The following is a 56,072-nucleotide window of genomic DNA, read 5'->3' on the forward strand; positions in this document are numbered from 1 at the left end:
AGTGCGCCCTTTACTCAACGGCGCGCCCGCCCAACCAATGTCTCTGAATTTCAACCGCCGAACGCCTCAGCGCCGCCGGTGAAGGGGGTTCTACGGATAACACCAAACGCCCGCAAGCAGAAAAATCGGGATGCCCGCGAAATTCAGGATTTATTCCGTAATGCATTGAATTCAATTGGATATATCGCATGAATTTTTTCCAGAGTTTTGTCGCCCCCCTCCCCTGCCCTGCCGAATCCGCAGGGAATCGGCCCGAAAACCGGCGACTCGGGGACGACTCCCGCTGGAATCGCCCCCTCCCCTGCCGGCTTTACAAGGCCAGCGGGCGCGGTATTGTCCGAAGGCCCTCGGGGCCCGCGTGGTGGAATGGTAGACACAGGGGACTTAAAATCCCTCGGCTTCGGCCTTGCCGGTTCGAGTCCGGCCGCGGGTACCAGGGCTCTTCAGTCTTCGCAGGGCCCTCAGTCTTCACAGGGAATGCCGCGGGCCAGCATCTGGGCCCGGCAGGCCTCCGACATCAAGCGCCGGGCCGCGTGCCGCTCGGGGCTGTCGGCAAAGCGGGCATCCAGCAGCAGCTCGAACTGGCGGCGCGCCTCGGCCGCGGTCATGCCCCCCAGGCTTAGCCCGCAACGCGTCCAGACCCCGTCGATCACCGAGATCAGCGCATCGGTCATCAGCTCGGCCGTCTCGGCATCCGACAGGCTGCGCAGCGGCCCGACCAGATTGCTGCGGGTGCGCGCGTAGATCACCGTCTGGATGCGCTGGTACTGGCGGTTGTGCGGCACCGCCGCGCTCAGCGCCAGCCAGCCCTGGGCGATCGGCGGGCGGAAGGCCCGGGGCGAGAGGTTCGCCTCGATCACCGCATAGACCCGCTGCCAGGGATCGCGCGCCACCCGCATCAGCGCCGAGACCTCGTCCCGAAGGGTGCTGTTGCCATGGCGCAGCGCCGCCTCCAGCAGGTCTTCCTTGGTGCGATAGTAATGCAGGACACTGGCCTTCGAGACCCCGGCCTGTTCGGCCACCCGCGCCAGGGTGGTGCCTGCCAGCCCGTGCTGCGCCAGGCACAGATGGGCAGCGCGCGCGAATTCCTTGCGACGGATCTTCGACAGGGGTCTGCGTCCCATGATTTGTGCACCTCCTGCCGGGCAACCTGCCATCCGGGGTATTGTAGATTGACTGATGGGTCAACTTATCCTAGCCCTTGCATACATTGACCCATGGGTCAGTTTATAAGCAACAGGAAAGGTAAAGACAGTGAAGACAGTGACAGCCGCGCTCGCCACGGGCGCCTTCCTGGCCACCGCGCCGATGGCCCTTGCCGATTGCACCGAGGTCCGGCTGGCCCAGCCGGGCTGGACCGACACCGCGCTGACCTCGGGCATCGCCCAGGTCCTGCTCGAGCAGCTGGGCTACAAGGCCGATGTCTCGATGCTGAGCATTCCGATCATCTACGAATCCATGGCCAGCAAGAAGGTCGACGCCTTCCTGGGCTACTGGGATCCGGCGATGGTCAAATACTACAAGCCCTTCAAGGAGGACGGTTCGGTCGTGACCGTCTCTACCAACCTCGAGGGCGCGAAATACACCTGGGCGGTGCCCTCCTATGTCTATGACGCGGGCGTGCACGACTTCGCCGACATCGCCGCCCATGGCGATGAATTCGACCACAAGCTTTACGGCCTCTCGCCGGGTTCCAACGACAGCATGATCGCCGCCAAGAACTCCGACGCCTTCGGGCTGAAGGACTGGGACGTGGTGGAAAGCTCTGAACAGGGGATGCTGGCCCAGGTCGAGCGCGAGGTGAAGCGCAAGAAGTGGATCGTTTTCCTGGGCTGGGAACCCCATCCCATGAACACCCGGTTCGACATGCGCTACCTGACCGGCGGCGATGAATTCTACGGGCCCAACTTCGGCGGCGCCACGGTGCACACCCAGTTCCGCAAGGACTATGCCGAGGAATGCCCGAATGTCGGCAAGCTGCTGGGCCAGCTGCACTTCACCCTGAAGATGGAGAATGTCGGGATGGGCTACATCCTAGACGACCACATGAGCGAGCCCGACGCGGCCCGCAAGATCATCGACGCCAACCCCGACATGCTGGACAGCTGGCTGGCTGGCGTGACCTCCGCCGACGGCGCCCCGGCCCTGGAAACGGTGAAGAAGGGCCTTGGACTGTGAGCGATCCGCGCGATCACTTTGCCACGGTGAACGGTGTCCGTCTGTGCTATCGCACGGACGGCGCCGAGACCGCCCCCGCCCTGTTCCTGGTGGTGGGGCTGGGCATGCAGCTGACCGAATGGCCCGAGGCGCTGGTCGCCCGGCTGGCCCGCCACTTCCGGGTGATCCGGGCCGACAACCGCGACATGGGCCTGTCGCAGCGCATGGGTCCGGCCTATGCGCGCTGGCCCGAGGGGTTCCGCTGGATCTCGCGGCACGCGGTGCCGGCGCCCTATCATCTGGCGGACATGGCCGATGACCTGCTGGCGCTGGCCGATCATCTGGGGATCGAACGCTTCGCCTGCGCCGGTTTCTCCATGGGCGGCATGATCGTGCAGCACATGGCGCTGCGCGCACCGGGCCGGATCAGCGCGCTGGCCTCGCTCTGCAGCGCCGACGGCAATCCCGTCGCCGCCGGCACCCCGGAGAACGACGCCCTGCTGGAGCGCTTCTTCCTGCTGCCCGAGGACCGCGAGGCGCAGCTCGATCTCTATTGCGAAAGCTCCGAGTTCTATTCCGACGGGCTCCAGCCCGCGACCAGCCCCGCCACCCGCGCCGGCGCCGCCCGGCTGCTGGACCGGATGGAGGCCGGCGGCGGCGAGTCGGGCGGCTTCCTGCGTCAGGCCATGGCGATCACCGATTCCCCCGACTGGGACGACCGGCTGGGCACGCTGTCGCTGCCGGCTCTGGTGGTGCACGGCACCGCCGATCCCTGCCTGCCCGTGGCCCTGGGCCAGCGCGCCGCCGCGCGCATTCCCGACGCCCGCCTCAGCCTGCACGAGGGGCTGGGCCACTGGATCTCGGACGATGTCGTGAAGACGCTCTGCGACTGGCTGGAAGGGCTGCCTGCCCATGCCGGCACCCCTGTCCCCGAACAGGTCTGACCCCGCATCGACGGGCGGCGGCGCCAGCGCGCCCCGCCCAGACCAAGACCTGCGGCAGACAACGAAAAAGCGGCCCGAAGAGCCGCTGAACATTCTGTATTTCCATGATTTTACGGTCGCACGACCAATCAGGAACGAACCAAGGTTTGTTTCTGATTGGTCGGAGTGAGAGGATTCGAACCTCCGACCCCTGCCTCCCGAAGACAGTGCTCTACCAGGCTGAGCTACACTCCGACCGTGAGGGGCGATCTACAGGTCGCCACCGGGATTGGCAAGAGCCAAAGCGACAGAAAGTCGACCTTTTTCACCGCGCCCGGATCATCCGCATGACGCCCCCCACGCGGGGCACCGAAGGCGTCGCCACGCGGTTGCGCGTCCGGATGACCGGCTGCAGGGATTCCTTGCCGTTCTGGGTCTCGCGCCAGACGATGTAGATGCCCGATCCGATGATCAGCGTCGCCCCGACACCCACGTTCGCCCCCGGGAACTGATCGAAGAACAGAATGCCGTAGCCGGTGGCCCAGATGATCTGGGAATACTGCATCGGCGCGACGATGGCGGCCTCTCCGGCCTTGTAGGCCTGGATGATGCAGAGCATCGCGGTGATCGAAAGCGCCGCGATCGAGGCAAAGCCCAGCATGTGCTGCCCCGTGACCGGCGTGTAGTTCGCCGGCCAGACGATCATCAGCAGCCCCATCAGCACGAAGTTGGCGACCATCGGATAAAGCAGCATGACGACTCCGCGCTCCTCGTGGCCGATCTTGCGCACGATGACCGAGGCGAAGGCCGAGCAGAAGGCCGCCGTCATCGCCGCGAAATGCCCCGAGTTCAGCGTGGCGCCGCCCGGGTTCAGCACGATGCCCACCCCCAGCAGGCCGACGAAGACTGCCAGCCAGCGATGGATTCGCACCGTCTCGCCCAGCAGCGGGATCGAGATCACGGTGATCAGCAGCGGCGTCGCGAAGAAGATCGAATAGGCATCCGCCATCGGCAGCACATGGAAGGCATAGAAGGCCGCACTGTTCGAGATCACCGTGAACAGGGTCCGCGCCACCATCCACCAGGGATGCACCGGAATCAGCGTGCCGGGCTTGGAATCGCGCATCAGCATCACCGAGGTCACCGGGAAGCCGAACAGAACTGAGTAGAAGACGATCTGGAACGAGGAATAGTCCGCCCCAAGCAGCTTCACCACCACGTCATGGGTCGAATAGATCGCATAGGCGAGCAGCGCGAAAAGCAGACCCCTGGTATTTCCTGCCATGATGACCGTCCGTTGTTGCCGTTGCGTCCAGACTGGCGCGGCGCGCACAAATGGCAAGGGGGGCCGGACGGATTGTCGGACAGAAAGCGGCGGCCGCGTCCCCATGACCCCCATAAAGGGCACTCGCCCCCGGCCCATCGGGCCACCCTCCCCTGCCGCCGCAGAGAAGGACACCCTGCGGGACCCCACCGAAGAGGAACAGTGCCAGGCCAACCGCGCGGCTGCGGAAGCAGCCCGGAAATCGCAAGGCGCGTAACGCAAAAGGCCCCCGCACTGCGGGGGCCCTTCGGCAAAGCGGAACGCCTTAAAGCGAGGCTTCGAGGGCCGCGATCACCGCATCGCCCATCTGAGAGGTCGAGGCCGGGGTGATGCCGTCTTCGTTCAGCAGGTCGGCGGTACGCACGCCGTCGGCCAGCACCTTCTCCACGGCCTGCTCCAGGCGGGTGGCTTCTGCGCCCTGATCGAAGGAATAGCGCAGCGCCATCGCGAAGGAGAGGATGCAGGCGCAGGGGTTCGCCTTGCCCTGGCCGGCGATGTCGGGGGCAGAGCCGTGCACCGGCTCGTACAGCGCCTTCGGACGGCCGTTGGCCATAGGCGCGCCCAGCGAGGCGGAGGGCAGCATCCCAAGCGAACCGGTCAGCATCGCGGCGGCATCCGAAAGCAGGTCGCCGAACAGGTTGTCGGTGACGATCACGTCGAACTGCTTGGGCGCACGGCACAGCTGCATGGCGCCGGCATCGGCGTACATGTGGCTCAGCTCGACTTCCGGATAGTCCTTGCCGACCTCGGTGACGACTTCGCGCCACAGGATGCCGGATTCCATCACGTTGGCCTTTTCCATCGAGCACAGCTTCTTGCCGCGACGCATCGCCAGCTCGAAGGCCGAACGCGCGACGCGCTCGATCTCGCTCTCGGTGTAGCGCTGCGTGTTGATGCCGACGCGCTCGTTGTTCTCGGTGATGATGCCGCGGGGCTCACCGAAGTAGATGCCGCTGGTCAGCTCGCGCACGATCATGATGTCGAGGCCCGCCACCACGTCCTTCTTCAGCGAGGAGAAGTCGGCCAGCGCGTCAAAGCACTGCGCCGGGCGCAGGTTCGAATACAGGTCCATTTCCTTGCGCAGGCGCAGCAGGCCGCGCTCGGGCTTCACGCTGAAGTCCAGCACGTCGTATTTAGGGCCGCCGACGGCGCCCAGCAGGACCGCGTCCACAGCCTGGGCCTTGGCCATGGTCTCGTCCGTCAGGGGGGTGCCATGGGCATCGTAGGCGGAGCCGCCCACCAGGTCCTCTTCGACATCGAACTTCAGGTCGCGCTTGGCGCCGAACCAGTCGATGATCTTGCGCACCTCGGCCATGACCTCGGGGCCGATACCGTCGCCGGCGAGGATGAGAAGCGAGGGATTGCTCATGGGTCTTCCTTCCTGATCTGATCTGCGCACCGGGTAGCGACAGACGGCGGAAAGATCAAGAAACGACGGTGACGCCGGGTGATCACGGCAGCGGAACCGGCGGGCCTAAACCTTGCGGTAACGGGATTGGACCACAGTGCCCGGAACCCGACGACAAGGACCGGAAATTCCATGACCGTAGACCTGCAGGCCCTGCTGGGCCGCATCAGGATGGACCAGGCCGCGCAGGAGGTGCTGCGCAGCGCCAGCGCCGCCCTCATGCCCCGGATGCGGGACATCCTGTCGGACCAGCACAGGATGATTCAGGACGCGCCCGAGCTGCGCGGCCTGTTCCGCGACTCCGCGCATCTGGAAAGCGTGGTCGCCAGCCAGATCGGCCACTGGCGGACCTTGTTCGACGGGCCGGTGGACGATGCCTTCGCCGAGCGCGCAATGCGGATCGGGCGGCTGCATTTCGGCGCCGGCCTGCGTCCGGAAAGCTATGTCGCCTCCTACGCGATGACCCTGTCGAACATGCATGCCGCCCTGCTGGCCAGCCGCGCCCGCTTCGGCCATGTGCGCCTGGCCGAGGCGGAGCGGCTGGTTTCGGTCACCACCCGCGCGGCCTTCCTCGATCAGCTGCTGGCACTGGAGGGGTACTTCCAGGCCCAGCAGGAGGATTTCAGCCGCCGGCTCGGCCAGCTCGGCAACGTCTTCAGCAGCCAGGTCGGCGCCGTCTCCTCCGAGGTGCGCCAGTCGGTCGAACAGCTCTCGGGGGTGGCCGACAGCATGAACCAGGGCACCCGGCGCGCCATGCCCCAGGTCGGCGCCGCCGTCAGCGCCGCCGGTTCCAGCGCCCAGATGATCCTCTCGGTGTCCGCCGCTGCGGAGGAACTCTCCAGTTCGATCAAGCAGATCAGCGAGAAGGTGAGCGAGGCGGACCGGATCTCCATGGCCGCTGCCGACAAGGCCGATCACACCGACGGGCTGATGCAGTCCCTGCGCGTCTCCGGGGACGAGATCGGCGGCGTGGTCGAGCTGATCTCGGACATCGCAAGCCAGACCAACCTGCTGGCGATCAACGCCTCGGTGGAGGCGGCGCGGGCAGGCGAGGCCGGCAAGGGCTTTGCCGTCGTCGCCGGAGAGGTCAAGCAGCTCTCGATGCGGATCTCGGAGGCGACCGCCGACATCACCCGCCGGATCGAGCAGATGCACACCGACATCCTCGAGGCCGTGGGGGCGATCCAGGACGTCAGCACCACGATCCGCCAGATGGCCGAGATTTCCTCGCTGATCGCGGTGTCGATCCAGCAGCAGAAGGTGGCGACGGACGACATTGCCCGCAATGCCGAGGCGACGGCCTCGGGGACCGACGACATGACGCGCAACGTGGAATCGGTGGGCGCGGTGATGCAGCAGACCGAGGCGGATTCGCAGACCGTGATGATGGCGGCGCGCGGGCTGAAGGCACAGTCCGAGACCCTGCAACAACAGATCCGCAACTTCGTGGAGGGGATCCAGGCGGCCTGACCACGCCCGCACCGGCATCCTGCGCCCGCGGGCCCGGATCGAATGGCCCAGGTCTGCGTCACGGTCCGGGTGTCAGGCGCGCGGCCCCTGACCGGGGAACGGGGCCCCGGGACGGATCCGCTTGGCCACCAACGCGCGCCTTGGCTTCCCTCGCCCCCAAGGGTCCGGCAGCCCCTGCCCCCTAAGGCCAGACGCCCCCCCAAAAAAAGCCGGGCGCCCCCGGCAACAGACCGCCAGGGAGGGCCCGGGTCGAAAGCAACCGGCGCCTGTCCCGATGGAACCTTGGATCGGACCGTCCCGCATCCGCAGCCCATGTCACCGCTGCGCAGAAGATCCCGGCAACAGCCCGTTGGGTGCCCTTGATCACAAGGGGACTGCCGCCGGACCGCCCCCAGGGCCCATGCCCGGACCGGCTGGGTGCTTGCCCCCTGGCCCGCCGGTCCCCCTTCCCGCCCCCGGGCAGACGCGTCACGGGCGCGCCGCCGTCCCGTCGCCTTCCGCCTCGGAGGGCGCCGTCCAACGCCCCTCCAGATCCGCCCAGACCGGGAAATGCCGGCTGGCCCGCGTCAGCAAAGGCCGGGGACGGTCCAGCACCCCGGCCGCCCGCACCGGCACCCCGGTCGAGACCAGAAGGTAATCGACCCGCATATCCTCGGTCCCGGCCCAGTCCACCGTCGGCCGGTCGCCCAGCCCAACCATCGCCAGCGGATCCTGAAGCCGGGGATCCTCCAGCAACGTGCGGATCGCCGCATGGCGCCCCTCACCGCGCCGGGGATCCAGATTGGCGCCCCCCAACAGCACCAGACGGCCCGGCGGCGCCCCGAAGGCGCCGTCCAGCAAATGCCGCCAGAACAGGATTTCATCGTGGTTTCGCCGGCCATTGCGGTCCTCGGGCCCATCGAAGACCGGCGGGGTGGCCTTGAAGCCGCCCAGCCACAGCAGCCCCTCCGCCGCACTCAGCGGCACCAGCCAGTGCCCCGTGGATGCCAGCCGCTGCACCCCGGCACCGGGATCATCGGGCGCCATCAGGCTGCCCGGCAGCGCGCCCCACAGCAGCCCCGAGAAATCCCGCCCGCCCTCGGCCAGGGGCAGCCGCGACAGCAGCACCAGCGCGCCCTGCCCGCTGAAACGGCCATAGCCCTGGGCATCGCGGGCCTCTCCGCGTCGGCCATTGCCGTCCAGATCCAGCCCGGTCGGCCAGCCGGCATTGGAGCGCCAGGCAAAGACATGGGGATAGGGATGCGGCAGCCCGGCATTCAGCGCCCGCGCCGCCAGCAGGTCGGCATCGTAATCAACGCCCCCCAGCAACAGCACGTCGGCATCCAGATCGGCGATCACCGCCTGCACCGCCCCGATCTGCGGGTCGCCCCCCTTCAGCAGATCGCGCAGCAGCAGCCCCGGACCGTCCCGGGCCAGCTCGGTGTCGTACCAGGCCAGCCGCAGCCCCTCTGCGCGCGCGACCGGCGCGGCGCAGAGGCAGCACAGCACAAGGGCGACCCGGATCCACATGCCGCAGCCTGGCCCGGATTGGTAAAGGCCCTCTTAACCACCCTCCGGACAGCAAAAGGGCCCCGGCGGGGGCCCTTTCCAAGACGATGATCCGGCGGGGCTCAGACCCAGGGGCGGGACTGGGCGGCCTGTGCCTCGAAGGCGTCGATGGCCGGCGCCTTTTCCATGGTCAGGCCGATGTCGTCGAGGCCCTCCAGCAGGCAGTGCTTGCGGAACGCATCGACCTCGAAGGGGAAGACCTGACCGTCCGAGGTCGAGATCGTCTGCGCCTCCAGGTCCACTTCCATGCGCGCGTTGGCGCCCTTCTCGGCGTCCTTCATCAGCACGTCGACAACCTCTTGCGGCATCACGATCGGCAACATGCCGTTCTTGAAGCAGTTGTTGAAGAAGATGTCGGCGAAGCTGGTCGAGACGATCACCTTGATGCCGAAGTCGGCCAGCGCCCAGGGCGCGTGTTCGCGCGAGGAGCCGCAGCCGAAGTTGTCGCCCGCCACGATCACCGAAGCCTCGCGGTAGGCGGGCTTGTTCAGCACGAAATCGGGGATCTCGTTGCCCTGCTCGTCATAGCGCATCTCGGCGAAGGCGCTGACACCCAGGCCCGACCGCTTGATCGTCTTCAGGTACTGCTTGGGGATGATCATGTCGGTGTCGATGTTCACCAGCGGCATCGGTGCCGCAATCCCCGAAAACTTTTCGAACTTTTCCATCTCTCGGTCCTCCTGACCGGTCGGCGGGCTGCGCCTGCGCGCTGGCTTCCGCCAAGAGGTTTCATGACCCGGCGGCTGGCCGCCGGGCAGGTCCGTATCTCAGTAGCCGCGCCGGTTCAGCGCCATGCCGAAGGCAAAGAGGCCCGCGCCCTCGAAGAGCAGCGTGAAGCCCAGCAGGATGCCCAGAAGCTGGGAGGCCAGGCCGCCGACATCGAAGATCGTCAGCACGCCCATCAGGCCCGTGACCGTCCCCGACAGCATCAGCAGCCAGCGCGCCCGCGATCCCTTGACCTGCAGCGCCATCAGCACCCGCACCGCGCCCATCACGAAGAACAGCGCCCCCAGGATCATCCCGAGCGAGGTCGCGCCGCGCAGCGGATCGGCCAGCACCCAGACCCCGGCGACGATGCACAGCAGCGCCATAAGCGCGGCGGCGACATCCTCGAAACGGTTCTGGAACAGCACCCAGGCCTGCAACGCCCCGGCAAACAGGAAGAAGACGCCGACGACGCTTGTCGCCGCGAGGGTCGCCAGCAGGGGGCTGATCAGGGCCAGCACCCCGCCCAGGGCCAGCAGAACGCTGACGGCGATCATGGCGGTCGAAAGTTTCATCGGGCGTCCTCTTCGCTTTGGCTTACATCAGCTCGCGCACATCGGTCAGGCGACCGGTGACGGCGGCAGCCGCGGCCATCGCCGGGCTCATCAGGTGGGTCCGGCCACCGCGGCCCTGACGGCCCTCGAAGTTGCGGTTCGAGGTCGCGGCGCAGCGTTCACCGGGCGACAGCTGGTCGGGGTTCATCGCCAGGCACATGGAGCAGCCCGCCATGCGCCATTCGAAACCGGCGTCCTTGAAGATCTCGGCCAGGCCTTCTTCCTCGGCCTGGGCGCGCACCAGGCCCGAGCCCGGCACGACCATCGCACGGATGCCGTCCTTGATCTTCTTGCCCTTCAGGATCGCGGCCGCGGCGCGCAGATCCTCGATCCGGCCGTTGGTGCAGGAACCGATGAAGACGGTGTTGATCTCGATATCCGAGAGCTTCTGGCCCGGGGTCAGGCCCATGTACTCGATCGCGCGCTTGGCCGCCTCGATCTTGCCACCCTTGAAGCTTTCGGGGGCGGGCACGACATCGGTGATCGCCAGCACGTCCTCGGGCGAGGTGCCCCAGGTGACGACCGGCGCGATATCCTCGCCCTTCAGGGTCACGACCTTGTCCCAATGCGCATCGTCATCGGAATAGAGCGTCTTCCACCAGTTCAGCGCAGCTTCGAACTGGGCGCCCTTGGGCGCATGGGGACGGCCCTTGACGTATTCGAAGGTGGTCTCGTCCGGGGCGATCAGGCCGGCGCGGGCGCCGCCCTCGATCGCCATGTTGCAGACGGTCATGCGGCCTTCCATCGACAGGTCGCGGATCGCTTCGCCGCAATATTCGATGACATAGCCGGTGCCGCCGCCGGTGCCGGTGACGCCGATCACCGCCAGCGTGATGTCCTTGGCGGTGACGCCCGGGTTCAGCTTGCCGGTGATCTCCACCTTCATGTTCTTGGATTTCTTCTGGATCAGCGTCTGGGTGGCCAGGACATGTTCCACTTCGGAGGTGCCGATGCCATGGGCCAGCGCACCGAAGGCGCCGTGGGTCGCGGTGTGGCTGTCGCCGCAGACCACGGTCATGCCCGGCAGGGTCCAGCCCTGTTCGGGGCCGACGATGTGCACGATGCCCTGGCGCACGTCGGTCACCGGGTAGTAGTGCACGCCGAATTCCTTGGCGTTGGTGTCGAGCGCGGCCACCTGGATGCGGCTTTCCTCGGGCATCTGGTCGGGGTTTTCACGGCCCGGGGTGGTGGGCACGTTGTGGTCGGGCACGGCGATGGTGCGTTCCGGGGCACGCACCTTGCGGCCGGACATGCGCAGACCCTCGAAGGCCTGGGGGCTGGTCACTTCATGGACCAGGTGACGGTCGATGTAGAGCAGGCAGGTGCCGTCGTCGGCTTGGTGAACGACGTGGGCGTCCCAGATCTTGTCGTAGAGCGTTTTGGGGGACATCAGTCCTCTCCCTTGGCTTATTCTCGTGGAAAGTCGCTAGATCAATGCAGAGCGCAGGGCGCAGGCCATGCGCGCGCGCCGCCGCATCATAGGCGGGCGAGGACCGTGAGGGTTGCGCCGTAGAACCGCCAGGGCAGTCTGGCGCGATCATCCATGTCGAAAATCTGCGTCATGGCGCCCAGATACTCCTCCCGAGGACTTTCATCAAGCCTGCTGAGCAGGACGGTGCCAGCTCAGGCCCGGGCCGAGGGATCGCAATGGATGCAGTCGCCCATCCGGCCACTGGTTCCCGCCAGCCCGATCCGCGTCAGCACCGGGTTCAGGCAGGGGCTGAGCGGCTGGCAGGCGACCCCGCCGGACACCCCGCAGGCCTCGGCAAAGCTCTCGACCAGGCGGACCGTGACATGGCCATGCGCGCCGGAGGCGGACAGGTAAACCCGCCCGATGCAATAGCCCAGCGATCCGTAGGATGCGCAGATCAGCAGCGTCACCGTCCTGTCCAGCGGTGCATAGCGCGCCTCGAGCCGCGCCAGCAGGCTTTGCGCGCGGGGATAGATGTCGGGATAGTCGCTCACCCTGCGCAGGTCGAAGAAGATCAGGTCGACCGGCGCGGTGCGGTGCACCTCGGCAGCGCTTTCGCGCGCCGCATCCAGCTCTGCCTCCGTCACATGGCCCTCGGCACGCGCCACCAGGACCCGCAGGCGGGCATCGTAATGTTGCAACACAGGCATCTGATCTGTCCCCGATGTCCCGGGCCCGCACGCACCGCCCCATCCGGCACACAGGACACCCTCATGGGTTGTATACAGAGGCGGGCCGGAACCGCCACAACCGCCATGCCCGCGCCGCGTCGCCCCCGCAAACCTGCGGCAAAAATGCTGCATCCCGGCGCTTCGGCCCCTTGCCCCCCGCGCCGCACCTCCTACACTGTCCACAACCGGGAGAGTTGCATGGAAGAGCTGCTGGCCCTCTGGGCCGACCTGTTGCACCGGGCCACCCTGCTGGCGCAGATCATGCTGCGCCCCTGGGTGGGCTATCAGCTGGCCATTGCCGCCGGGCTGTTCCTGGCCTGCCACCTGGCCGCCCGGGTCCTGAGCGAACCGGCCCGCAGCTGGATGCGCAACCGCGAGGGCTGGCCGAAATGGCGGCTGAGGCTGCTGCTGATCCTGCACCGGCGGATGCGGCTGATCCTGTTCACCGCGACGGTCTGGCCGCTGATCTGGATCATGCGCCAGACCACCTGGCCCTCGCGCAGCCATATCCTGGGCATCGTCGGACAGCTGGCCTTCACCTGGCTGGCAATCACCCTGGCCACCCGGATCATCGCCAACTCGGCGCTGCGCAGCCTGGTGCGCATCGGCGGCTGGGCCTGGGCCACGCTGGTGATCCTGCGGCTGGACGACGATGCCGAGGCGCTGCTGCGCAGTTTCTCCTTCACCCTGGGCCAGGACACGGTGCTCTCGGCCTGGACGCTGCTCCAGGCGGCAGTGATCCTGACCCTGCTGTTCACGCTTGCGCGCTTCCTCTCCCATGCCAGCGCCGCCTCGATCGCGCGCTCCCACGACATCAGCCCCTCCATGCAGGTGCTGACGGTGAAGGCGTTGCAGATCCTGCTTTACGGCATGGCCTTCTTCATCGGGCTGAAATCGGTGGGGGTGGACCTGACCGGCCTCGCCGTGCTCTCCGGCGCGATCGGCGTGGGCCTGGGCTTCGGCCTCCAGAAGGTCGTCTCGAACCTGGTCTCCGGCGTCATCATCCTGCTCGACAAGAGCGTGAAGCCCGGCGACGTGATTTCCCTTGGCGACACCTTCGGCTGGATCGAGGCCCTGGGGGCCCGCTATGTCAGCGTGGTCACCCGCGACGGGCGCGAATACCTGATCCCGAACGAGGACCTGATCACCGGACAGGTGGTCAACTGGTCCCATTCCAACGATTTCGTCCGCCTCGACATCCATTTCGGCACTTCCTACGGCGACGATCCGCACCGGGTGCGCCGCCTCGCCATCGAGGCCGCCCTGGGCGTCGACCGGGTGCTGAAGGACCGCAGGCCGGTCTGCCACATCACCGGCTTCGGCGACAGTTCGGTCGATTACATCCTGCGCTTCTGGATCACCGACCCGACCGGCGGGCTGACCAATATCCGCGGCAATGTCTTCCTGGCGCTCTGGGACACGTTCCATGCCAACGGCGTCACCATCCCCTTCCCTCAGCGCGAGGTCCGCATGCTGGCCGATCTCCCGCCCGCCCGCGACAACGCCGCCGACTAAGGGAACCATGTCGCCCCCCGGCCGGTTTTCTCTGGGAAAGGAGACTATCATGACTCACACCGTGACGCTCAGAGAGAAATCCGCCCTGACCCATGACGTCTACCAGTACGTCTTCGACCGCCCGGCGGGGTTCGACTTCACCCCCGGACAGGCGACCGAGCTGGCGCTGGAAAAGCCCGGCTGGACCGAGGAGGGGCGCCCCTTCACCTTCACCTCCCAGCCTGACGAACGTCAGTTGGAATTCGTCATCAAGTCCTACGAGGACCATGACGGCGTGACCAACCGCCTCTCGCATCTGCATCCCGGCGACCAGGTGGAACTGGAGGATCCCTTCGGCGCCATCCAGGACGCGGGCCGCGGCACCTTCATCGCCGCCGGTGCCGGCCTGACCCCCTTCATCCCGATTCTGCGCCAGCGCGCCGCCGCCGGACGGCTGAAGGGCTGCCGGCTGATCTATACCAACAAGAGCGAGGACGACATCATCCTGCGCGAGGAGTGGGAAGCGATGCGCGACCTTTCGGTCACCTTCACGGTCACCGAGGAGCCCGGTCGCACCGTTCAGCGTGCCCGCATCGACCGGGAATTCCTGGCCAGCGTGATCGACGATTTCGGCCAGAAATTCTATATCTGCGGCCCGGATGCCTTCGTCACGGACATCCGCGAGGCACTGCTGGAGCTGGGCGCCGCCTCCGGCAATGTCATCACCGAGGAGGGCCTCTGAGCGCCCGCCCGCCCCGCCGCGCCCGGACCCGCTCCGGGCGTGGACAGCTTGCGTTGAAACGGGCCCGGTTTTTGATTATGATAGGGCTGTGCCTTGCACCGGGGCTGGTCGGTGTTCTGTAAGGGAGGACCATGTCCTGTCACTCGACGCCACCGCGGATTTCTCCGCGCAAGGAAAGGCAGCTTTGATGGCGGCCAATTCCAACCATGGGCTTTCGGCTCGCGAACAGCTCGACTTCATCCTGAAATCGCTGGACGACGACAAGGCAGAGGAGATCGTGACGATCGACCTGACCAACAAGTCGGCCATCGGCGACTTCATGGTTGTCTGCTCGGGTCGCTCCTCCCGCCAGGTGACGGCGATCGCCGAAAAGCTTGTCGAGCGCCTGAAGGAAGCCACCGGCCACACCTCCAAGATCGAGGGCAAGGAAACCGGCGACTGGGTGCTGATCGACACCGGCGACATCATCGTCCACGTCTTCCGCCCCGAAGTGCGCGAGTTCTACCAGCTCGAGAAGATGTGGATGCAGCCGGGCAGCGCCACGCCGCGCGCCTGACACCGCAGGCCCAGCCCCGCCGACGCCCGTCCGGCGGGCGCCGCCTTGGGATGACGCCATGAAACTGCACATCTGCGCCATCGGAAAGCTCCGCAAGGGGCCGGAAAAGGCGCTGATCGACGACTACCTGGACCGCGCCGGCAAGACCGGACGCGCTCTGGGGCTCGGCCCCTGCACCCTGCACGAGGCCGAGGACAAGAAGGGCGGCGGCATGGCTGCCGAGGCCGAGCTTCTGTCGCGCATGATCCCCGAGGGCGCAGCCCTGGTCTGCCTCGACGAGCGCGGAAAGCTCATGACCTCGCCCGATTTCGCCGACCAGCTGGCCCGCTGGCGCGACGACGGGATTCGCGACGCAGCCTTCGTGATCGGTGGCGCCGACGGCATCGACCCCGCACTGAGGGCGCGTGCCGATCTGTCGATCTCCTTCGGCAAGATGGTCTGGCCGCACATGCTGGCACGCGCGATGCTGTCCGAGCAGCTCTACCGCGCGGCAACGATCCTCGCGGGTTCTCCCTACCACCGGGTCTGACAGGAGCTGCGCCTGCGGCGCAGGCCTCCGGCGGGGATATTTTTGGCCAGATGATGAAGAGCCGGGCTCCAAATCATCTGGCCCAAAATATCCCGGGGGAGTCAGCCTCAGGCTGACGGGGGCAGCGCCCCCCGCCGCCCGCCGCCAGGCTTGCGGAATGATTGCGCAAACCCGGTTCACCCTGCCCCGTCGCCGCGCTACACCTTTGCCGAAACAGGCAGGAGACTTCCCATGAGCATCCCGAAACCCGTCGTTCTGTGCATCCTCGACGGCTGGGGCCAGCGCGAGAGCCGCGAGGCCAATGCGCCCGCCCTCGCCAATACGCCGACCTTCGACCGCATCATGGCGACCTGCCCCCATGCCACTCTGGTCACCTTCGGTCCCGATGTCGGGCTTCCGAAAGGCCAGATGGGCAATTCCGAGGTCGGCCACACCAATATCGGCGCCGGTCGGGTCGTTGCCATGGACCTCGGGCAGATCGACCTCGCCATCGAGGACGGCTCCTTCCAGAAGAACGATGCTCTTCAGGGGATGATCGCCACGCTGCAGGAAACCGGCGGCACGGCCCATGTCATGGGCCTCGTGTCCGACGGCGGCGTGCATGGCTCGCTTTCCCATATCATCGCGGCGCTCACCACCATCGCCGAAGCCGGCGTGCCGGTGCAGTTCCATGCCGTCACCGATGGCCGCGACGTCGCCCCGCAATCGGCGCTCGGCTATTTCGAGACGCTGGAGGCCGCCCTGCCAGAGGGCGCGCGCATCGCCACCGTCTCGGGACGCTACTATGCCATGGACCGCGACAAGCGGTGGGAGCGGGTGCAACTGGCCTACGCGGCCATGATCAACGCCCAGGGCGAAGCCGCCGGCAGTGCGAAGGAAGCCGTGGAGCAGAGCTATGCCAGGGGCAAGGCGGACGAGTTCATCCTGCCCACCGTCCTGCCGGGCTTCGACGGCGTGAAGGAGGGGGACGGCTTCTTCTGCACCAACTTCCGGGCCGACCGCGCCCGAGAGATCCTCTCGGCGATCGGCGCGCCGGAATTCGACGGCTTCGAGACCGGCCCGCGCCCCAGCCTTTCGGTCCTGCTGGGGATGGTGGAATATTCGGTCGATCACAACGCCTTCATGACCACCTGCTTCCCCAAGCAGAAGATCGTCAACACCCTGGGCGAATGGGTGGCCAAGCATCACAAGACCCAGTTCCGCCTGGCCGAAACCGAGAAATATCCCCATGTGACCTTCTTCCTCGACGGCGGTGTCGAGAAGCAGAAGGAGGGCGAGGACCGCTTCATGCCGCTCTCTCCCAAGGTCGCGACCTATGACCTCCAGCCCGAGATGTCCTCGGAGGAGGTGACCGAGAAATTCGTCGCCGCGATCGAGCATGGCTACGACCTGATCGTCACCAACTACGCCAACCCCGACATGGTGGGCCATACCGGGGATCTGGATGCCGCCATCGCCGCCTGCGAGGCGGTGGATCGCGGACTGGCCAAGGTGGTTGCGGCACTGGAGAAAGCCGGCGGCGCCCTGCTGCTGACCGCCGATCACGGCAATTGCGAGACCATGGTCGATCCCGAAACCGGCGGCCCGCACACCGCCCACACCACGAACCTGGTGCCGGTGGCGTTGCTGGGCGGCCCCGAGGGCGCCAGCCTGCGCGACGGGCGTCTGGCCGATATCGCCCCGACCCTGCTGCAGCTCATGGGGATGGAGCAGCCCGCCGAAATGACCGGCGAGACGCTGATCAAATGAAGCGCGGGCGGCAGGTGCTGAGCGGAGCCCTGATGCTGGCTCTGGCCCTGCCGCCCGGCCTTGCGGCGGCAGAGCAATCCCCCTCGGCCATGGCACGCAGCGCCGCGGCCGAACTGGATGCCGCCCGGGGGCAACTGCGCGATGCCACCGGCTCGCGCGATCGCATCGCGGCCCTCACCCGCACCATCACCGCCTACGAGACCGGCCTCTCGGCGCTGCGCGAAAGCCTGCGCGCCGCCCAGCTGGCCGAGGACAAGGTGCGCGCCGATCTCGATGCCCGCCGGGACGAGATCGCGGCCCTGCTGGGCGCGCTGGCGGCGATGTCGCGCGATCCCGCCCCGGTGCACCTGCTGCATCCCGACGGCCCCGTCGGCACCGCCCGCGCCGGCATGCTGCTGGCCGACGCCACCCCGGCCCTGCAATCGCGCGCCCACGAACTGGCCGGCCAGCTTGAGGCGCTGAAGACCCTGAAGCAGACCCGACAGCAGGCCGCCGACCAGCTGATCGCCGCCATGCAGGAGCTTCAGCAGGCCCGCACCACGTTGTCGAAGGCCGCCTCGGACCGCACCGACCTGCCCTCGCGCTTCACCGCCGATCCGATGAAGACACAGCTTCTCCAGGCCACCGCCGAGAACCTGCGCGAGGTCGCCGCCAATCTCGATGCCCTGCCCGAAGGGCCAGTGCGCGCCCCCGCCACACCCGGGATCGGCGCCCGCAAGGGGCACCTGGCGCTGCCTGTCGCCGGCACCCTGCTGCGCGGCGCCAACGAGGCGGACGCCGCCGGCATCCGCCGCCCCGGCATCCTGATCGCCACCCGCCCCCGGGCCCTTGTGACGACCCCGGTGGCGGCAACGATCCGCTATGCGGGCCCGCTGCTTGACTACGGAAACGTGATCATACTGGAGCCGCAATCCGGATTACTCTTCGTGATCGCCGGACTTGGCGCGATTTTCGGCAACATCGGCGATGTTCTGCCGGAAGGCGCCCCAATCGGCCTGATGGGCGGGGAAGAGCTTGCAGCCCGGACACAGGTGACGCAGGCCGAAGAGGGGACTGGCTCCCCCAGGCCCGAAACGCTTTACTTGGAAGTCAGGCAGGACAACGATCCCGTCGACCCGATGAACTGGTTCGAAGTGACGAAGGACAAGGAATGATGAAGAAGTTCGCCCTGGCAGCGGCCGGCGGCATGGCCGTGGCGCTTGTGGCCACCACCCAGCTCGCGCCGCCGCTGCTGGCCCAGGACCGCGAGGATGACGCTTCCGTCTACAAGCAGCTGGACCTGTTCGGCGATGTCTTCGAACGCATCCGCAGCCAGTATGTCGAAGAGGTGGATCCCAAGAAGCTGGTCGAAGCCGCCATCGACGGCATGCTCTCCTCGCTCGATCCGCATTCCAGCTACCATCCGCCGCAGGAAGCCAAGGACCTCCAGGTCGAGACCCGTGGCGAATTCGGCGGCCTCGGCATCGAGGTCACCCAGGAGCAGGGCTTCGTCAAGGTCGTCTCTCCGATGGATGGCACCCCCGCCGCCGAGGCCGGCATCGAGGCCGGCGACTACATCACCCATGTCGATGGCAAGAGCGTTCTGGGCCTGACCCTGAACGACGCGGTCGAGATGATGCGCGGTCCCGTCGGCAGCGAAATCACCCTGACCATCGTGCGCGAGGGCGAAGAGAAGCCCTTCGATGTCACCATGACCCGCGACACGATCAAGCTGGTCTCGGTCAAGGCGCGCAGCGTCGGCAATACCGTGGTGCTGCGGATCTCCAAGTTCACCGGCCAGACCTTCGACAACCTCAAGGAAGGCCTTGAGGCACAGATCAAGGCCGATGGCGGCCTCGACAAGATCGACGGCGTGGTGCTGGACCTTCGCAACAACCCCGGCGGCCTGCTGGTGCAGGGCATCAAGGTGTCCGACGCCTTCCTCGATCAGGGAGAGATCGTCTCGACCCGGGCCCGCGACCCCGAGAAGGGCGAGCGCTACAATGCCACCCCGGGCGATCTGATCGACGGCAAGCCGATCGTGGTGCTGATCAACGGCGGCTCCGCCTCCGCCTCCGAGATCGTCGCGGGCGCGCTGCAGGATCACCGCCGCGCCATCGTCATCGGCACCAAGAGCTTCGGCAAGGGGTCGGTCCAGACGGTGATGCCGCTGGGCGACGAGGGCTCCATGCGGCTGACCACGGCGCGCTTCTACACGCCCTCGGGCCGCTCGATCCAGAACCTCGGGATCTCTCCGGACATCGTGGTCGAACAGCCCGCCGCCAAGCCCGAGGACGCCAAGCCCGAAGACGATGCCGCCACGCCCAAGCCGATGCGTTCCGAGGCGGACCTGCGCGGCGCGCTGAACAACGACTCGATCAGCGACGAGGAGCTGAAGCAGCTTCAGGACGAACAGGCCAAGGCCGAGGAAGCCGCCAAGCTGCGCGACGAGGATTACCAGCTGGCCTATGCGATCGACATCCTGAAGGGCTTTGCCGCCCTCGGGCCGCAGGTCCATACGACCGAGGCCGAGGAAGCCGCGGCCAAGGCGCCGGCGGCCACCGACGGCACGGCCCCGGCCAAGCCGTAAACGCACCGAAGCGATGCCCCTTCAAAGCCCCCGCAGCCTCTGCGGGGGCTTTCACATGCGCGGCCCGGGAACAAGACCGTCCCTCCAGCAGCAGACCTGCCCTGCCTGCCGCAGGACAGGATCACCCCACAGCGTGGCTTTCAATGCACGTCGATCCCGTCCTGGTCGCCAAAGACAGGTGCTTCAGAGCGCACCGTCCCGGCTAAGCACTCTCCGCCTCATGACAGGCAATGCAGATCTTGTTGCCATCGGGATCACGGAAATAAGCCCCGTAGTAATCTGGGTGATAGCGGGTCCGCAGCTCGGGCGCCCCCGCATCAGCGGCACCGGTCGCCAGCGCCATGGCATGTACCGCGCGCACCGTTTCGCGATCCTTCGCCAGGAACCCCACCATCGGCCCGTTGCCGGGATCGGGATCGCCTTCGAAGGGCCGGGTCAGGAAAAACAGCGGTCGTGGCAGAGCCGGATCGCGATAGCTCGCCTCCTGCCCGGGCACATGCCAGGTCTCGGCAAAGCCCATCCGCGCCATCAACGGCCCCCAGAAGCCGCGGGCGGCTTCGACATCGGTCACGGCAAGGGTCACATGACTCAACATGCCATTACAGTGCCACGCTCCGCACCTGTCACCAAGCCCCACCGGCATCCGCCTCCGGCGGGGATATTTATGGCCAGATGATGAAGAGCCACGCCCCTGCCATTTTCTGTTTCAAATACCTCGGGGGGGGGTCAGCCGCAGGCTGACGGGGGCAGCGCCCCCGCCCGGCTTCAGAAGAAGGCCTGCAACCCGGTCTGGGCCCGTCCCAGGATCAGCGCATGGACATCATGGGTGCCCTCGTAGGTGTTCACCGTTTCGAGGTTCTGGGCATGGCGCATCACCTGGTATTCCACCTGGATACCATTGCCGCCATGCATGTCGCGCGCCATCCGGGCGATCTCCAGCGCCTTACCGCAGTTGTTGCGCTTGATGATCGAGACCATCTCGGGCGCGGCCTTCGCCTGGTCGAAGAGGCGCCCGACCCGCAGCGCCGCCTGAAGCCCCAGGGCGATCTCGGTCTGCATGTCCGCCAGTTTCTTCTGGTAAAGCTGCATGCCGGCCAGCGGCTTGCCGAACTGCTTGCGCTCCATGCCGTAGCGCTGCGCGCGCAACCAGCAGTCCTCGGCGGCCCCCATGACACCCCAGGCGATACCGTAACGGGCGCGGTTGAGGCAGCCGAAGGGCCCTTTCAGCCCCTCGACATGGGGCAGCAGGGCCTCTTCGCCGACTTCCACGTCATCGAGGACGATCTCTCCGGTGACCGAGGCGCGCAGGGACAGCTTGCCGCCGATCTTCGGCGCCGACAGGCCCTTCATGCCCTTTTCCAGCACGAAGCCGCGGATCTTGCCGCCATGGGCCTCGGATTTCGCCCAGACCACGAAGACATCGGCGATCGGCGCGTTCGAGATCCACATCTTGGAGCCGACCAGCCGGTAGCCGCCTTGCGTCCTGTAGGCCCGGGTCTTCATGCCGGCAGGGTCCGAGCCCGCATCGGGTTCTGTCAGGCCGAAGCAACCGATCCATTCGCCCGAGGCCAGTTTCGGCAGGTATTTCATCCGCTGCTCTTCGGAGCCATAGGCATAGATCGGGTACATCACCAGAGAGCTTTGCACCGAGGCCATGGAGCGGTAGCCCGAATCGATCCGCTCGATCTCGCGGGCGACAAGGCCGTAGCTGACATAGCCCGCGCCGATGCCGCCGTATTGCTCCGGCACGGTAACGCCCAGCAGGCCCATCTCGCCCATCTCGGAGAAGATCTTGGGGTCGATGCCCTCTTCCATGTACATCTTCTCGACCCGGGGCATCAGGCGATCCTGGCAGAACTGCTGCGCGGTGTCGCGGATCATCCGCTCCTCTTCCTCCAGCTGGTCGTCCAGCAGGAAGGGATCCTGCCAGTTGAAGCTGGACATGTCGGGGCGGTCCTTGTCTTTCAGAACCGGGCGGGCAGCGGTATCCATGGGGGTCTCCTCGTGATCGGCTGGCCGGAGCCTAGGCCATGGACCTTTCCCGCGCCAACGAGTAATTCTGCGCAGATCATGAGAGGAATGCATAAGGTTTCCGGAATTGCGCAAGCCCTACATACCCTCCGTCGGCGAGCTTGAAGCCTTTTGCGCATGTGCGCGTGTCGGCACCACCACCGGCGCCGCGCGCGAGATGGGGTTGACGCAAAGTGCCGTCAGCCGCTCGATCTCGGCGCTGGAGGACCGGCTGGGCGTTTCGCTTTTCGTGCGGGCGCGCCAGCGGCTGAGCCTGTCGGATGCGGGGCGCTCCTTCCTGCCGGAGGCGGGTGCGCTGCTGCGCGCGCTCGACCAGGCGGCAACCTCGGTCATGGCCTTCGGCGGCCAGGAAAGCGTGCTGCGCATCGCCGTGCTGCCAAGCTTCGGGCGCAGCTGGCTGATCCCGCGACTGGGGGCGGCGCAAAAGGCCCTGCCCGGTGTCAGTTTCGACGTGGCGGCGCGGCTGAACCGGGTGGATTTCGAGGCCGAGCCCTTCGACCTGTCGATCCAGCGCAGCCCGCACCAGGGCGGCGGCACCCATCACCTGCACCTGGCCGAAGAGCAGCTGGTGGCGGTGGCCGCGCCCGGGCTGGTGGCCGGTGGCCTGCCCCAGGACGCGGCTCTGCTGAAGCTGCCGCTGCTGCAGCAGAGCACCCGGCCGAACCTCTGGCCGGACTGGTTCCGCGAGGCCGGGCTGGATCCGCGGCTGGCGCTGCGCGGGGCGCGGTTCGATCATTTCGACATGGTGCTGGATGCCGCGCAGGCGGGGCTGGGCCTGGGGCTGGTGCCCGAGATCATCGCCCGGGGCGCGCTGGAGAGCGGGCGGCTGGCGCTGGCCTCGGAGCGCCGGCTGGCGACCGGGGAGGATTACGTGCTGATCTACCCGGAGCGCAGCCTGAACCTGCCCGGCTTCGCACGCTTCCGCGACTGGCTGAGCGCCGAGATCGGCGGCTGAGGCGCGCATCCTTTCGGTGGGAAACGGGCGCCGGGGCGCCCGTGCCTCCGGCGGAGGTATTTGGAACAAGAAAATGATCCGGGGAAACGCAGGGGCCCGCGATTGCACTTGGGGCCCGGCGGGGACATGGTGCGGCGAGTTTCAACGGAGGTTCCCATGACACCGCAAGAGAGTGCCGCCCTGCCCTACCGCCCCTGCGTGGGGGTGATGCTGGTCAATGCCGCCGGCCATATCTTTACCGGCCGGCGCATCGACACCGAGGCACAGGCCTGGCAGATGCCCCAGGGCGGGATCGACGCGGGCGAAAGTGCCGAAGAGGCCGCGCTGCGCGAGCTTTGGGAGGAGACCGGAGTCAGCGCCGACAAGGTGGTGGTCGAGGCGATCAGCGAGGAATGGGTGCGCTACGACCTGCCCGAGGCGCTGATCGGCAAGGTCTGGAAGGGCAAGTACCGCGGCCAGGAGCAGAAATGGGCGCTGATGCGGTTCCAGGGCTCGGATGAGGATATCGTCATCGCGACCGAACATCCGGAATTCGACGCCTGGCAATGGATGCCGCCCGAGGATCTGGTCGCCAATATCGTGCCCTTCAAGCGGGAGGTCTATGCCCGCGTGCTGGAGCTTTTCGGCGACCGGATCTGAGGCCTCTGGCGCGGGGTTACCCGCGCCAGTCGAAGAAGTTCGCGCCGGCGCGCGCCAGCAGCGCCTCGGCCATCTCGCGGCCCAGGGCGGCGGCGTCCTCTGCCGGAGCGCTGCGGTCGTCCGAGAGCGCCTCGGAGCCGTCCGGGCGCAGGATCTCTCCGCGCAGGCGCAGGGTGGTGCCCTCGAGGGTCGCGAGGCCCGCGATCGGGGTCTCGCAGGAGCCATCGAGGCGGGCGAGGAAGGCGCGTTCCGCCGTCAGCTGCTGCGCGGTGGGACCGTGGTGGATCGCCTCAAGCATCATCGCGGCGCGGGAATCCGCCAGGCGCCGTTCGATCCCGATGGCGCCCTGGGCAACGGCGGGCAGCATGTCTTCGGGGTCGATGGGCGATTGTGCCACATCCGCCATGCCGAGGCGGTTGAGACCGGCCATGGCGAGGAAGGTGGCATCGGCGACGCCCTCGTCGAGCTTGCGCAGGCGGGTCTGCACGTTGCCGCGGAATTCCACCACCTGAAGATCCGGGCGGCGCACCAGGAGCTGGGCGCGACGGCGCAGCGAGGAGGTGCCCATCACCGCGCCCTCGGGCACCGAGGCGAGGCTGGCATGGGCGCGCGAGACGAAGGCGTCGCGCACGTCCTCGCGCGGGAGGTAGCAATCGAGGATCAGACCCTCGGGCTGGGCGACCGGCATGTCCTTCATGGAATGCACCGCCAGGTCGATGGTGCCGTCCAGCAGCGCCTGCTCGATCTCGCGGGTAAAGAGGCCCTTGCCGCCCGCCTCGCGCAGCGACTTGTCCTGGATCCGGTCGCCGGCGACCGAGATCACCACCACCTCGAACGCCGCCTGCGGCAGATCGAAGGCCCGGGCGAGACGGTCGCGCGTCTCGTGGGTCTGGGCGACGGCCAGCGGAGAGCCTCGGGTGCCGAGTTTCAGCGGGGAAGCGGGGGTGGGAAGAGCGTGCGTCATGGTGCTGGCCTAGACCGGCGGCGCGGCGCTGGCAAGATGGCGGATCGGTCCAGCAGGGCGGGACCGGCCTCCGGCGGAGGTATTTGGAACAAGAAAATGTGTGCGCGCCCCGCCCTGTCCCGGGGCAGCGCTTGACAAGCCGGGGCGGGTTCGCGATCCGTGGCGGGATTTTTTCAAGAGGTGCGGTGATGGCGGAAAAGACGATCCTTCGGGCGCTGAAAGGCGAGGCGCTGCCCACGCCGCCGATCTGGATGATGCGCCAGGCCGGGCGCTACCTGCCGGAATACCGGGCGACGCGGGCGCAGGCCGGGGACTTCCTGTCGCTGTGCTACAACCCGGAGCTGGCGGCCGAGGTCACCCTGCAGCCGATCCGGCGCTACGGTTTCGATGCGGCGATCCTGTTTGCCGACATCCTGCTGCTGCCCCAGGCCCTTGGCGCCGACCTGTGGTTCGTCACCGGCGAGGGGCCGCGGCTGTCCACCATCACCACCCAGGGTGATTTCGATGCGCTGAAGCCGGCCTCTGAGGTGCATGACGTGCTGGCACCGGTCTACGAGACGGTGAAGATCCTGTCGCGCGAGCTGCCGAAGGACACCACGCTGATCGGTTTCGCCGGGGCGCCCTGGACGGTGGCCACCTACATGATCGCCGGGCGCGGCACCCCGGACCAGGGCCCCGCCCATGCGCTGAAGGCCGAGAACCGCGCGCTGTTCGAGGCGATCCTGGAACGGCTGGTCGAGGGCACGATCGAATATCTCTCGAAGCAGGTCGAGGCGGGCGCGGAATGCGTGAAGCTCTTCGACAGCTGGGCCGGATCGCTGAAGGGCGAGGATTTCGACCGCTACGCCCTGGCGCCGGCGAAACGCATCATCGCCGAGCTGAAGGCGCGCCATCCCGGCCTGCCGGTCATCGCCTTCCCCCGCGAGGCGGGCGAGAAATACGTGGGCTTTGCGAAGGCCACCGGCGCCGATTGCGTCGCGCTCGACAATTCGGTCGCACCGGAATGGGCGGCCGCCAACGTTCAGATCGACGGCTGCGTGCAGGGCAACCTCGCGTCCTCGCACATGGTGACGGGCGGCGAAGCGCTGGTGCGCGAGACGCAGCGCATCGTCGAGGCCTTCCGGGGCGGCCCGCATATCTTCAACCTTGGCCACGGAATCACGCCGGATGCTGATCCCGAGAACGTCCAGCTGATGATCGACACGGTGCGCGCCACCCGGGCCTAGGCCGTCTGACGTTCTTCCGGGGGGCCCTCGACCATGGTCCGGTCCCCCGGGATGGCATGGCCTTCGCGGATCCGGCGCCGGGCCAGCTGCACGTTCAGCGAGGCCCCTAGCAGCACCAGAAACGCCGTGATATACAGCCAGAACAGCATCGCGACCGCCGCGCCGAGCGATCCGTAGGTCTCGTTGTAATTGGCGAAATTCGTCAGGTAGAGCGAAAATCCGAAAGAGGCGATGGCCCATCCGGTCACCGCCAGCCCCGCCCCCGGGGTCGCCCATTTCAGCCGCTTGCCCCGGCTGTTGGGCCCGTAGCGGTAGATCAGAGACAGCCCCATCAGCAGTGCCAGCACGGCGGCCAGCCAGCGCACCAGCTCGATCAGGATGGACGAGATCATGCCCAGCGGCACCAGCTTCAGCACCAGCGGCACGATCACCACGGAGCCGAGCGCCACGATTCCCACCCCCAGCAGCGCCACCGTCAGCAGCAGCGCGGTCAGATAGTGCTTCAGGCTGCCGCGATTGGGGTCGCCATGGATCTGGTTCAGCCCCAGCATCAGCGAAGCCACGCCCGAGCGCGCCGACCAGATCGCCACCGACAGCGACACGATCCCCGTCCAGCCAAGCGCCGAACCGCTGCCCGAGCTGATCTTCACCACCTGGTCCGAGACCAGCGCATAGACCTGCTCGGGGATGATGCCCTGCATCAGCTGCAGCTCGTCCACGACGACGGAGGGGTCCGACACCAGCCCCCAGAGAGAGATCATCGCGGCAATGCCGGGAAACAGCGCCAGCATGGAATAGAAGGCCACGCCGGCGGCGATCAGCGCCATGTTGATCTCGCCCACCTGCTTGCCGATCGCCAGCAGCAGTCGCAAAGTCCGCATCATCGTCTCGTCCCTCCGCTCGTCTTCGTCAAACCTAAGGCCTGGGACGGCAGAGGAAACGCCCAAACCGACGGTTCAGGCGCAAAGGCGGGCAAGCGTTGCGTTCAGACCCATTTTGCCAGCGGCGGAAGCGACATCAGCACCGCATCCGGGTCATGCCCGGTCTCAAGGCCGAACTTGGTGCCCCGGTCGTAGACCAGGTTGTATTCGGCATAAAGCCCGCGATGTACCAGCTGGGCGTCCTTCTCGGGCGCGCCCCAGGGATCGGTGCGGCGCTTGTCGACCAGCGGCAGATAGGCCGGCAGGAAGGCCTGACCGATGTCCCGGATCAGCGCGAAATCCGCCTCCCAGTCGCCGGTGCAGTGGTCATCCAGGAAGATGCCGCCGACGCCGCGCGCCCGCTTGCGGTGCGGGATATAGAAATACTCGTCCGCCCAGGCCTTCAGCCGGGGGTACAGCTCCGCCCCGTGCCGGTCGCAATGGGCCTTCTGAACGGCATGGAAATGCGCGGTGTCCTCGGCATATTCCAGGCAGGGGTTCAGGTCCGATCCGCCGCCGAACCACCAGCCATGCGGGGTCCAGAACATCCGGGTGTTCATGTGCACCGCCGGGCAATGCGGGTTCTGCATATGCGCCACCAGCGAAATCCCCGAAGCCCAGAACCGCGGATCCTCCTTCATGCCGGGCAGGCCCCGGCGCGCGGCCATGGCGGCCTGCGCCCGCGCGCCCAAACGGCCATGCACGGTGGAAATATTGACCCCGACCTTCTCGAAGACCCGGCCGCCGCGCATCACGCTCATCAGCCCGCCGCCGGCATCCGAACCGTCCTCGGCGGTGCGCAGCGTCTCGCGCAGCTCGAAACGGCCTGCCGGCTGCTCCGACAGCGGCCCCGTCTCCTGCGCCTCTTCCAGCCCCTCGAAGGCGGCAACGATGGTGTCGCGCAGCTCCCGGAACCAGGCGCTGGCCCGGGTTTTCTCGGCTGTCATCTCGTCCATGGACGGGTTCCCTGTCATCTGGCCCTAAATATCCCGGGGGAGGCGGCCCGGGGCCGCCGGGGGCAGCGCCCCCCGCACGCGCCTGCCATGCCCCGCGTCAATGTGCCGGTGCGGCCACCGGATCCAGCAGCGTGCGCCCGCCGTCGACGGTCATGATCTGCCCGGTCATGAAGCTCGAGGCATCGCAGGCCAGGTACTGCACCGCTTCCGCCAGCTCGCTCGGCGGCGCGATGCGGCTCAGCGGCGTATGCCCCTCGATATCGCCGCGATAGGCGTCGTTCTCGCGCAGCTGCTCCATCAGGCTGGTCGACATGACCGAGCCGAAGGCCACCGCGTTCACCCGGATGCGGTGCGGTGCCAGCGCCACCGCCAGGCTGCGGGTCATCTGGTCCAGCGCCGCGGTCGAGACGGAAAATGCCATCAGCTCCGGATGGGTGCGCCGCGCCGCGATGGACGACAGGTTGACGATCGCGCCGGCGGGGGCGTCGGGCGCCTCCTCGGCCTGCTTGATCATCCGCCGCGCCACCGCCTGGCTGACCCGAAGCGCGGTCATCAGGTTCTGCTGCAGCAGAACCTCGACCGCCTCGTCATCGGGATCCAGCGGATCCGAGGGCATCACCTGCCGCGAGGCATTGACCAGGATGTCGACCCGGTCGAAGGCGTCCAGCGTCGTCGACAGCAGGTTGGCGATGGTCAGCTTTTCCCGCAGGTCCCCGGCAAAGTAGCGGATGTTGCCCTCATCCGCGACCAGGTCGCCCAGCTCGGCCTTCAGCCGTTCCTCGTCCATGTCCGCCAGGACGACATTCGCCCCCTTGTCGGCAAACAGCTTGCCGATCGCCAGGCCGATGCCGTTGGCCGCGCCCGTGACGATGGCGGTCTTGCCCGCAATCGAGAATGTCATCGTTTCATGTCCCCGTGTGTCCCGGAGCCGGAGCCTAGTCGCCCCCGCCCCGCTTGGCGAGAGGGGCGTTCCGCCACCAAGAGCTTGAAACTGCGCGTGCCGCCGAAGCCGGTGACGCTGCCGAACAGCCCCTGAAGCGTGTCCTCGTAGCCCAGATGGGCGTTCGCCACCATGTACAGGCGGCCCGAAGCGGCCAGATTGCGCGCCGCCGAGCGGATGAAATCGCGGCCCAGTTCCGGATCGGCGGCCCGGCCGGTGTGGAACGGCGGGTTCATCACGATCACGTCAAGAGGCGTCGGCGCCTTCCAGTCGCGGGCGTCGGCCCAGTGGAAATGCACGCGCGGATCGTCAATGTTGCGACGGGCACACGCCAGGGCGGCATGGTCGGCCTCCACCAGGTCGAGCGAGGTGATCCCGCTCATCCCCGCCAGGCGCTGCGACAGGTAGCCCCAGCCGGCGCCCAGATCGGCAACCCGGCCCGAGAGTTCCGGCAGCGCGCCGGCCAGCAGCGCCGAAGCCGGATCCACACCGTCAGCCGAGAAGACCCCCGGCGCGGTGACGAAACCGCCCTCGATCTGCGCGGGGGCGCCCGCCCAGTCGGCAAAGGCCGTGCTGGCGGGGAACCAGAACAGCTTGCCATGGGCCTTGTTCACCGGCCCCTCGACGGGGCCGCGACGGCGCACTTCCTTCAGCAGGCTGTCGATGCCGTCGTCCTTCTGGCCGTCCAGGATCACCGGCCCCGTCGTCATCGCGCAGGCGGCGGCGACCAGGGCGCGGGCCAGGGCCTTTTCGCGCGGCAGGCAGACCAGCACCGCCGCAAAGCCGCCCTCGGCCTTTTCGGCGCAATCGGGGCCCACGGCGCAGGCATGACCCGCCTCCTTGAAATGTCGGTAGTCCGGGTAGAACCCGGTCACGATGCGCAGCCGGTCCTTCGGCAGGGCCGAAAGGTCGGTTCCGGCGCGCGGCGCCAGCACGGCGATCCCACCGGAAGACAGGTCAAGCCCCGCCTCCAGCGCGATGGCCAGGCGCGCAGCCATGGCTTGGCCCGTCATGGGCGTGTTATTCCTTTTCCATCGTGCACTGCAGCGGATGCTGGTGCTTGCGGGCGAAATCCATCACCTGCGCCACCTTCGTCTCCGCGATCTCGTGGCTGAAGACGCCGACCACGGCGACGCCCTTCTTGTGCACGGTCAGCATCACCTCGAAGGCCTGGGCGTGGTTCATGTGGAAGAACCGCTCCAGCACCATCACGACGAATTCCATCGGCGTGAAGTCGTCGTTCAGCAGCAGCACCTTGTAGAGCGGCGGGCGCTTGGTGCGCGGACGCGTGTCGACGACGACCGAAAAGTCGTTGTCGTCCCCGCCTTCGTCATCCTTCCCGGCCATCGTCCAAGGGCGATACTGGATCATCGCGCGCCTTCGCTTTCTCGCTCGTCAGCCGGATGCTCCGCCGGCCCTTGAGGTTTCTGGATCAGAAAGCTGTATATAACGTGAGCCCACGAAGTTGAAAGGGCATCGGAAAGGACCCCCCTGAAAATGGCCGAAAAAATCTCCACCATTGCCTTCGATGCCGATGACACCCTCTGGCACAACGAACGTTTCTTCCAGCTCACGCAGCAGCGATTCGCCGATCTGCTGAAGGATTACGCCGCCCCCGACCACCTGGACGAACGCCTGCTGGCCGCCGAGCGGCGCAACCTTGGCCGCTACGGATTCGGCATCAAGGGCTTCATGCTCTCGATGATCGAGACCGCGGTCGAGATCACCGGAGAGCGCGTGCCGGGCAGCGTGATCTCCCAGATCATTGCCGCCGGACAGGAGATGCTGGTGCACCCCGTGGAACTGCTGCCCCATGCCCGCGAAGCGGTCGAGGACAGCGCCGCGCGCGGCTACCGGGTGATGCTGATCACCAAGGGCGACCTGCTGGACCAGGAGCGCAAGCTGGCTGGCTCGGGTCTGGGAGAGCTGTTCGACGCGGTCGAGATCGTCTCGGACAAGACCGCCACCGTCTATGCCGAGCTGTTCAGCCGCCATGCCGACGGCGCGGCGCGGGCGCTGATGGTGGGCAATTCGATGAAATCCGACGTGCTGCCGGTGATCGCCGCGGGCGGCTGGGGCGTGCATGTCCCCCACGAGGTCACCTGGGCGCTGGAACATGCCGATCACCCGACGCAAGGTGACAGGTTCCGCGAACTGCCCGACCTTGGGCAGCTTTCCGCCGTGCTGGACGAGATCGCCCACGTTTAAAGGCGTTTTCTTCCGCGCAGCGCTACCAAATTGCAACACCCGCCGGTCATGTGCCCTTCGGGCAATGGCCGGTGTTGTGTGTGACCCTTCAGTCATCACCACATCTGGTCAGAGCTTCCCCCGAGGTCAAATTCCCTTGTTTTCCTGACTTTGCGCCATTTTCGGCCTGTGTTAGCCTTCCGGTAAAGTCAGCCGGATCAACTGGCGGCAGTGAGGCAGTAATAGGTGACAGACATGGCGGTGCGGGGGCTGACATCCGTCCGGAACGGATGGTTTGCGAATTTTCTGACATTGGTGGGCGTGGCGCTGGTGGCGATGGTGCTGCTGGGCACATCGGGCGCGAAGGCGGCGCCCTATGCGGCGCTGGTGATGGACGCCCGGACCGGGCAGGTGCTTTACGAGAAGAACGCGGACACGCCGCTGCACCCGGCCTCCCTGACCAAGATGATGACGCTCTACATCACCTTCGAGGCGATCAAGAACGGAGAGATCACGCTGGATACGCCGGTGACGATCTCGCGCCATGCCGCCGGGATGGAACCTTCGAAGCTGGGGATGCGGGTCGGCCAGAAGATCAAGCTGCGCTACCTGATCCGCGCGGCGGCGGTGAAATCCGCCAATGACGCCGCCACCGCCATCGGCGAGGCGATCGAGGGCTCCGAACCCGCCTTCGCGGCGCGCATGAACCGCACCGCCAAGGCGCTTGGCATGAAGCATTCGCATTTCGTGAACATGAACGGCCTGACCGCCGCCGGGCACCTGTCCAGCGCGCGCGACATGACCATCCTGGGCCGGCACCTGCTGTTCGATTACCCGCAGTACTACAACCTGTTTTCGCGCCGTTCGGCCAATGCCGGCGGCAAGACGGTCTACAATACCAACCGCCGCCTGCTGAACAGCTACGAGGGCGCCGATGGAATCAAGACCGGCTATACCTCCGCCTCCGGCTCGAACCTGGTGGCCTCCGCCCGGCGCGGCAACGTGCGCATCATCGCCACGGTCTTCGGCGGCCATTCCTCCGCCTGGCGCGACCAGCGCGTGAAGGAGCTGCTGGACCTGGGCTTCCGGAAGGCGCCGCGCCATGCGCGCACCGTCGCCCCGGGCCTGCCTAACTACAACGCCGGACCGGCACTGGTGGCCGCGAACAGCAACCGCTCTCTGGTGGTCGCGACCTCGCTGCGTCCGCAGGCCCGTCCGGGCGCCGACGCGCCCGCGCCCGGCCTTGCGCTGGTGGCCGCCGCCGCCGCCCAGGTCGATCCCGACCTGAATGCCCGGGCCGCCGCCCTGGCCCTGGCCTCGGCCGCGCCCGACACCGCGATCGTGCCGCCGACCCTGCCGCGCGCCACGGCCTCGGCGACGGCCATTGCCGTGGTCGACACGCCCGAAGCGGACGTCCCCGCCGTCACCCGACTGCAGCCGGTGGCCCGCCCCTCGGACCTGATGGCCCAGTTCCCGAAGATCCAGGCCCAGGCCGCCCCTGCGGTGAAGGCCGTGCCCGAGGCCAGCGCGCCCCCGGCCGCCGCCCCCGCCGTGATCGCCGCGGTAGAGCCCCCGGCCACCCCTGCCTCCGCCACGACCCCGACCCATGTGCAGACCGACAAGGGCGCGCGGCTCTGGGGCGTCAACGTCGGGCGCTTCCCCTCGCAGTACAGCGCCGAGAAGGCGATGCTGACCACCGCCATGACCGAGGTCGAGACCCTGGGCCATGCGGAGCGCCAGGTGTCGCGCGGCGCCACCGGGTTCGACGCGCTGTTCACCGGGCTGACCCGGGATGCCGCCGACCGCACCTGCCAGCGGCTGAACGCCCGCAATCAGACCTGCTTCATGATCGGCCCCGACACCTGAACGCCGGACCGGCACCGAACCATGCAAAGGGCCCGCCTTCGGATCGAAGGCGGGCCCTTTGCATCTTGTCAGATCACCGGGCAGTGGCAGCCACCCGGGCGCGGTCCTCTCAGGGCTTGGGACGATCATCCCATTGCTGCGAAAGGATCCGCTGGCTGTTCCCCTTCGGGTCGTCGTACTGGTTGGTACGCACGGACCAGACGAAGGCGATCAGCCCCAATCCTCCCAGAAACAGGGAGATCGGGATCAGCCAGACCAGTACATCCATCGTTTCTACCTCAGCCGCAGGGCATTTAGTGACACGGTGACAGAGCTTGCCGACATGGCCAGCGCGGCGATCAACGGAGAGCAGATCCCCGCAACCGCCAGTGGCACCGCGACGACGTTATAGACCGTCGCGATTCGGAAATTCTCACGAATGCGCCGTGTCGCGCGAGTGGCGGTGCGCAGCGACACCGGAATTGGCGACAGGTCGCCGCCCAAAAGCACCACATCGGAGGCAACCCGCGCAGCATCAAGGGCGGAACTGGGCGAAATGGAGGCATGAGCGGAACTCAGCGCAGCGGTATCGTTCAGGCCATCGCCCACCATCAGCACCCTGGCACCCGCCGCCTGAAGCTCCGTGATGCGGGCGGCCTTGTCGCCAGGCAGCGCGCCGGCCTGCCATTCGGAGATCCCCAGACGCCCGGCCAGGGCCTGCACCGCCGCGCGGCTGTCGCCCGAGATCAGGATCACCCGCTTGCCATCCGCCTGAAGCGCGCGCACTGCCTCTTCGGCCCCCGCGCGCAGGCTGTCGGTGAAGGGGAAGGCCTGCGCCGGGCCCGCGCCGATTGCCAGCCAGGTGGCGGTTTGCTCGGTCTCTGCCGGCGCGCCCAGCCAGCTTGCCCGCCCAAGCCGGCACAGCTGCCCGTTGAGCCACCCTTCGGTGCCGTAGCCGGGGCGTTCGCGCAGATCGCTCAGCCCCGCCGGGGTCACCCCCCTGCCCCGCAACGCATGTGCCAGCGCCCGCGACAGCGGATGGGCCGAGCCCTCGGCCAGCGCCAGCGCCACGGAGAGCGCCTGCGGATCGCGCCCCTCCAGATCCTGCGGTTGCAGGTCGCCGGAGGTCAGCGTGCCGGTCTTGTCGAAGACCACGGTATCGACCTCGGCCAGACGCTCCAGCGCGGTCTCGTGCTTGATCAGCAGCCCGCGCCGGAACAGCCGCCCCGAGGCGGCGGTGGTCACGGCGGGCACGGCAAGGCCCAGGGCACAGGGACAGGTGATGATCAGAACGGCAGCGGCGATGTTGAGCGCGACGCGCAGATCCCCGGTGCCAAAATACCAGCCCGCAAAGGCCAGCGCCGACAGGATATGTACGCCCGGCGCATAAAGCTTCGCCGCCCGGTCGGCGAGCGAGGTGTAGCGCGCCCGCCCGCTTTCCGCGATGGCGACCAGCTCGGCCATGCGGGCAAGCGAGGTGTCCCGCCCGACGGCGGTGGCGCGCAGCGTAAGCGGACCGGTCAGGTTGACCTCTCCGGCGCTGACGGCCTGACCCGGCTCTGCCGCGACGGGGCGGGTTTCGCCGGTCAGCAGGGAGCGGTCGAGCTCGGACCGGCCCTCGGTGATCACGCCGTCCACCGGCATCCGGGCGCCGGGGCGCACCAGAAGCAGATCGCCGATGGCAAGATCCGAGACCGCGACGACCTCTTCCCGGCCAGCCGCAAGACGGGTGGCGCGGGGCACCTCCAGCGCGGCCAGTTCCTCGGCCGCCGAACGCGCCACGGCGCGGGTGCGGTGATCCAGGTAGCGCCCGGCCAGCAGGAAGAAGGTCAGCGTCAGGGCGGCATCGAAATAGGCCTGCTCGCCCGAGAGCATGGTCTCCCAGAGGGAGGTCGCCAGCGCCAGCAGGATCGCAAGCGAGATCGGCACATCCATGTTGAGCCGCCCGACCGAAAGTGCCCGGAAGGCATTGCGGAAGAAGGGCTGGGCACAGAAGGCGATGGCCGGGAAGGTGATCGCGGCGCTGATCCAGTGGAACATGTCGCGGGTCGCGTCCTCGGCCCCCGACCAGACCGAGACCGACAGCAGCATGACGTTCATGCTGGCGAACCCCGCGACGGCCAGGCGCATCAGCAGATCGCGCCCGGCCCGGTCGGTCGCGGTCGCGGCGATGGTGCCGGCGTCCAGCTCATGCGCCTCGTAGCCGGCGGCCCGCACCGCCTGCACCAGCGGCTCGGCCTCCAGCCCCGGCTCGGCGCGGATCATCGCGCGTTTGAGGGTCAGGTTGACGCGCGCCTCCTTCACCCCGGGCTGGGCGTTCAGCGCCTGTTCGACCGTGTCGATGCAGGCGGCACAGTGGATGCCCGGCAGCGAGAGCGCGAGCGTCGCATCCTTCAGCGCCTTGCCCGCCAGCTCTTCGGCGGCGGGGGCGGCGGCGCAGGCCGGACAGGCCGAGATCTGGGCGGTGCTCATACGCTAGTCCCCGATATGCAGGTCGAGCCGCTGGGTGAACAGCGTGCCATCCTCGGCAATGGCCTCCAGCCGGACGATCCACTTGCCGCCCGCCAGCACCAGAGGCACCTCGTAGAACTGGCCGTTCCAGGCGAATTGCGGTGTGACATCCGCCGAGGCCATGGTGGGATGGCCGATGGTGGCATGCACTTCCTTCGCGCGCACGGGGGCGCCATCGCGGTCGGTGATCTTCAGGTGGATCATGCCCTCTGCGTCATCGGCCCAGACCGTCCAGCCCAGCTTTTCCTGCGCCGCCTTGCGGGTATCGAACTGCTGGCTGGCGACGTAGGAATTGGCGACCTCCAGCCCCGGGAAGGTGCGGATCGCCTGGGTCGCCATGTAGACATTGACCGAGATGATCACCCCGAAGGCGCCGACGAACCCCGCCAACACGTGCCAGCCCTTCAGACGAAAGCCGCTGTCGGTGGTCATGGCTGCGTTCTCCATCACTGTTCCTTCCCGTTGAAGACGGTGTCGCGCTGCGCCGTGTCGCCGTTCAGCGTATCCTCGACGACCAGCTCGACCTCGGTGCGTTCGGCCGAGGCCGGGGCGGTGCCCTTCGGCGCCTCGATGTAGACGCGCGCCAGATGGGCGCTGTCGGGGGCAACCAGCACGGTGTCGTCGGGGCTGCCCTCGACCCGGACGGTGAAGGCGGGATCGCCCTCAACGCTCAGCCGGAAGGGCCGTTCCTCGCCGTGCTTGTTGCGCAGGCGGACATCGTAGACGTTGCGGATCGTGCCGTCCGAAAGGGTGATGAAGGTCGGGTTGCGCACCGGGGCCACCGTCATGTCGATGTCAGAACGCAGCGCCAGCGCCACCAGCAGCCCGATCCCGATCCCCGCCCAGAGCACGGTGTAGAGCATCGTGCGCGGCCGCAGGATGTGCCGCCAGACCGAGCGCGGCTCCTGGCCCGCACGTTGGGCGGTCTCGTCCGTGAGGGCCATGTAGCCGACCAGCCCGCGCGGCTTGCCGATCTTGTCCATCACCTCGTCGCAGGCGTCGATGCACAGGGCGCAGGTGATGCAGGCCATCTGCTGGCCATCGCGGATGTCGATCCCCATCGGGCAGACGTTGACGCAGGCGTTGCAATCGATGCAGTCGCCCAGCGTCTCTTTCGCGGGGATCGCGCCGCCAACGCCCGAGGGCATCCCCGGCATGGCGATGAAAGGGGCAATGCCGCCCTCCTTCGGGCCGGTCGCGCGCAGCGAGGCGGTGGCGGCATCGGCCTTCTCCTGCATGGCGGCGCGGCGGCGGTGCTTGCCACGGGGTTCGCCCCGCCATTCCCGATAGGCCACGGTGATCGTGTCCTCGTCCATCATGGCGGCCTGGATGCGTGGCCAGGGGCAGGCATAGATGCAGATCTGCTCGCGCGCGAAGCCGCCGAAGAAGAAGGTGGTCAGGGTCAGGATGCCCATGGTCGTGTAGGCAACCGGGTGCGCGTTGAAGGTCAGCAGGTCCAGCAGAAGCGAGGGCGCATCGGCGAAATAGAAGACCCAGGCGCCCCCGGTGGCCAGGCCGATCAGCAGCCAGGCGGCCCATTTCGTCAGCCGCAGGCGCAGCTTGCGGGCATCCCATTTCTCCTGCCGTTGCAGGCGCAGGCGGGCGTTGCGATCACCCTCGATCCAGCGTTCGACCGCGATGAACAGATCCGTCCAGACCGTCTGCGGGCAGGTATAGCCGCACCAGACCCGCCCAAGCGCCGAGGTGAACAGGAACAGCCCCAGCCCCGCCATCACCAGCATCCCGGCGATGAAGTAGAATTCATGCGGCCAGATCTCGATCCAGAAAAAGTAGAAACGGCGGTTCGCAAGGTCGATCAGCACCGCCTGATCGGGCAGGTTCGGGCCGCGATCCCAGCGGATCCAGGGCGTCAGGTAGTAGATGCCCAGGGTGACGGCCATGATCAGCCACTTCAGGTTGCGGAACGGACCCGAGACCTTGCGGGGAAAGATCGGCTCCCTTGAGGCGTAAAGCTTGGGGCTGTTGGTGTCTTCTGCGGCCACGGCGATCTTCCTCCGGATGCGTTCCAGGTCGTGAAGGTCTTGATAGCTTACCCCCCTTACCCAACCTTGACCTGTATCAAATCCGGCATTTTCCCCATACCTATGCGTGTGCGGCCTGTTGTCCCGCCCCCGGGACTACCCCCTGGCCTGGGCCCGGACCCAGCGGATGAAATCGCGCGCCACCGGGCGCAGATGGCCGGGACGCGTGACCAGGTAATAGCCCTTCTTGCGCCGGTCTTCGTAAAGCAGGCGCAGCCGTCCGGCAGCGATGTCGGCCTCGGCGAAGGCGCGGGCGATGACGGCGATGCCGCGCCCGTCGCGCGCCGCATCCAGCACCATGTTGCCGGGCAGAGAGGTCACCCCCTGCGACAGGTCAAGCCGCGCTCCATGCCAGGACAGGAAATCGCTGGCCTCCGATGTGCCCAGCTCCTGCAACCAGGGATAGCCCGAGAGATCCGCCGGGTTGACCGGCCCGTCCCCCGGCACCAGCCCGGGGGCGGCGACGATGGCGACCGGGGTCAGGATCAGCAGCTCGGCCTCCAGCCCCGGCCAGTCGCCGCCGCCGTAACGCAGCGCCACCTCGACCCCGCCGGGGCCGACCTCCTTCAGGGTCGCGGTCGGGTCGATCATCAGCGACTGGCCCGGGTGGGTCTTCTGGAAGTCGGCAAGGCGGGGCAGCAGGAAGGCCCCGGCGAAGGCCGGGGTGCAGGAGACGGTCAGGGGCCGGGCGGCCTCCTGCCCGGTCAGCCGGGCGATCACGGTTTCCACCCCCGAGAGCCCCTCGATCACCGCATCGGCGATCTGGCGCCCCTCGGCGCTCAGCGCCAGCTGGCGGCCCGAACGATCCACCAGCGACAGCCCCAGGCGCTCTTCCAGCAGCTTCACCTGCTGGCTGACGGCGGCATGGCTGACGTTCAGCCGCGCCCCCGCCGCAACGGTGGAGCCGGTTTCGGACAGCGCTGCCAGGGCACGCAGCGCGGTGAGCGGGGGAAGGGCCAGCCAATCTACCATGTAAGCCAGACTTACATATTCACAGCATTCCTGAATAGGGGATTCGGGCGATGTGGCGCTATGCATGACCCTACACAGACCTCAGGAGCCAAGCCGATGTTCACGATCTTCGCAAAAACTTTCATGACAGCCACCCGGACAGAGCGCCGCCCCGTGGTGCCCGAAGAGATGCCCCGCCTGCGCGCCCGCCCCCGCGCCCCGGAGCGCAAGGCATGACGCGGCCGCTGTGGCGTCCGCTCGACGTGGTGGCGGAAGAGGCCCGCCGCCGCAGCCGCCGGCAAAATCCGAAGGCCCCGCGCCGGACATGAAAGACCCGCCCTGCGCAGGCAGGGCGGGCCGATCCGTTCCCGAATCCAGAATGTTTGGCGCCGGTCGTCCTGATACGCGAACAGGACGGACGACCGGCGCCGGCACCCTTCGCAGTAGCCCCGCGCGAAGGGATCTTGGGGGGCGAAGGGGTTACTCCCCCCCGCCCAGCTGATGGACATAGGTGGCGACGGCGCGAACCTGCGCCTCGCTCAGGCGCTGACCCCAGGCGGGCATGACGCCGAAGCGGGCCTTTTCGACCGTCTGGCGGATCGTGGCGTAATCGCCGCCATAGAGCCAGATCGCATCGGTCAGGTTCGGCGCCCCCTGTTCGCGCAGACCCTTGGCGTTTTCGCCATGGCAGGTCACGCAGTTCTCGGCGAAGACCTCGGCACCACGGGGCACAAGGGTCGCGTCGCGGGGCTCTTCGGACAGCGACATGACGTAGTTCACAACCGCGTCGATATCGCCCTCTTCCAGCAGACCATCGGTGCCGAAGGCCGGCATCTGGCTGTAGCGCGCCTCGGGGTCGGTTTCGTTCCGGATGCCATGGGTGATGGTGGTGTAGACATCCTGGATGCTGCCGCCCCAGAGCCAGTCGTCATCGAGCAGGTTGGGGAAGCCCACCGCCCCCGCAGCCCCCGAGCCGTGGCACTGGGCGCACCAGGTCTTGAAGACCGCCGCCCCCGCCGAAACCGCATAGCCGTTCAGCTGCGGGTCGTTCGGGATCTGCGTCAGGTCGGCAGCCGCCAGCTGGGCGTTGATCCCGGCATTGGCGCTTTCCACCTCGGCAATGCGCTCGGCCACCTCGCCGCGGGTCGAGAAGCCCAGGATCCCCGGGGTCGCGCCCTTGATCAGCGGCCAGGCCGGCATCGCGATGGAATAGCAGATGCCCCAGAAGATGCAGGCGTAGAAGGTCCAGAGCCACCAGCGCGGCAGGGGCGTGTTCAGCTCTTCGATACCATCCCAGCTGTGGCCGGTGGTGCCGTGCTTTTCCTTGAGATCGTCGCTCATCTCACTGGTCCTTTCCCGCGTCGCGCGTCCGGGCTGCGTCGGTGTGATCCGTGGAACCGGCGGGCCGGTCCTCGTGGCGGAAGGGAATGCCCGACGTCTCGCGGTAGGTGGTGCGGCTGCCGGGGCGGAAGACCCAGACCCCGATGCCGACGAAGAAGGTGAACATCACCAGCAGCACCCAGCTGTCGGCGAATTCCCGAAGAAGGGAGTAGGTGTCCATGATCCCCCTCCCCTCAGCGGCTGGCATCGGGCGTGAAGGTCGAGAAATCGACCAGCGTGCCCAGCATCTGCAGGTAGGCGACCAGCGCGTCCATCTCCGAGATCCCGGGCTGGCCGTCGAAATTGCGCACCTGCACCTTGTCGCCGTAGCGTTCGATCAGACCGTCGGTATCGGCCTCGGGATCGGCCTGGGCGGCAAAGTCGCGTTGCGCCTGTTCCAGCATGTCGCCGCTATAGGGCACGCCGACGACGGAATGCGTGCGCATCTCGTCCTCGATGTAGCGCCCGTCGATCCTGGCCTTCAGCAGGAAGCCGTATTTCGGCATCACCGATTCCGGCACCACGCTTTGCGGGTTGGTCAGGTGATCGACATGCCAGGCGTCGGAATAGCGCCCCCCGACCCGCGCCAGGTCCGGCCCGGTGCGTTTCGATCCCCACTGGAACGGGTGATCGTACATCGATTCCGCCGCCAGGGAGTAATGGCCGTAACGCTCCACCTCGTCGCGCATCGGCCGGATCATCTGGGAATGGCAGACATAGCAGCCCTCGCGCACGTAGACGTCGCGCCCGGCCAGTTCCAGCGGCGTGTAGGGGCGCATCCCCTCGACCTTCTCGATCGTGTTTTCCAGGTAGAAGAGCGGCGCGATCTCGACCAGGCCGCCGATGGTGACCACCGCGAAGGAGCCCACCAGCAGCAGCGTGGCGTTCTTTTCCAGAATGGCGTGTTTATCAAGGATACCCATGCTCAGCGCTCCTTATTCGGCGGGCACGAGGCCGTTGGCGGTATCGACCGCCGGGGCCTTCTTCACGGTGAGGAAGAGGTTGACGCACATGATGATCGCGCCGCTCAGGTACATGACCCCGCCCAGACCGCGCACCACGTACATCGGGAACTTGGCGGCCACGGTGTCGGCGAAGGAGTTCACCAGGAAGCCGTTGGCATCCACCTCGCGCCACATCAGGCCCTCCATGATGCCGGTGACCCACATCGAGGCCGCGTAGAGCACGATCCCGATGGTGGCGAGCCAGAAGTGCCAGCTGACCATCGACAGGGAATAGAGGCGTTCCTTGGCCCAGAGTTTCGGCACCAGGAAGTAGAGCGCGCCGAAGGTGATCATGCCGTTCCAGCCAAGCGCGCCGGAATGCACATGCCCGATCGTCCAGTCGGTATAGTGCGAGAGCGAGTTGACGGGACGGATCGACATCATCGGCCCTTCGAAGGTCGACATGCCGTAGAAGCCGATGGCGATCACCATCATGCGGATCACCGGATCGGTGCGCAGCTTGTCCCAGGCGCCCGAGAGTGTCATCAGCCCGTTGATCATGCCGCCCCAGCTGGGCATCCACAGGATGACCGAGAACACCATGCCCAGCGTCGAAGCCCAGTCGGGCAGCGCGGTATAGTGCAGGTGGTGCGGACCGGCCCAGATATAAAGGAAGATCAGCGCCCAGAAGTGGATGATCGACAGCTTGTAGGAATAGACCGGCTTTTCGGCCTGTTTCGGCACGAAGTAGTACATCATGCCCAGGAAACCGGCGGTCAGGAAAAAGCCCACGGCATTGTGACCGTACCACCACTGGGTCATGGCATCCTGCACGCCGGCGAAGACCTGTACCGACTTGCTGCCGAACAGGCTGACGGGGACGGACAGGTTGTTGACCACGTGCAGCATGGCGACGGTGACGATGAAGGACAGGTAGAACCAGTTGGCGACGTAGATGTGCCGCTCCTTGCGGTGCAGGATCGTGCCCAGGAAGACCGCAAGGTAGGCCACCCAGACCACGGTCAGCCAGAGGTCGATGTACCATTCGGGCTCGGCATATTCCTTCGACTGGCTGCCCCCCAGAACATAGGAAAGCGCGGCCATCACGATGAACAGGTTGTAGCCCCAGAACACGAACCAGGCGAGGTTGCCGCCCCAGAGCCGCACGGCCGAGGTCCGCTGCACCACGTAGAACGAGGTCGCGATCAGGGCGTTGCCCCCAAAGGCGAAGATCACCGCCGAGGTATGCAGCGGCCGCAGCCGCCCGAAGTTCAGGTAGCCCTGTGCCCATTCGAAGTTCAGCCCCGGGAAGGCCAGCTGGAAGGCGATGAAGACGCCCGCCAGAAAGCCCACGACGCCCCAGAAGGCGGTCGCGGTCACGCCGAAGCGGATCACCCCGTCCATGTATTCGCCCGACAGGTCGCGCGTCGCGCGCGTCTCGTCGGTGTTGCGCAGCACCCAGATGAACAGCCCGCCGGCCACCAGCATGATAAGCAGCGCATTGACCTTGTAGGCCAGATCATGGGCGAAGTTCGCTGCCATCGCCGCGAAGAGCGTGATGAGGGCCAGCGCGGCAAGCTTGAGAATGTTTGTCATTTCGCGTCCCTTCGTCAGTCCCGCGCGGCAGGTCCGGCTGCCGCCAACCACGGAATTGTGACTTTCCGCTTATTGCGTTCAGTCCGACTCGCTCGCATTGATCTGTATCAAGGGTTTCGCATCCTGCGGTTGATGAAGATCAAGGTGCGGCGTTTTCCCACATGCCATAGTCACCTTAACGGTCGGAAAAACCCGGACGTACGTACGCAGATCAGGAGGCTGCTATGGCCTACAAAACTATTCTCACGGTTCTCACGGACGGCGCGGATGCCAAGCACGTCCTCGCCCGGGCAACCGCTGCGGCAGAGCTTTTCGACGCCCATCTCGACGTCCTCTGCCTCGGCGTCGACCGCACGCAGGTCGGCTATTACTACGCCGGCGCCAATGCCATGGTGATGCAGGAAGCCATCAACCGGGCGACAGAGGAAGCCGAAGCGCTGGAAACCGCCGCCAAGGGCATCCTCGCCAACAGCGAGATCCGCTGGTCCACCGACACCGACGTCGCCCAGCTGGGGGACATCGGGCGTCACCTGGCCTGGCGCGCCCGCTTCGCGGACCTGGTGCTGCTGCCGCGCCCCTACGGCAAGGGCAAGGGCGCCGAGCTGGAGCCGATCACCGAAAGCGCCCTCTTCGAAGGCCGCGCCCCGGTGGTGATCCTGCCCGACAGCGACCTGCCGATGCCCGCCGGCAAGCGCGTGCTGCTGTGCTGGAACGACACGCCCGAGGCGCTGAATGCGATTCGCCGCGCCCTGCCGGTGCTGAAACAGGCCGACCAGGTCCACATCGTCGTGGTCGATCCGCCGGTGCACGGCCCGGACCGCTCCGATCCCGGTGGCATGCTGGCCAGCTGGCTGGCCCGCCACGGCATCTCCGCCGAGATCGAGGTGATCTCCAAGACCCTGCCGCGGATTTCCGAGGTGCTGGTACGCCATGCCCGCGACATCGACGCCGACCTGATCGTGATGGGGGCCTACGGCCACTCCCGCTTCCGCGAAGCGATCCTGGGCGGTGCCACCCGGCACATGCTGGAAGGCTCCGAGCTGCCGGTCTTCCTCGCGCACTGACCCCGCAAGAGGGGCGGCCTTCGGGCCGCCCCGACGCGCCTTTTGAGGCGCGGCCTCCGGCGGGGATATTTATGGCCAGATGAAAGAGCCGGTCCCGCCCCAGAAGCGACCGGCTCTTTCATTTTCTTGTTTAAAATACCTCGGGGGAGCAGGCCGCAGGCCTGCGGGGGCAGAGCCCCCTTCCGGCCCCCTTGGTCAGGCCTCAGACCAGCAGACCGCCATCGTTGTCGTCGCCCGCTTCCTCCAGCAGGCGCGTAAAATCGGGCACGATCACGTGCCGCTTGCCCTCCAGCACGATCACCCCGTCACGTTTCAGCGCGCTGATCTGGCGGCTGACCGTTTCCAGCGTCAGGCCAAGGTAATCCGCCATCGCCTCGCGGGTCAGAGGCAGGTCAAAGACCAGCTTGCCCTTCGGCGTGATCAGGTTCAGCGTCGCGTCACGCCGCGCGATGATCGCCAGCAGGCTGGCAATCTTCTCGCGCGCGGTCTTGCGACCAAGCACAAGCATCCATTCCCGTGCCGCGTCCAACTCATCCAGGGTCATCTGCAGCAGGCGCTGCGCGATATGCGGCGTGGTCTCCATCAGCTGCTCGAAGGGCTTCTTGCGGAAGCAGCACATCACCACATCGCTGGTCGCCACCACGTCGTAGGCCGCCCCGTCGCGCCCCGGGCGACCGACGAAATCCGAGGGCAGCAGCAGCCCGACCATCTGGGTGCGCCCATCCTCCATCGTCTGGGTCAGCGTGGCGATTCCCGAGACCACCGAGGCCACGAAATCCATCCGGTCTCCGGACCAGACCACGGTCTGACCGGCCTCGAAGCTGCGGTAGTACTTGATCTCTTCCAGCAGCTCCAGCTCATGGGCATCGCAGCGCGCGCAAACGGCCCGGTGGCGGATCGGGCAACCGCTGCAATCGTGCTGGGGAAAGATCATGTTATCCTGAAGCATCTGGGACCGGGCACCGCGAGTGAGAGAGCATGGAGGCGGTTGATCTGCGTCAAGGCACGCACCGCCAGTTGGACTAAAAGCTAGTCCCATGGTCAACAAAACGCAACTCGCCCGCCTGGGACTGTTTGACGCGAAAGTGCCGCGTTACACCAGCTACCCCACGGCCCCCCATTTTTCCGACTCCGTCGGAGCGGACCGCCATGCCGCTTGGATCGAGGCGATCCCCGCCGGCAGCGCGATCTCGCTGTATGTGCATGTGCCGTTCTGCCGGCGGCTGTGCTGGTTCTGTGCCTGCCGCACGCAGGGGACACAGACCATGTCGCCGGTCGAAGCCTATCTTGAAACCCTGCTGGAAGAGCTGGACCTGCTGGCCCGCCACCTGCCCGAAGGCGTGCGCCTGTCGCGTCTGCACTGGGGCGGCGGCACGCCCACCCTGCTGACGGCGCCGATGATGGAGACCCTCGCCGGGCGCATCGCCGAGGTCGTGCCCTTCGCCGATTCCGCCGAGTTCTCGGTCGAGATCGACCCCAACGAGGTCGACGAGGCCCGCATGAAGGCCCTCGCGGCCGCGGGCATGAACCGCGCCTCGATCGGCGTGCAGGACTTCGACCCCGCCATCCAGACCTGCATCGGTCGCGAACAGGGTTACGAGGTCACCCGCAGCGTCGCCGAGGGGCTGCGCGCCCATGGCATCCACAGCCTGAACGCCGATATCCTCTACGGCCTGCCCTACCAGACCCCGGCCAAGATCACCGACAGCGTCCAGAAGCTGCTGTCGCTGGCGCCCGACCGGGTGGCGCTCTACGGCTATGCCCATGTGCCCTGGATGGCCCGGCGCCAGTCCATGCTGCCCTCGGACGCCCTGCCCACCCCGACCGAGCGCCTCGATCTCTTCGAGACCGCCCGCAAGCTCTTCCTGTGGGACAATTACGCCGAGATCGGCATCGACCACTTCGCCCTGCCGGGTGATGGCCTGGCCACGGCCCAGAAGGCAGGCCAGCTGCGGCGCAACTTCCAGGGCTATACCGATGACCAGGCCGACGTGCTGATCGGTCTCGGCGCCTCCTCGATCTCGCGCTTCCCGCAGGGCTACACCCAGAACGCCCCGGCCACCTCGGCCCATACGGCGGCAATCCGCGATCAGCGCTTCTCGACCACGCGCGGCCATGTCTTCCGGGACGAGGACCGGATGCGCGCCCGCATCATCGAGGCCCTGATGTGCGACTTCCGCGTTTCCGAAGCGGAAATCTCCGAGCGTTTCCAACGCGCCCGCAGCGAAGTCCACGCCCTCTTCACAGAGGCCGCCGCCGGCTTCGAGGACCTGCTGCGCCTTACGGAGGAAGGCCTCTTCATCCCCGAGGATGCCCGCCCGCTGACCCGGATGATCGCCCGCTGCTTCGACAGCTACGACGCCAGCCGCGCCCGCCATTCCTCGGCCATCTGACGCGACCTGGCTCTCTCATCTGGCCGGAAATATCCCGGGGGAGCAGGCCCTGGCCTGCGGGGGCAGCGCCCCCTGCCCCGGCCTCTGCACCAACGGAGGCCGGGGTATTTGCATATTTTTGGAAAGATGAAAGCCCGGGGCTCAGTGTTCCATCGCGGCGGCGAAAAGCTGGCGGGTGTAATCGGCCTGCGGCGCATCGAAGACCTGGGCGGCGGGGCCGCTTTCGATCACGTCGCCGTGGCGCATCACCATGACCCGGTGCGACATCGCGCGCACCACCTTCAGGTCATGGCTGATGAACAGGTAGGCCAGGCCATATTTCTCCTGCAGGCGGCGCAGCAGGTCGACGATCTGCACCTGCACCGTCATGTCGAGCGCCGAGGTCGGCTCGTCCAGCACCACCAGCTTGGGGCGCAGGATCATGGCACGGGCGATGGCGATCCGCTGGCGCTGCCCGCCCGAGAATTCATGCGGGTAGCGGTGCATGGCGGCGGGGTCCAGGCCCACCTCGCGCATCACCTCGGCCACCAGTTCGCGCGGCTTGCGCCCGTCGCCGGTCTTGTGGACCGAAAGCCCCTCGGCGATGATCTGTTCGCAGGTCATCCGCGGCGAGAGCGAGCCGAACGGGTCCTGGAAGACGATCTGCATATCCTTCCTCAGGCGGCGCAGCTCCTTCACCGACCAGGCGCGGATGTCGTGGCCGTCAAAGCGCATCGCCCCTTCCGAGCCGATCAGCCGCATCAGCGCCAGCGCCAGCGTCGTCTTGCCCGAGCCCGACTCGCCGACGATCCCCAGGGTTTCCCCGGCGCGGACCGAGATCGTGGTGTCGTTCACGGCTTTCACATGGCCCACCACCTTCTTCATCAGCCCCGCCTTGATCGGGAACCAGACCTTCAGGTGCTCGGCCTCCAGCAGCGCCGGCGCGTCGCCCGCCGGGGCGCGCGGCACGCCCGCAGCCGAGGCCGAGAGCAGCTTTTTCGTGTAGTCATGCTGCGGATTGGCAAAGATATCGGCAGTGGGGCCGGTCTCGACGATCTCGCCGTCCTTCATCACGTAGACCCGGTCCGCGATACGGCGCACGATGGCCAGGTCATGGGTGATGAACAGCATCGAAAGCTGCGTGCTCTGCTTCAGCTCTGCCATCAGATCGAGGATCTGCGCCTGGATCGTCACGTCGAGCGCGGTCGTGGGCTCGTCCGCGATCAGCAGGCCGGGGCGGTTCGCCAGTGCCATGGCGATCATCACCCGCTGGCGCTGGCCGCCCGAAAGCTCGTGCGGATAGGCGGTCAGGCGGCTTTCCGCGTCGCGGATGCCGACCTGCTCCAGCAGCTCCAGAGAACGCGCGCGGGTTTCCGAGAACATGATCCAGTCGCGCAGCCGCCCGGCCAGGGCCATTTTGCCCAGCCACAGCACCAGCGTCAGCCCGACCGCGATGGCCAGCGCGATCGCCACGCGCTCCGAGGCCTCGACCCCGAAGGCGGGCAGGAAGGAAAGGCTGGGCACCTTGGGCGCGGTGGCGATGAAGGCGCCATAGGCCCCGATGAAGGCGAAGAAGACCGCGATGAAGATCAGGAAGGGCCGGGCGTTGAAGTTCATCCAGGCCTCGAGCAGCCGCTTGCCCTTGCCCCGCCCCTTCAGCCCCTGGTGCAGGGTCATCGACTCCGCCAGCTGCTTCTCGATCGTGTGCAGCGGGTTGAGCGAGGTCATCGGCTCCTGGAAAATGAAGGAGATGTCGTTGCCGCGCACCTGGCGCAGCGCCTCGGGACCGGCGCCGATCATCTCTTTCCCGTCGAACTTCACCGAGCCCGAGACCTGCGCGTTCTCGCCCAGCAGCGAGACGGTCGAGAGCGCCGAGACGGATTTGCCCGAGCCGGATTCCCCCACCAGCGCCACGGTTTCGCCCTTCTCCACGTGGAAGCTGACGCCGTGCACGGCCTCGATCAGCTGCCCGTCCTGCCGGAAGGAGACGCGCAGGTCCCTGACGTCGAGAATGCTCATTGGAAGGTCTTCCTGGGGTCGAAGGCATCGCGCACGCCTTCGAAGATGAAGACGAGAAGCGACAGCATCAGGGCAAATACGGTGAAGGCGGTGAAGCCCAGCCAGGGGGCCTGGAGGTTCTGCTTGGCCTGCAGCGTCAGCTCTCCCAGCGAGGGGGCGGAGCTGGGCAGGCCGAAGCCCAGGAAGTCGAGGCTGGCCAGGGTCGAGATCGCGCCCGTGACGATGAAGGGCATCATGGTCAGCGTCGCCACCATGGCGTTGGGCAGCATGTGGCGGAACATGATGGTGACGTTCGACACCCCCAAAGCCTTGGCCGCGCGGACATATTCCAGGTTCCGGGCGCGCAGGAACTCGGCCCGCACGACGCCCACGAGGGCCATCCAGCCGAACAGCACGGTCAGCACCACCAGCAGCCAGAAGCTGCGCCCCAGGATCGCGAAGAGGATGATGATGATGTAGAGCGAGGGGGTCGAGGACCAGATCTCGATGAAGCGCTGGAAGAACAGGTCGGTCTTGCCGCCGAAATAGCCCTGCACCGCGCCCGCCACGATCCCGATGGCCGAGGAGGCCACAGTTACGATCAGCGTGAACAGGATCGACAGGCGGAAGCCGTAGATCACCCGCGCCAGCACATCGCGCTTGGTGTCATCGGTGCCCAGCAGGTTCTGCCCGCTGGGCGGCAGGGGCGCGGCACCCGGGCGGTCCACCGGCGTATCGTAGGAATAGGGGATCGGCGGCCAGATCGCCCAGCCCTTGTCGATCTTCTTGCCGTCGACCTCTCCGGTCTTGGACTGGGCCATGATGCCCTCGGGGTCGTCGAAACAGGCGTCCAGACCGCCGCTGGCGATCAGGCATTTCACCTCCGGATCGGAATAGACGGCCTCGGTCTGGAAGTCGCCGCCAAAGGCGGTCTCCGGGTAGAACTTGAAAATCGGCATGTAGTAGTGGCCGCGGTAGTTCACCAGGATCGGCTTGTCGTTGGCGATGAACTCCGCGAACAGCGAGGCCACGAACAGCACCATGAAGACCACGAAGGACCAGAAGGCCCTGCGATTGCGGCGGAAATTGCGCCAGCGCCGCTTGTTCAGCGGGCTGAGCCAGCTTTTCTGGGCGGGGGCGGCGGGCAGGTCCAGCGATGCCATGGATCAGCCCTCCCGGCTTTCGAAGTCGATGCGGGGATCGACGAAGACATACATCAGGTCCGACAGGATGCCGACCACGAGGCCCAGCAGGCCGAAGATGAAAAGCGTGCCGAAGATCACCGGGTAATCGCGTGCCACAGCCGCCTCGAAGCCAAGCCGGCCCAGGCCATCAAGCGAGAAGATGGTTTCGATGATCAGCGAGCCCGAGAAGAAGACGCTGATGAAGACCCCCGGGAAGCCCGCGATGACGATCAGCATGGCGTTGCGGAAGACGTGGCCGTACAGCACCTTGCGTTCCGACTGGCCCTTGGCGCGGGCGGTCATGACGTAGTGCTTCTTGATCTCGTCCAGGAAGGAGTTCTTGGTCAGCAGCGTGAGCGTCGCGAAGGCCGAAATCGTCGAGGCCAGCACCGGCAGCGCGATGTGCCAGAGATAGTCGAAGATCTTCTGATACCAGGACAACTGCGCGAAGTTGTCGGAGGTGAGCCCGCGTAACGGGAACCACTGGAAGTAGCTGCCCCCCGCGAAGACCACCAGCAGCAGGATCGCGAACAGGAAGCCCGGGATCGCATAGGCCACGATGATCAGACCCGAGGTCCAGCTGTCGAAGCTGGAGCCGTCCTTGACCGCCTTGCGGATGCCCAGCGGGATCGACACCAGATAGGCGATCAGCGTCGACCACAGGCCCAGCGTGATCGAGACCGGCATCTTTTCCTTCACCAGATCGATCACCGAGACGGAGCGGAAGTAGCTGTCGCCGAAATCGAGGCGGCAGTAGTTCCACAGCATCAGCCCGAAGCGTTCCAGCGGCGGCTTGTCGAAGCCGAATTCCTTTTCCAGCTTGTCGATGAACTCGGGCGGCAGGCCACGCGCACCGGCGTAATTGTCCCCCGAGGCCCGCCCGGCATCCATGGCGTCGCCGCCCCCGCCGGTGAAGCCCGCCGTCACGTCCCCCTGCCCCTGCACCTGAGCGATGATCTGTTCGATCGGGCCGCCGGGCACGAACTGGGTCAGGGTGAAGTTGATGATCATGATGCCCAGCAGCGTCGGCAGGACCAACGCCAGGCGTCTCAGAATATAGGCGCCCATCGGTTAACGCAGTGCCCCCGCGGCCTTCAGCGCGTCGGCCTTGTCCTTCTCGTACCACCAGAAATCCAGGTAGCCCATGTCGTAGGGCGGGATGTCGGGATGGCCGTACATGTCGAAATGCGCCACCCAGTAGCCCGCCTTGTACCAGGTCGGGACCATGATGAATTCATATTGCAGCGCCCGGTCCAGCACCGAGAGGGAGGCATTCTCCATCTCCTGGCTGTCGGTGTGCAGCGAGGCCTCGATGATGCTGTCGACCAGCTTGCTCTTCAGGCCGGCGGGGTTGAACACCGAGATGTCGGCATCTTCCGAGCCGTACATCTGCATCAGCCCGGTGCCGGTATCGAGGCCCGACTGGTAGCCGTCGTAGATCATGTCGTAGTCGCGGTTGCGGCGCAGGTTGGTGTACTGGCTGGGATCGGCCTTGCTGAAATCGGGCCGGATGCCGATCTGCTTGAGGTTCACCGCGTAGTTGTCGAGGATCGGCTCCAGCGAGGAGGCCGAGGCAGAGTTGACCGGGAAGGTGATCGACAGGACCTCTCCCTTGTCATTGCGCCGGATGCCGTCGTCACCGACCTTCCAGCCGGCCTCATCCAGCAGCTTCATCGCCGCGCGCATGTTCTTGCGATCGCCCAGGCGGTCGGGGCTGGAGGTGTGAACCGGCACCGGGGCCTCGGTCTTCAGCACCTCGGGCACCACGTCGCCAAGCGCGTTCATGAAGTCCAGCTCATCGCCCTGGGGCACGCCCTTGGCCTGCAGCGGCGTGTCCTGGAAATAGCTCTGGCGGTGCTGGAACAGGCCGTATTGCAGGCTCTGGTTGGTCCATTCGAAGTTGTAGGCCAGGGCAATCGCCTGGCGGACCTTCTTGTCGGCGAATTTCGCGCGGCCCAGGTTGAAGACAAAGCCCGCATTGCTGGGCGGATTGCCGTCGGGCAGGTCCTCTTTCACCACATGGCCCGCCTGCACGGCGGGGAAATCGTACTGCGTCGCCCATTGGCGAGAGCTGCTTTCCTGCCGGAAGGTGTATTCGCCGGCCTTGAAGGCCTCGAAGGCGGCGGATTCATCGCCGAAATATTCCACCCGGATGGTGTCGAAGTTCCAGCGCCCCACGTTCACCGGCAGCCCGTTGCCCCAGTAGTCGCGGTTGCGCTTGTACAGGATGCGACGATTCACCTGGTAACTGTCGAGCATGTAGGGCCCGGTGCCCGGCGGCACGTCGAAGCGGCTTTCGTCCAGCCGCGCGCCGGTCTTGTCGAACCAGGCCTTGCTGAACACCGGGGTCGAGCCCACCTGGCTGATCAGCGACCGCCGGGAAATCCCGGTGGCGAAGGTGAACTTCACCGTATGCTCGTCCACCGCCTCGGCGCTCAGGACACGCTTCTTCACCGCCGAGGAATAGCTGGGCAGGCCCTGCTCGATGAACAGGTTGTGGGTGAAGACCACGTCGGCGGCGGTCATCGGCGTGCCGTCCGAGAAGGTGATGCCCTGCCGCAGGTGGAAGATCACCCAGGTCTTGCCCTTGTCGTATTCCAGACTTTCCGCCAGCAGCCCGTAGGAGCCGTGGTAATCATCCGCGCACTGCACCAGCAGGCTTTCGTACATCATGCTGGCCAGCGCACCCGCCCGGCCCTTCACGGTGTAGGGGTTCATGCTGTCGAAGGTGCCCGAGGACTGGATCGAGATCTCTCCGCCCTGCGGGGCCTCGGGGTTCACGAAGTCGAAATGCGCGTAGTCGGCGGGGTATTTCAGATCCCCGAAGAAGGAATAGCCGTGGCTCTTGATCACCGTGTCGCTGTCAGCCGCCGCCTCCTGGGCATGGACCCCGGCCGCCGAGAGCGCCAGCACCGAGGCCGACATGGAGGCCATGGCCAGAAGCGAGCGGCGGGACATCACCGGCCCGGAGCCGGGGAACCGCGAAGCGGTGCGAAACGGGGGACGATGCATGCGGGGCTCCTCGGCAGTCCTTCTGAACAGGCCGGTCGAAACCGGCCCGGGGGACGCAGCCTGCTGCTCCCCCGGTTGCAATTAGGCTAATGTCGGCGCTCGGCCATGTTCAAGTTGAGATTACGTGAACCCCTCGTCATCCCCCCTGCACGACAAAGAAAAAGGCCGCCGGCTTCCGCCGACGACCCTGCGTTGTCCGCATGTTCCCGCCGATCGCGCGGCCGGGCCTGCTGCCGGGGGCGCGCCACGGGCCCTTACTGTGACAGGCTTTGCAGGTAGGCGATGACGTTGGCGCGGTCCTCGGCCTTCTTCAGGCCGGCGAAGGTCATCTTGGTGCCCGGCGCCGCTTCCTTCGGATTGGTCAGGAAGGTGTTGAGGTGCTCGGGGGTCCAGGTGTCGAACTTGGCCTCCAGCGCGCCGGAGTAATTGAACCCCTCGGCGGTATCCACCGCGCGCCCCACGACGCCGTCCAGATGCGGGCCGGTGGCATTGTTGCCGTCGACCTTGTGGCAGGCCTTGCACTTGGAAAACACCTTCTCGCCCTTGGCGGCATCGGCGCTGGCCAGCATGTCCTCGAAGCTGGGTTCGGGCGCATCGCTGGTGGCCGCGCCGCTGTCGGCGGTCTGGATCAGGTAGCCCTGCGTCCCCTCGCCATGCCCCGAGCCGGTGGCGTAGATTTGTCCTGCCGCGAAATTCCCCAGCAGGAAAACCAGCAGCGTGCCGCAGAAGCCGCCCACGATCTTGGTGAAGGTCATCGTGTCAAACATGTGCTTGCGCCCCTCGACGGTTGCTAACGTGTTAGGCGAGTTTCTATCCGCTTCCACTCTCGTGACGCAAGGTGTACTAACCGCGACCAAACGCCCACCCGTGAGCCTAAATCTCTTTCAAATGGGACACAATTCATGACTCGTCGCATCGCCTTTCAGGGGGAACCCGGAGCCTATTCCCACCAAGCCTGCGTTGAGGCGCGACCGGGTTTTGAGCCCCTGCCCTGCCACTCCTTCGAGGACGCCATGCAGGCGGTGCGCGATGGTGTCGCGGAACTGGCCATGCTGCCGGTCGACAACTCTACCTTCGGGCGAGTCGCCGACATGCACTACCTGCTGCCGGGCTCGGGTCTGCACATCGTCGGCGAGGCCTTCGTGCGCGTCCACATCAACCTTCTGGCGCTGCCGGGCACGCAACTTGAGGAGGTGAAATCGGCAACCTCCCACGCCATGCTGCTGGGCCAGTGCCGCGCCTTCCTGAGCGAACACGGGATCGAGCGGATCACCGGCTCCGACACCGCAGGCTCCGCGCTGCTGATCTCCCAGCAAAGCGATCGCAGCCGTGCCGCGCTGGCCTCCGAGCTGGCCGGAGAGGTCTACGGCCTCGACGTGCTGGCCCGCCACATCGAGGACCAGGCCAACAACACCACCCGCTTCCTGGTGATGTCGCGCGACCTCGACACCACGCGGCGGGGCGATCACGGCATGATCACCACGCTGATCTTCGAGACCCGCAACATTCCCGCGGCGCTCTACAAGGCGATGGGCGGTTTCGCCACCAATGGCATCAACATGACCAAGCTGGAAAGCTACATGGTCGGCGGCAGCTTCGAGGCCTCGCAGTTCTATGTCGATATCGAGGGCCACCCCGAGGACGACAATGTCCGCCTGGCCCTGGACGAGCTGCGCTACTTCTCGAACCGGATGGAGATCCTGGGCGTCTACCCGGCCGGCGCACGGCGCGGCAATCCCGGCGCCGACAGCGCGTCCTGATCAGCCGGCGCGCGGCGTCCGGCGCCGCGCCGCCTTCCTGTCCCGGTTCAGGTCCAGACCGGTCGCCAGATCCTGAAGCCGCTCCTGCAGGCGCTTGCGCAGCCGTCCCTTGGCCAGCTTCATCGACTGCACCAGAAGCCGCGCCGCCAGGGTCCTCGGGCGCAACTCGATCTCGACGCGCAGGCGGCAGCGGCTGGGCGAAAGCGCCGTCAGCTCGGCCAGGCACTGCCCCTCCAGCCCCTCGGTCTGCATCTGCGACAGGAACATTTCGGGCGGCTCGAAGCGGCTCAGTGTCAGGCGCAGCAGCCGCGCCCGCCCCCGGTAGCGAAACGACACCTCCCAACCCGCGCCCACCTGCGGCGGATCGGCCCCGTCGCTGCGCCGCACCTGGGCGCCGCGCCGCATCGCCGCGCGTTCAAAGCTGCGAAAGTCGGTGATCCGGGCGAAGGCATCCTCGACCGGGGCGTCGATGTCCTGGCGGGCAACGATCTTCATGGGCTCTCCTGCGGGGCGCGCGTTGCCCCTAGGAAAACCTCAACCCAGCCGGTCCGCAAGCCAGTTTCTGAGGACGAATTCCGCAACCGAGCCCGGACGCGGCGCGCGGATCGTCGCATGTTCGCCCGCCATCACCCGTGCCAGCCCCGCACGCGGCAGCCACAGCGCCGCCTCCAGCTCCAGCGGGTCGAGGGTGATCTTGTGGCTGAGCGCCGTGCCACGGCAGGCAAACATCAGCGAATTGGGGAAGGGCCAGGGCTGGCACATCAGGTAATCCACCTGCCCCACCTCGACTGCGGTCTCCTCCAGCACCTCGCGGCGCACGGCGGCCTCGATGGTCTCTCCGGGTTCGACAAAGCCCGCCGGCATGGAGAACATGCCCTCCGGCCAGCCCGGAGAGCGCCCCAGCAGCACCTCATCGCCCCGGGTGATCAGCATGATCACCACCGGATCGGTGCGCGGGAAATGGCGGCCACCGCAGCTGGGGCACCGGCGCTGCCAGCCTTCCTCGATCATGTCGGAGGCATGGCCGCAGCGGGCGCAGAAAGGATGCGTCTCGTGCCAGGCGAACAGCCCCTTGGCGGTGGCGGCCAGCTCGGCCTCCAGAGGAGAGAGCCCGTGCATCACCTGGCGCAGGTCCGACAGCCGGCTGCCCGCCGGAAACGCCGGGTGCTGCGGCAGCTCGGCGTCGTCCGGTTCCCAGTCCGAGATATCGCGGGCGAAGTAATGCGTCCCGCCCTGCCGGCCCAGGAACAGCCGCTCGCCCCCGGGGGCCTCGGCAAGGGCCGGGTGATCGGTGCCCAGCAGCGCCAGCGCGCCGCCCTCCTGCACCAGCAGCTGACCGCGCCAGAACAGCAGCACCTGCGCCTGCGCCCGCTCCAGCGCCGCCGGGTCGCGCCGCAGCTCTGCCGCCCGGTCCAGATCCGATCCCCCGAAGGTCACCTCTGCCGCGATGCCGATGGTCATGCCCGTCCCCCTTACGCTTTCGCCGGACCCTGCCCCGCCGCCCCGCCAAGGGCAACGGCCAAAGCGCCCCATCCTGCCCGCGAATTGAGCCAGCCGGCGGGCAGCCCCCCCTTGCCGCCGCCACGTCACGCAAAAACCGTTATGCGGATGTCACGGGATGTTGTGATCCTTGACGAAGAGGTCAAGAAATGGGGAGACATCATGACCAGATCCACACCCAGCCTGTCCCGCCGGGGCTTCCTTACCGGGACCATCGCCGGAGCGTCCTTGCTGACACTGCATCCCTTCTCGGCGCGCGCCGCCGGCACCCAGGCCCATCTCCGCATCATGGAGACGACGGACCTGCACGTGCATGTCTTCCCCTACAACTACTATGCCGACAAGCCCGACGACACGGTGGGCCTGGCCCGCACCGCGACCCGGATCGAAGCGATCCGCGCCGAGGCCACCAACGCCATGCTGATCGACAACGGGGATTTCCTGCAGGGCAACCCGATGGGCGATTACATCGCCTATGAGCGCGGCATGAAGGACGGCGACATGCATCCCGTCATCAAGGCGATGAACACGCTCGGCTACGAGGCCTCGACCCTTGGCAACCACGAGTTCAACTATGGCCTCGATTTCCTGATGAAATCCGTGGCGGGCGCCAATTTCCCGGTGATTTCCGCCAATATCGTCAAGGAGATGGCTGCCAATCCCACCGGCGACAAGACCTTGCTGCCGCCCTATGTGATCCTTGACCGGATGATCACCGACGGCGACGGCACCGAACACCCGATCCGCATCGGCCTGATCGGCTTCGTGCCGCCGCAGGTGATGAACTGGGACCGCAAGAACCTCGAAGGCAATGTCCAGGCCCGTGACATTGTCGACACCGCCCGCGCCTATATCCCCCAGATGAAGGAAGAGGGCGCGCAGATCATCGTCGCCCTGTCGCATTCCGGCATCGGCTCGGCCAACCACGAGGACGGGATGGAGAACGCTTCGGTGCCGCTGGCGGCCATCGACGGCATCGACGCGGTGCTGACCGGGCATTCCCACCTGGTCTTCCCCTCGCCCACCTACAAGGACTATGCCGCCGTCGACGTGGAAAAGGGCACGATCCACGGCAAGCCCGCCGTCATGGGCGGTTTCTGGGGCTCGCACATGGGCCTCATCGACCTGCTGCTGGAACGGGACGGCTCCGACTGGCGCGTCGTCG

Annotated in this window: 53 protein-coding genes and 2 tRNA genes (1 of these 55 running past the window's edge); 21 read left to right on the plus strand and 34 right to left on the minus strand. The window is 66.9% G+C overall.

The features are described from left to right. Together KM176_RS20910 and KM176_RS20915 are read left to right on the plus strand one after the other, a co-directional pair. The coding region (locus KM176_RS20910) for a hypothetical protein (protein ID WP_215558820.1) at window positions 1-192 on the plus strand (192 nt) is incomplete at its 5' end. 160 nt (window positions 193-352) lie between these two features. Continuing rightward, window positions 353-436, plus strand: a tRNA-Leu gene (locus KM176_RS20915). 25 nt (window positions 437-461) lie between these two features. Here the strand turns inward: KM176_RS20915 and betI are convergent. Further along, window positions 462-1,124: a transcriptional regulator BetI gene (betI, locus tag KM176_RS20920; protein ID WP_160896620.1), complete on the minus strand. Its 663-nt coding sequence runs from the start codon at window positions 1,122-1,124 to the stop codon at window positions 462-464. A 130-nt stretch (window positions 1,125-1,254) separates the two neighbouring features. Here betI and choX point away from each other — a divergent pair, with 130 nt between their 5' ends. Both choX and KM176_RS20930 read left to right on the plus strand, forming a co-directional pair. Further along, window positions 1,255-2,178: a choline ABC transporter substrate-binding protein gene (choX, locus tag KM176_RS20925; protein ID WP_311136190.1), complete on the plus strand. Its 924-nt coding sequence runs from the start codon at window positions 1,255-1,257 to the stop codon at window positions 2,176-2,178. Next, a complete protein-coding gene (locus KM176_RS20930) occupies window positions 2,175-3,101 on the plus strand; it encodes an alpha/beta fold hydrolase (RefSeq protein WP_160896619.1) in 927 nt (308 codons plus the stop codon). The genes choX and KM176_RS20930 overlap by 4 nt, the downstream gene beginning before the upstream one ends. 157 nt (window positions 3,102-3,258) lie before the next feature. Here KM176_RS20930 and KM176_RS20935 read toward each other — a convergent pair. The 3 genes from KM176_RS20935 to leuB form a co-directional block, all read right to left on the minus strand. Beyond that, window positions 3,259-3,335, minus strand: a tRNA-Pro gene (locus KM176_RS20935). Between the two features lie 70 nt (window positions 3,336-3,405). Further along, window positions 3,406-4,365: a DMT family transporter gene (locus KM176_RS20940; protein WP_160896618.1), complete on the minus strand. Its 960-nt coding sequence runs from the start codon at window positions 4,363-4,365 to the stop codon at window positions 3,406-3,408. Window positions 4,366-4,669: 304 nt separating this feature from the next. Continuing rightward, window positions 4,670-5,773 (minus strand): 3-isopropylmalate dehydrogenase, encoded by a 1,104-nt coding sequence (gene leuB, locus KM176_RS20945; RefSeq protein WP_160896617.1) that lies wholly within the window; start codon window positions 5,771-5,773, stop codon window positions 4,670-4,672. A gap of 171 nt (window positions 5,774-5,944) precedes the next feature. Here leuB and KM176_RS20950 point away from each other — a divergent pair, with 171 nt between their 5' ends. Further along, on the plus strand, window positions 5,945-7,282 hold the full coding sequence (locus tag KM176_RS20950) for a globin-coupled sensor protein (protein ID WP_160896616.1): 1,338 nt from the start codon (window positions 5,945-5,947) through the stop codon (window positions 7,280-7,282). 468 nt (window positions 7,283-7,750) lie between these two features. On the opposite strand, the gene KM176_RS20955 is transcribed toward KM176_RS20950, so the two are convergent. From KM176_RS20955 to KM176_RS20975, 5 genes are all read right to left on the minus strand, one after another. Then, window positions 7,751-8,791 (minus strand): endonuclease/exonuclease/phosphatase family protein, encoded by a 1,041-nt coding sequence (locus KM176_RS20955; RefSeq protein ID WP_160896615.1) that lies wholly within the window; start codon window positions 8,789-8,791, stop codon window positions 7,751-7,753. Between the two features lie 101 nt (window positions 8,792-8,892). Further along, window positions 8,893-9,498: a 3-isopropylmalate dehydratase small subunit gene (gene leuD, locus KM176_RS20960; protein ID WP_160896614.1), complete on the minus strand. Its 606-nt coding sequence runs from the start codon at window positions 9,496-9,498 to the stop codon at window positions 8,893-8,895. Window positions 9,499-9,597: 99 nt separating this feature from the next. Next, a complete protein-coding gene (locus tag KM176_RS20965; protein WP_160896613.1) occupies window positions 9,598-10,110 on the minus strand; it encodes an HdeD family acid-resistance protein in 513 nt (170 codons plus the stop codon). Between the two features lie 22 nt (window positions 10,111-10,132). Continuing rightward, the gene (gene leuC / locus KM176_RS20970) at window positions 10,133-11,539 is read right to left on the minus strand and encodes a 3-isopropylmalate dehydratase large subunit (protein WP_160896612.1); all 1,407 of its coding nucleotides are present in this window, start codon (window positions 11,537-11,539) and stop codon (window positions 10,133-10,135) included. A gap of 233 nt (window positions 11,540-11,772) precedes the next feature. Then, window positions 11,773-12,270 (minus strand): hypothetical protein, encoded by a 498-nt coding sequence (locus KM176_RS20975; protein WP_160896611.1) that lies wholly within the window; start codon window positions 12,268-12,270, stop codon window positions 11,773-11,775. Window positions 12,271-12,489: 219 nt separating this feature from the next. Here KM176_RS20975 and KM176_RS20980 point away from each other — a divergent pair, with 219 nt between their 5' ends. The 7 genes from KM176_RS20980 (at window position 12,490) to KM176_RS21010 (ending at window position 19,930) form a co-directional block, all read left to right on the plus strand. Beyond that, entirely contained in the window at window positions 12,490-13,806 is a 1,317-nt protein-coding gene (locus KM176_RS20980; protein ID WP_160896610.1) for a mechanosensitive ion channel family protein, read from the plus strand. A 49-nt stretch (window positions 13,807-13,855) separates the two neighbouring features. Then, window positions 13,856-14,527 carry an FAD-binding oxidoreductase gene (locus tag KM176_RS20985; RefSeq protein ID WP_160896609.1) on the plus strand — a complete coding sequence of 224 codons (672 nt, stop codon included), beginning with the start codon at window positions 13,856-13,858 and terminating at the stop codon, window positions 14,525-14,527. A gap of 187 nt (window positions 14,528-14,714) precedes the next feature. Next, window positions 14,715-15,083 (plus strand): ribosome silencing factor, encoded by a 369-nt coding sequence (gene rsfS, locus KM176_RS20990; protein WP_160896608.1) that lies wholly within the window; start codon window positions 14,715-14,717, stop codon window positions 15,081-15,083. A gap of 58 nt (window positions 15,084-15,141) precedes the next feature. After that, complete coding sequence (gene rlmH / locus KM176_RS20995) at window positions 15,142-15,612, plus strand: 23S rRNA (pseudouridine(1915)-N(3))-methyltransferase RlmH (protein ID WP_160896607.1); 471 nt, start codon at window positions 15,142-15,144, stop codon at window positions 15,610-15,612. A gap of 231 nt (window positions 15,613-15,843) precedes the next feature. After that, window positions 15,844-17,361: a 2,3-bisphosphoglycerate-independent phosphoglycerate mutase gene (gene gpmI / locus KM176_RS21000; RefSeq protein WP_160896606.1), complete on the plus strand. Its 1,518-nt coding sequence runs from the start codon at window positions 15,844-15,846 to the stop codon at window positions 17,359-17,361. A 32-nt stretch (window positions 17,362-17,393) separates the two neighbouring features. Further along, window positions 17,394-18,515 (plus strand): murein hydrolase activator EnvC family protein, encoded by a 1,122-nt coding sequence (locus KM176_RS21005; protein WP_236045407.1) that lies wholly within the window; start codon window positions 17,394-17,396, stop codon window positions 18,513-18,515. Next, the gene (locus KM176_RS21010) at window positions 18,515-19,930 is read left to right on the plus strand and encodes a S41 family peptidase (protein WP_160896623.1); all 1,416 of its coding nucleotides are present in this window, start codon (window positions 18,515-18,517) and stop codon (window positions 19,928-19,930) included. The genes KM176_RS21005 and KM176_RS21010 overlap by 1 nt, the downstream gene beginning before the upstream one ends. A 202-nt stretch (window positions 19,931-20,132) precedes the next feature. Here KM176_RS21010 and KM176_RS21015 read toward each other — a convergent pair whose 3' ends face one another. Further along, complete coding sequence (locus tag KM176_RS21015; protein WP_160896604.1) at window positions 20,133-20,525, minus strand: VOC family protein; 393 nt, start codon at window positions 20,523-20,525, stop codon at window positions 20,133-20,135. Between the two features lie 170 nt (window positions 20,526-20,695). After that, the gene (locus tag KM176_RS21020; RefSeq protein ID WP_160896603.1) at window positions 20,696-21,922 is read right to left on the minus strand and encodes an acyl-CoA dehydrogenase; all 1,227 of its coding nucleotides are present in this window, start codon (window positions 21,920-21,922) and stop codon (window positions 20,696-20,698) included. Window positions 21,923-22,028: 106 nt separating this feature from the next. Between KM176_RS21020 and KM176_RS21025 the strand changes: the two genes are divergently transcribed. Together KM176_RS21025 and KM176_RS21030 are read left to right on the plus strand one after the other, a co-directional pair. Beyond that, entirely contained in the window at window positions 22,029-22,916 is an 888-nt protein-coding gene (locus KM176_RS21025) for a LysR substrate-binding domain-containing protein (RefSeq protein ID WP_160896602.1), read from the plus strand. 156 nt (window positions 22,917-23,072) lie between these two features. Further along, entirely contained in the window at window positions 23,073-23,555 is a 483-nt protein-coding gene (locus KM176_RS21030; protein ID WP_160896601.1) for an RNA pyrophosphohydrolase, read from the plus strand. 16 nt (window positions 23,556-23,571) lie between these two features. On the opposite strand, the gene hemC is transcribed toward KM176_RS21030, so the two are convergent. Continuing rightward, window positions 23,572-24,519, minus strand: coding sequence for a hydroxymethylbilane synthase (gene hemC, locus KM176_RS21035; protein ID WP_160896600.1), 948 nt, complete (start codon window positions 24,517-24,519; stop codon window positions 23,572-23,574). Window positions 24,520-24,704: 185 nt separating this feature from the next. Between hemC and hemE the strand changes: the two genes are divergently transcribed. Beyond that, on the plus strand, window positions 24,705-25,745 hold the full coding sequence (gene hemE, locus KM176_RS21040) for a uroporphyrinogen decarboxylase (protein ID WP_160896599.1): 1,041 nt from the start codon (window positions 24,705-24,707) through the stop codon (window positions 25,743-25,745). Here the strand turns inward: hemE and KM176_RS21045 are convergent. The 5 genes from KM176_RS21045 to clpS all read right to left on the minus strand — a co-directional run bounded on the left by KM176_RS21045 (window position 25,742) and on the right by clpS (window position 29,932). Then, entirely contained in the window at window positions 25,742-26,629 is an 888-nt protein-coding gene (locus KM176_RS21045) for a YihY/virulence factor BrkB family protein (RefSeq protein ID WP_160896598.1), read from the minus strand. The genes hemE and KM176_RS21045 overlap by 4 nt on opposite strands. Window positions 26,630-26,730: 101 nt before the next feature. After that, on the minus strand, window positions 26,731-27,621 hold the full coding sequence (hemF, locus tag KM176_RS21050) for an oxygen-dependent coproporphyrinogen oxidase (protein WP_160896597.1): 891 nt from the start codon (window positions 27,619-27,621) through the stop codon (window positions 26,731-26,733). A 97-nt stretch (window positions 27,622-27,718) separates the two neighbouring features. Then, window positions 27,719-28,522 carry an SDR family NAD(P)-dependent oxidoreductase gene (locus KM176_RS21055; RefSeq protein WP_160896596.1) on the minus strand — a complete coding sequence of 268 codons (804 nt, stop codon included), beginning with the start codon at window positions 28,520-28,522 and terminating at the stop codon, window positions 27,719-27,721. Beyond that, window positions 28,519-29,574, minus strand: a complete 1,056-nt coding sequence (locus KM176_RS21060) for a class I SAM-dependent methyltransferase (protein ID WP_236045408.1) — start codon at window positions 29,572-29,574, stop codon at window positions 28,519-28,521. The genes KM176_RS21055 and KM176_RS21060 overlap by 4 nt, the downstream gene beginning before the upstream one ends. A gap of 7 nt (window positions 29,575-29,581) precedes the next feature. After that, window positions 29,582-29,932 (minus strand): ATP-dependent Clp protease adapter ClpS, encoded by a 351-nt coding sequence (gene clpS, locus KM176_RS21065; RefSeq protein WP_160896595.1) that lies wholly within the window; start codon window positions 29,930-29,932, stop codon window positions 29,582-29,584. A gap of 126 nt (window positions 29,933-30,058) precedes the next feature. Between clpS and KM176_RS21070 the strand changes: the two genes are divergently transcribed. Together KM176_RS21070 and KM176_RS21075 are read left to right on the plus strand one after the other, a co-directional pair. Further along, window positions 30,059-30,769: an HAD family hydrolase gene (locus KM176_RS21070; protein ID WP_160896594.1), complete on the plus strand. Its 711-nt coding sequence runs from the start codon at window positions 30,059-30,061 to the stop codon at window positions 30,767-30,769. A gap of 234 nt (window positions 30,770-31,003) precedes the next feature. Further along, window positions 31,004-32,614 (plus strand): D-alanyl-D-alanine carboxypeptidase family protein, encoded by a 1,611-nt coding sequence (locus KM176_RS21075; RefSeq protein WP_202398055.1) that lies wholly within the window; start codon window positions 31,004-31,006, stop codon window positions 32,612-32,614. 109 nt (window positions 32,615-32,723) lie between these two features. Here KM176_RS21075 and ccoS read toward each other — a convergent pair whose 3' ends face one another. The 9 genes from ccoS to ccoN form a co-directional block, all read right to left on the minus strand. After that, complete coding sequence (gene ccoS / locus KM176_RS21080; RefSeq protein WP_160896590.1) at window positions 32,724-32,882, minus strand: cbb3-type cytochrome oxidase assembly protein CcoS; 159 nt, start codon at window positions 32,880-32,882, stop codon at window positions 32,724-32,726. A 5-nt stretch (window positions 32,883-32,887) separates the two neighbouring features. Beyond that, complete coding sequence (locus tag KM176_RS21085; RefSeq protein ID WP_160896589.1) at window positions 32,888-35,065, minus strand: heavy metal translocating P-type ATPase; 2,178 nt, start codon at window positions 35,063-35,065, stop codon at window positions 32,888-32,890. Window positions 35,066-35,068: 3 nt separating this feature from the next. After that, window positions 35,069-35,551, minus strand: a complete 483-nt coding sequence (locus KM176_RS21090) for a FixH family protein (RefSeq protein ID WP_236045409.1) — start codon at window positions 35,549-35,551, stop codon at window positions 35,069-35,071. Then, the gene (locus KM176_RS21095; protein WP_160896588.1) at window positions 35,551-37,107 is read right to left on the minus strand and encodes an RdxA/RdxB/FixG family protein; all 1,557 of its coding nucleotides are present in this window, start codon (window positions 37,105-37,107) and stop codon (window positions 35,551-35,553) included. The genes KM176_RS21090 and KM176_RS21095 overlap by 1 nt, the downstream gene beginning before the upstream one ends. A gap of 135 nt (window positions 37,108-37,242) precedes the next feature. Continuing rightward, on the minus strand, window positions 37,243-38,118 hold the full coding sequence (locus KM176_RS21100; protein WP_160896587.1) for a LysR family transcriptional regulator: 876 nt from the start codon (window positions 38,116-38,118) through the stop codon (window positions 37,243-37,245). A 459-nt stretch (window positions 38,119-38,577) separates the two neighbouring features. After that, window positions 38,578-39,438: a cytochrome-c oxidase, cbb3-type subunit III gene (gene ccoP, locus KM176_RS21105; protein ID WP_160896586.1), complete on the minus strand. Its 861-nt coding sequence runs from the start codon at window positions 39,436-39,438 to the stop codon at window positions 38,578-38,580. Window position 39,439: 1 nt separating this feature from the next. Beyond that, window positions 39,440-39,658, minus strand: a complete 219-nt coding sequence (locus KM176_RS21110) for a cbb3-type cytochrome c oxidase subunit 3 (protein WP_160896585.1) — start codon at window positions 39,656-39,658, stop codon at window positions 39,440-39,442. 13 nt (window positions 39,659-39,671) lie between these two features. Beyond that, window positions 39,672-40,400: a cytochrome-c oxidase, cbb3-type subunit II gene (gene ccoO / locus KM176_RS21115; RefSeq protein ID WP_160896584.1), complete on the minus strand. Its 729-nt coding sequence runs from the start codon at window positions 40,398-40,400 to the stop codon at window positions 39,672-39,674. Window positions 40,401-40,412: 12 nt separating this feature from the next. Next, a complete protein-coding gene (gene ccoN, locus KM176_RS21120) occupies window positions 40,413-42,017 on the minus strand; it encodes a cytochrome-c oxidase, cbb3-type subunit I (RefSeq protein WP_160896583.1) in 1,605 nt (534 codons plus the stop codon). A 224-nt stretch (window positions 42,018-42,241) separates the two neighbouring features. Here ccoN and KM176_RS21125 point away from each other — a divergent pair, with 224 nt between their 5' ends. After that, the gene (locus KM176_RS21125; protein ID WP_160896582.1) at window positions 42,242-43,081 is read left to right on the plus strand and encodes a universal stress protein; all 840 of its coding nucleotides are present in this window, start codon (window positions 42,242-42,244) and stop codon (window positions 43,079-43,081) included. Window positions 43,082-43,283: 202 nt separating this feature from the next. Here the strand turns inward: KM176_RS21125 and fnrL are convergent, their stop codons facing one another. Continuing rightward, window positions 43,284-44,030 carry a transcriptional regulator FnrL gene (gene fnrL, locus KM176_RS21130; RefSeq protein WP_160896581.1) on the minus strand — a complete coding sequence of 249 codons (747 nt, stop codon included), beginning with the start codon at window positions 44,028-44,030 and terminating at the stop codon, window positions 43,284-43,286. An 88-nt stretch (window positions 44,031-44,118) separates the two neighbouring features. Here fnrL and hemN point away from each other — a divergent pair, with 88 nt between their 5' ends. Then, window positions 44,119-45,474: an oxygen-independent coproporphyrinogen III oxidase gene (gene hemN / locus KM176_RS21135; protein WP_160896580.1), complete on the plus strand. Its 1,356-nt coding sequence runs from the start codon at window positions 44,119-44,121 to the stop codon at window positions 45,472-45,474. A gap of 141 nt (window positions 45,475-45,615) precedes the next feature. Here hemN and KM176_RS21140 read toward each other — a convergent pair whose 3' ends face one another. From KM176_RS21140 to KM176_RS21160, 5 genes are all read right to left on the minus strand, one after another. Then, window positions 45,616-47,472: an ABC transporter ATP-binding protein gene (locus KM176_RS21140; RefSeq protein ID WP_160896579.1), complete on the minus strand. Its 1,857-nt coding sequence runs from the start codon at window positions 47,470-47,472 to the stop codon at window positions 45,616-45,618. After that, complete coding sequence (locus KM176_RS21145) at window positions 47,469-48,614, minus strand: ABC transporter permease (protein ID WP_160896578.1); 1,146 nt, start codon at window positions 48,612-48,614, stop codon at window positions 47,469-47,471. The genes KM176_RS21140 and KM176_RS21145 overlap by 4 nt, the downstream gene beginning before the upstream one ends. A 3-nt stretch (window positions 48,615-48,617) precedes the next feature. Then, complete coding sequence (locus KM176_RS21150) at window positions 48,618-49,703, minus strand: microcin C ABC transporter permease YejB (protein WP_160896577.1); 1,086 nt, start codon at window positions 49,701-49,703, stop codon at window positions 48,618-48,620. A 3-nt stretch (window positions 49,704-49,706) separates the two neighbouring features. After that, on the minus strand, window positions 49,707-51,593 hold the full coding sequence (locus KM176_RS21155) for an extracellular solute-binding protein (protein ID WP_160896592.1): 1,887 nt from the start codon (window positions 51,591-51,593) through the stop codon (window positions 49,707-49,709). Between the two features lie 308 nt (window positions 51,594-51,901). Then, window positions 51,902-52,414 (minus strand): c-type cytochrome, encoded by a 513-nt coding sequence (locus tag KM176_RS21160; RefSeq protein ID WP_160896576.1) that lies wholly within the window; start codon window positions 52,412-52,414, stop codon window positions 51,902-51,904. Between the two features lie 135 nt (window positions 52,415-52,549). Here KM176_RS21160 and KM176_RS21165 point away from each other — a divergent pair, with 135 nt between their 5' ends. Continuing rightward, a complete protein-coding gene (locus KM176_RS21165) occupies window positions 52,550-53,407 on the plus strand; it encodes a prephenate dehydratase (protein ID WP_160896575.1) in 858 nt (285 codons plus the stop codon). On the opposite strand, the gene KM176_RS21170 is transcribed toward KM176_RS21165, so the two are convergent. Beyond that, window positions 53,408-53,902, minus strand: coding sequence for an SRPBCC family protein (locus tag KM176_RS21170; RefSeq protein WP_160896574.1), 495 nt, complete (start codon window positions 53,900-53,902; stop codon window positions 53,408-53,410). Window positions 53,903-53,941: 39 nt separating this feature from the next. Next, window positions 53,942-54,862 carry an NAD(+) diphosphatase gene (gene nudC / locus KM176_RS21175; RefSeq protein ID WP_160896591.1) on the minus strand — a complete coding sequence of 307 codons (921 nt, stop codon included), beginning with the start codon at window positions 54,860-54,862 and terminating at the stop codon, window positions 53,942-53,944. A gap of 207 nt (window positions 54,863-55,069) precedes the next feature. Between nudC and KM176_RS21180 the strand changes: the two genes are divergently transcribed. Then, window positions 55,070-56,072: the 5' portion of a bifunctional 2',3'-cyclic-nucleotide 2'-phosphodiesterase/3'-nucleotidase gene (locus KM176_RS21180; protein WP_160896573.1), read on the plus strand. 971 nt of this gene lie beyond the right edge of the window; only the first 1,003 of its 1,974 coding nucleotides appear in the window; it begins with the start codon at window positions 55,070-55,072; its stop codon lies beyond the right edge, outside the window.

It is taken from the genome of Pseudooceanicola endophyticus (assembly GCF_018760365.1).
GTDB classification, from domain to species: domain Bacteria; phylum Pseudomonadota; class Alphaproteobacteria; order Rhodobacterales; family Rhodobacteraceae; genus Pseudooceanicola; species Pseudooceanicola endophyticus.

Bases quoted from the DNA above. Each gene is read 5' to 3' on its own strand.
- betI (WP_160896620.1), bottom strand. From the start codon at position 1,124: ATGGGACGCAGACCCCTGTCGAAGATCCGTCGCAAGGAATTCGCGCGC.
- KM176_RS20940 (WP_160896618.1), bottom strand. From the start codon at position 4,365: ATGGCAGGAAATACCAGGGGTCTGCTTTTCGCGCTGCTCGCCTATGCG.
- leuB (WP_160896617.1), bottom strand. From the start codon at position 5,773: ATGAGCAATCCCTCGCTTCTCATCCTCGCCGGCGACGGTATCGGCCCC.
- KM176_RS20950 (WP_160896616.1), top strand. From the start codon at position 5,945: ATGACCGTAGACCTGCAGGCCCTGCTGGGCCGCATCAGGATGGACCAG.
- KM176_RS20955 (WP_160896615.1), bottom strand. From the start codon at position 8,791: ATGTGGATCCGGGTCGCCCTTGTGCTGTGCTGCCTCTGCGCCGCGCCG.
- leuD (WP_160896614.1), bottom strand. From the start codon at position 9,498: ATGGAAAAGTTCGAAAAGTTTTCGGGGATTGCGGCACCGATGCCGCTG.
- KM176_RS20965 (WP_160896613.1), bottom strand. From the start codon at position 10,110: ATGAAACTTTCGACCGCCATGATCGCCGTCAGCGTTCTGCTGGCCCTG.
- leuC (WP_160896612.1), bottom strand. From the start codon at position 11,539: ATGTCCCCCAAAACGCTCTACGACAAGATCTGGGACGCCCACGTCGTT.
- KM176_RS20975 (WP_160896611.1), bottom strand. From the start codon at position 12,270: ATGCCTGTGTTGCAACATTACGATGCCCGCCTGCGGGTCCTGGTGGCG.
- KM176_RS20980 (WP_160896610.1), top strand. From the start codon at position 12,490: ATGGAAGAGCTGCTGGCCCTCTGGGCCGACCTGTTGCACCGGGCCACC.
- KM176_RS20985 (WP_160896609.1), top strand. From the start codon at position 13,856: ATGACTCACACCGTGACGCTCAGAGAGAAATCCGCCCTGACCCATGAC.
- rsfS (WP_160896608.1), top strand. From the start codon at position 14,715: ATGGCGGCCAATTCCAACCATGGGCTTTCGGCTCGCGAACAGCTCGAC.
- rlmH (WP_160896607.1), top strand. From the start codon at position 15,142: ATGAAACTGCACATCTGCGCCATCGGAAAGCTCCGCAAGGGGCCGGAA.
- gpmI (WP_160896606.1), top strand. From the start codon at position 15,844: ATGAGCATCCCGAAACCCGTCGTTCTGTGCATCCTCGACGGCTGGGGC.
- KM176_RS21005 (WP_236045407.1), top strand. From the start codon at position 17,394: ATGCTGGCTCTGGCCCTGCCGCCCGGCCTTGCGGCGGCAGAGCAATCC.
- KM176_RS21010 (WP_160896623.1), top strand. From the start codon at position 18,515: ATGAAGAAGTTCGCCCTGGCAGCGGCCGGCGGCATGGCCGTGGCGCTT.
- KM176_RS21015 (WP_160896604.1), bottom strand. From the start codon at position 20,525: ATGTTGAGTCATGTGACCCTTGCCGTGACCGATGTCGAAGCCGCCCGC.
- KM176_RS21020 (WP_160896603.1), bottom strand. From the start codon at position 21,922: ATGGATACCGCTGCCCGCCCGGTTCTGAAAGACAAGGACCGCCCCGAC.
- KM176_RS21030 (WP_160896601.1), top strand. From the start codon at position 23,073: ATGACACCGCAAGAGAGTGCCGCCCTGCCCTACCGCCCCTGCGTGGGG.
- hemC (WP_160896600.1), bottom strand. From the start codon at position 24,519: ATGACGCACGCTCTTCCCACCCCCGCTTCCCCGCTGAAACTCGGCACC.
- KM176_RS21045 (WP_160896598.1), bottom strand. From the start codon at position 26,629: ATGATGCGGACTTTGCGACTGCTGCTGGCGATCGGCAAGCAGGTGGGC.
- hemF (WP_160896597.1), bottom strand. From the start codon at position 27,621: ATGGACGAGATGACAGCCGAGAAAACCCGGGCCAGCGCCTGGTTCCGG.
- KM176_RS21055 (WP_160896596.1), bottom strand. From the start codon at position 28,522: ATGACATTCTCGATTGCGGGCAAGACCGCCATCGTCACGGGCGCGGCC.
- KM176_RS21060 (WP_236045408.1), bottom strand. From the start codon at position 29,574: ATGACGGGCCAAGCCATGGCTGCGCGCCTGGCCATCGCGCTGGAGGCG.
- clpS (WP_160896595.1), bottom strand. From the start codon at position 29,932: ATGATCCAGTATCGCCCTTGGACGATGGCCGGGAAGGATGACGAAGGC.
- KM176_RS21070 (WP_160896594.1), top strand. From the start codon at position 30,059: ATGGCCGAAAAAATCTCCACCATTGCCTTCGATGCCGATGACACCCTC.
- KM176_RS21075 (WP_202398055.1), top strand. From the start codon at position 31,004: ATGGCGGTGCGGGGGCTGACATCCGTCCGGAACGGATGGTTTGCGAAT.
- ccoS (WP_160896590.1), bottom strand. From the start codon at position 32,882: ATGGATGTACTGGTCTGGCTGATCCCGATCTCCCTGTTTCTGGGAGGA.
- KM176_RS21085 (WP_160896589.1), bottom strand. From the start codon at position 35,065: ATGAGCACCGCCCAGATCTCGGCCTGTCCGGCCTGCGCCGCCGCCCCC.
- KM176_RS21090 (WP_236045409.1), bottom strand. From the start codon at position 35,551: ATGGAGAACGCAGCCATGACCACCGACAGCGGCTTTCGTCTGAAGGGC.
- KM176_RS21100 (WP_160896587.1), bottom strand. From the start codon at position 38,118: ATGGTAGATTGGCTGGCCCTTCCCCCGCTCACCGCGCTGCGTGCCCTG.
- ccoP (WP_160896586.1), bottom strand. From the start codon at position 39,438: ATGAGCGACGATCTCAAGGAAAAGCACGGCACCACCGGCCACAGCTGG.
- KM176_RS21110 (WP_160896585.1), bottom strand. From the start codon at position 39,658: ATGGACACCTACTCCCTTCTTCGGGAATTCGCCGACAGCTGGGTGCTG.
- ccoO (WP_160896584.1), bottom strand. From the start codon at position 40,400: ATGGGTATCCTTGATAAACACGCCATTCTGGAAAAGAACGCCACGCTG.
- ccoN (WP_160896583.1), bottom strand. From the start codon at position 42,017: ATGACAAACATTCTCAAGCTTGCCGCGCTGGCCCTCATCACGCTCTTC.
- KM176_RS21125 (WP_160896582.1), top strand. From the start codon at position 42,242: ATGGCCTACAAAACTATTCTCACGGTTCTCACGGACGGCGCGGATGCC.
- fnrL (WP_160896581.1), bottom strand. From the start codon at position 44,030: ATGCTTCAGGATAACATGATCTTTCCCCAGCACGATTGCAGCGGTTGC.
- hemN (WP_160896580.1), top strand. From the start codon at position 44,119: ATGGTCAACAAAACGCAACTCGCCCGCCTGGGACTGTTTGACGCGAAA.
- KM176_RS21140 (WP_160896579.1), bottom strand. From the start codon at position 47,472: ATGAGCATTCTCGACGTCAGGGACCTGCGCGTCTCCTTCCGGCAGGAC.
- KM176_RS21145 (WP_160896578.1), bottom strand. From the start codon at position 48,614: ATGGCATCGCTGGACCTGCCCGCCGCCCCCGCCCAGAAAAGCTGGCTC.
- KM176_RS21150 (WP_160896577.1), bottom strand. From the start codon at position 49,703: ATGGGCGCCTATATTCTGAGACGCCTGGCGTTGGTCCTGCCGACGCTG.
- KM176_RS21155 (WP_160896592.1), bottom strand. From the start codon at position 51,593: ATGTCCCGCCGCTCGCTTCTGGCCATGGCCTCCATGTCGGCCTCGGTG.
- KM176_RS21160 (WP_160896576.1), bottom strand. From the start codon at position 52,414: ATGTTTGACACGATGACCTTCACCAAGATCGTGGGCGGCTTCTGCGGC.
- KM176_RS21165 (WP_160896575.1), top strand. From the start codon at position 52,550: ATGACTCGTCGCATCGCCTTTCAGGGGGAACCCGGAGCCTATTCCCAC.
- KM176_RS21170 (WP_160896574.1), bottom strand. From the start codon at position 53,902: ATGAAGATCGTTGCCCGCCAGGACATCGACGCCCCGGTCGAGGATGCC.